The 55896-nt window shown below is 63.3% G+C and carries 56 protein-coding genes and 1 tRNA gene (2 of these 57 cut by a window edge); 21 read left to right on the forward strand and 36 right to left on the reverse strand.

Translation table 11 applies throughout. The features are described from left to right. From ACTT2I_RS10445 to ACTT2I_RS10465, 5 genes are all read right to left on the reverse strand, one after another. Positions 1–1047, reverse strand: partial view of a hypothetical protein gene (locus ACTT2I_RS10445; protein WP_443096646.1) — the beginning only. Its footprint begins 1845 nt before the window's first position; 1047 of the gene's 2892 nt are visible here — the first part of the coding sequence; the start codon lies at positions 1045–1047; the stop codon falls past the left edge of the window. Between the two features lie 2 nt (positions 1048–1049). Next, positions 1050–1655 (reverse strand): hypothetical protein, encoded by a 606-nt coding sequence (locus tag ACTT2I_RS10450; protein ID WP_443096647.1) that lies wholly within the window; start codon positions 1653–1655, stop codon positions 1050–1052. A gap of 64 nt (positions 1656–1719) precedes the next feature. Continuing rightward, complete coding sequence (locus ACTT2I_RS10455) at positions 1720–2919, reverse strand: hypothetical protein (RefSeq protein ID WP_443096648.1); 1200 nt, start codon at positions 2917–2919, stop codon at positions 1720–1722. A 67-nt stretch (positions 2920–2986) separates the two neighbouring features. Continuing rightward, positions 2987–3598: a hypothetical protein gene (locus ACTT2I_RS10460; RefSeq protein WP_443096649.1), complete on the reverse strand. Its 612-nt coding sequence runs from the start codon at positions 3596–3598 to the stop codon at positions 2987–2989. A 34-nt stretch (positions 3599–3632) separates the two neighbouring features. Further along, positions 3633–4085: a hypothetical protein gene (locus ACTT2I_RS10465; protein ID WP_443096650.1), complete on the reverse strand. Its 453-nt coding sequence runs from the start codon at positions 4083–4085 to the stop codon at positions 3633–3635. Positions 4086–5081: 996 nt separating this feature from the next. Here ACTT2I_RS10465 and ACTT2I_RS10470 point away from each other — a divergent pair. Then, positions 5082–6146, forward strand: coding sequence for a hypothetical protein (locus ACTT2I_RS10470; protein WP_443096651.1), 1065 nt, complete (start codon positions 5082–5084; stop codon positions 6144–6146). Positions 6147–6219: 73 nt separating this feature from the next. After that, positions 6220–8997: a UvrD-helicase domain-containing protein gene (locus tag ACTT2I_RS10475; protein ID WP_443096652.1), complete on the forward strand. Its 2778-nt coding sequence runs from the start codon at positions 6220–6222 to the stop codon at positions 8995–8997. Here the strand turns inward: ACTT2I_RS10475 and ACTT2I_RS10480 are convergent. Then, a complete protein-coding gene (locus ACTT2I_RS10480) occupies positions 8994–9326 on the reverse strand; it encodes a hypothetical protein (protein WP_443096653.1) in 333 nt (110 codons plus the stop codon). The genes ACTT2I_RS10475 and ACTT2I_RS10480 overlap by 4 nt on opposite strands. A 229-nt stretch (positions 9327–9555) precedes the next feature. Here ACTT2I_RS10480 and ACTT2I_RS10485 point away from each other — a divergent pair, with 229 nt between their 5' ends. Next, entirely contained in the window at positions 9556–10134 is a 579-nt protein-coding gene (locus ACTT2I_RS10485; RefSeq protein WP_443096654.1) for an RBBP9/YdeN family alpha/beta hydrolase, read from the forward strand. Between the two features lie 185 nt (positions 10135–10319). Here the strand turns inward: ACTT2I_RS10485 and ACTT2I_RS10490 are convergent, their stop codons facing one another. The 9 genes from ACTT2I_RS10490 to ACTT2I_RS10530 all read right to left on the reverse strand — a co-directional run bounded on the left by ACTT2I_RS10490 (position 10320) and on the right by ACTT2I_RS10530 (position 17987). Beyond that, a complete protein-coding gene (locus tag ACTT2I_RS10490; RefSeq protein ID WP_443096655.1) occupies positions 10320–10631 on the reverse strand; it encodes a hypothetical protein in 312 nt (103 codons plus the stop codon). Between the two features lie 166 nt (positions 10632–10797). After that, positions 10798–10983 (reverse strand): hypothetical protein, encoded by a 186-nt coding sequence (locus ACTT2I_RS10495; protein ID WP_443096656.1) that lies wholly within the window; start codon positions 10981–10983, stop codon positions 10798–10800. A gap of 289 nt (positions 10984–11272) precedes the next feature. Beyond that, positions 11273–11605, reverse strand: coding sequence for a hypothetical protein (locus ACTT2I_RS10500; protein ID WP_443096657.1), 333 nt, complete (start codon positions 11603–11605; stop codon positions 11273–11275). A gap of 206 nt (positions 11606–11811) precedes the next feature. Then, positions 11812–12060, reverse strand: a complete 249-nt coding sequence (locus tag ACTT2I_RS10505; protein ID WP_443096658.1) for a hypothetical protein — start codon at positions 12058–12060, stop codon at positions 11812–11814. A gap of 718 nt (positions 12061–12778) precedes the next feature. After that, a complete protein-coding gene (locus ACTT2I_RS10510; protein ID WP_443096659.1) occupies positions 12779–13177 on the reverse strand; it encodes a hypothetical protein in 399 nt (132 codons plus the stop codon). 223 nt (positions 13178–13400) lie between these two features. Continuing rightward, positions 13401–14096: a 3'-5' exonuclease gene (locus ACTT2I_RS10515; protein ID WP_443096660.1), complete on the reverse strand. Its 696-nt coding sequence runs from the start codon at positions 14094–14096 to the stop codon at positions 13401–13403. A gap of 12 nt (positions 14097–14108) precedes the next feature. Then, entirely contained in the window at positions 14109–14792 is a 684-nt protein-coding gene (locus tag ACTT2I_RS10520) for a UvrD-helicase domain-containing protein (protein WP_443096661.1), read from the reverse strand. Next, on the reverse strand, positions 14785–16503 hold the full coding sequence (locus ACTT2I_RS10525) for an ATP-dependent nuclease (RefSeq protein WP_443096662.1): 1719 nt from the start codon (positions 16501–16503) through the stop codon (positions 14785–14787). The genes ACTT2I_RS10520 and ACTT2I_RS10525 overlap by 8 nt, the downstream gene beginning before the upstream one ends. An 851-nt stretch (positions 16504–17354) precedes the next feature. Continuing rightward, complete coding sequence (locus ACTT2I_RS10530; RefSeq protein WP_443096663.1) at positions 17355–17987, reverse strand: hypothetical protein; 633 nt, start codon at positions 17985–17987, stop codon at positions 17355–17357. 223 nt (positions 17988–18210) lie between these two features. Between ACTT2I_RS10530 and ACTT2I_RS10535 the strand changes: the two genes are divergently transcribed. Then, positions 18211–19695, forward strand: a complete 1485-nt coding sequence (locus tag ACTT2I_RS10535) for a KAP family P-loop NTPase fold protein (RefSeq protein ID WP_443096664.1) — start codon at positions 18211–18213, stop codon at positions 19693–19695. A 441-nt stretch (positions 19696–20136) separates the two neighbouring features. Here the strand turns inward: ACTT2I_RS10535 and ACTT2I_RS10540 are convergent, their stop codons facing one another. Together ACTT2I_RS10540 and ACTT2I_RS10545 are read right to left on the reverse strand one after the other, a co-directional pair. Then, positions 20137–20382, reverse strand: coding sequence for a hypothetical protein (locus ACTT2I_RS10540; RefSeq protein ID WP_443096665.1), 246 nt, complete (start codon positions 20380–20382; stop codon positions 20137–20139). Then, positions 20379–20573 carry a hypothetical protein gene (locus ACTT2I_RS10545; RefSeq protein WP_443096666.1) on the reverse strand — a complete coding sequence of 65 codons (195 nt, stop codon included), beginning with the start codon at positions 20571–20573 and terminating at the stop codon, positions 20379–20381. Before ACTT2I_RS10545 ends, ACTT2I_RS10540 begins: the two co-directional genes overlap by 4 nt. Before the next feature lie 270 nt (positions 20574–20843). Here ACTT2I_RS10545 and ACTT2I_RS10550 point away from each other — a divergent pair, with 270 nt between their 5' ends. Together ACTT2I_RS10550 and ACTT2I_RS10555 are read left to right on the forward strand one after the other, a co-directional pair. Beyond that, positions 20844–22661, forward strand: coding sequence for a type 4 pilus major pilin (locus tag ACTT2I_RS10550; protein WP_443096858.1), 1818 nt, complete (start codon positions 20844–20846; stop codon positions 22659–22661). Positions 22662–22773: 112 nt separating this feature from the next. Beyond that, complete coding sequence (locus tag ACTT2I_RS10555; RefSeq protein WP_443096667.1) at positions 22774–23034, forward strand: hypothetical protein; 261 nt, start codon at positions 22774–22776, stop codon at positions 23032–23034. A gap of 175 nt (positions 23035–23209) precedes the next feature. Here ACTT2I_RS10555 and ACTT2I_RS10560 read toward each other — a convergent pair whose 3' ends face one another. After that, entirely contained in the window at positions 23210–23707 is a 498-nt protein-coding gene (locus tag ACTT2I_RS10560) for a hypothetical protein (protein WP_443096668.1), read from the reverse strand. A 76-nt stretch (positions 23708–23783) separates the two neighbouring features. Then, a complete protein-coding gene (locus ACTT2I_RS10565; RefSeq protein ID WP_443096669.1) occupies positions 23784–24275 on the reverse strand; it encodes a hypothetical protein in 492 nt (163 codons plus the stop codon). Positions 24276–24382: 107 nt separating this feature from the next. Here ACTT2I_RS10565 and ACTT2I_RS10570 point away from each other — a divergent pair, with 107 nt between their 5' ends. Beyond that, a complete protein-coding gene (locus ACTT2I_RS10570) occupies positions 24383–24697 on the forward strand; it encodes a hypothetical protein (protein WP_443096670.1) in 315 nt (104 codons plus the stop codon). A gap of 237 nt (positions 24698–24934) precedes the next feature. Here ACTT2I_RS10570 and ACTT2I_RS10575 read toward each other — a convergent pair whose 3' ends face one another. Both ACTT2I_RS10575 and ACTT2I_RS10580 read right to left on the reverse strand, forming a co-directional pair. After that, the gene (locus ACTT2I_RS10575) at positions 24935–25573 is read right to left on the reverse strand and encodes a hypothetical protein (protein WP_443096671.1); all 639 of its coding nucleotides are present in this window, start codon (positions 25571–25573) and stop codon (positions 24935–24937) included. Positions 25574–25583: 10 nt separating this feature from the next. Beyond that, positions 25584–25988 carry a hypothetical protein gene (locus tag ACTT2I_RS10580; protein WP_443096672.1) on the reverse strand — a complete coding sequence of 135 codons (405 nt, stop codon included), beginning with the start codon at positions 25986–25988 and terminating at the stop codon, positions 25584–25586. Positions 25989–26202: 214 nt separating this feature from the next. Between ACTT2I_RS10580 and ACTT2I_RS10585 the strand changes: the two genes are divergently transcribed. Beyond that, on the forward strand, positions 26203–26646 hold the full coding sequence (locus ACTT2I_RS10585; protein ID WP_421099465.1) for a hypothetical protein: 444 nt from the start codon (positions 26203–26205) through the stop codon (positions 26644–26646). 5 nt (positions 26647–26651) lie between these two features. Here the strand turns inward: ACTT2I_RS10585 and ACTT2I_RS10590 are convergent, their stop codons facing one another. The 7 genes from ACTT2I_RS10590 to ACTT2I_RS10620 all read right to left on the reverse strand — a co-directional run bounded on the left by ACTT2I_RS10590 (position 26652) and on the right by ACTT2I_RS10620 (position 33945). Continuing rightward, positions 26652–26924, reverse strand: coding sequence for a hypothetical protein (locus ACTT2I_RS10590; protein WP_421099464.1), 273 nt, complete (start codon positions 26922–26924; stop codon positions 26652–26654). Positions 26925–28436: 1512 nt separating this feature from the next. Next, on the reverse strand, positions 28437–28961 hold the full coding sequence (locus tag ACTT2I_RS10595) for a hypothetical protein (RefSeq protein WP_421099463.1): 525 nt from the start codon (positions 28959–28961) through the stop codon (positions 28437–28439). 197 nt (positions 28962–29158) lie between these two features. Next, the gene (locus tag ACTT2I_RS10600) at positions 29159–29815 is read right to left on the reverse strand and encodes a DNA N-6-adenine-methyltransferase (RefSeq protein ID WP_421099462.1); all 657 of its coding nucleotides are present in this window, start codon (positions 29813–29815) and stop codon (positions 29159–29161) included. Positions 29816–30022: 207 nt separating this feature from the next. After that, positions 30023–30985 (reverse strand): hypothetical protein, encoded by a 963-nt coding sequence (locus ACTT2I_RS10605; protein WP_421099461.1) that lies wholly within the window; start codon positions 30983–30985, stop codon positions 30023–30025. A 158-nt stretch (positions 30986–31143) separates the two neighbouring features. Beyond that, the gene (locus tag ACTT2I_RS10610; RefSeq protein ID WP_421099460.1) at positions 31144–32622 is read right to left on the reverse strand and encodes a DUF6538 domain-containing protein; all 1479 of its coding nucleotides are present in this window, start codon (positions 32620–32622) and stop codon (positions 31144–31146) included. 84 nt (positions 32623–32706) lie between these two features. Then, a tRNA-Ser gene (locus ACTT2I_RS10615) sits at positions 32707–32796 on the reverse strand. Positions 32797–32952: 156 nt separating this feature from the next. After that, positions 32953–33945, reverse strand: a complete 993-nt coding sequence (locus ACTT2I_RS10620; RefSeq protein ID WP_019184298.1) for a LysR substrate-binding domain-containing protein — start codon at positions 33943–33945, stop codon at positions 32953–32955. A 126-nt stretch (positions 33946–34071) separates the two neighbouring features. Between ACTT2I_RS10620 and ACTT2I_RS10625 the strand changes: the two genes are divergently transcribed. Further along, positions 34072–34653 carry an FMN-dependent NADH-azoreductase gene (locus ACTT2I_RS10625; protein ID WP_421099446.1) on the forward strand — a complete coding sequence of 194 codons (582 nt, stop codon included), beginning with the start codon at positions 34072–34074 and terminating at the stop codon, positions 34651–34653. Positions 34654–34833: 180 nt separating this feature from the next. Here ACTT2I_RS10625 and ACTT2I_RS10630 read toward each other — a convergent pair whose 3' ends face one another. Beyond that, positions 34834–35478 (reverse strand): OB-fold protein, encoded by a 645-nt coding sequence (locus ACTT2I_RS10630; protein WP_443096673.1) that lies wholly within the window; start codon positions 35476–35478, stop codon positions 34834–34836. Between the two features lie 317 nt (positions 35479–35795). Between ACTT2I_RS10630 and ACTT2I_RS10635 the strand changes: the two genes are divergently transcribed. Next, positions 35796–36155 (forward strand): SH3 domain-containing protein, encoded by a 360-nt coding sequence (locus ACTT2I_RS10635; RefSeq protein ID WP_293980055.1) that lies wholly within the window; start codon positions 35796–35798, stop codon positions 36153–36155. A 49-nt stretch (positions 36156–36204) separates the two neighbouring features. Here the strand turns inward: ACTT2I_RS10635 and serS are convergent, their stop codons facing one another. Further along, the gene (serS, locus tag ACTT2I_RS10640; RefSeq protein ID WP_421099444.1) at positions 36205–37491 is read right to left on the reverse strand and encodes a serine--tRNA ligase; all 1287 of its coding nucleotides are present in this window, start codon (positions 37489–37491) and stop codon (positions 36205–36207) included. 112 nt (positions 37492–37603) lie between these two features. Between serS and ACTT2I_RS10645 the strand changes: the two genes are divergently transcribed. Further along, complete coding sequence (locus tag ACTT2I_RS10645) at positions 37604–38239, forward strand: energy transducer TonB (RefSeq protein WP_088434135.1); 636 nt, start codon at positions 37604–37606, stop codon at positions 38237–38239. Positions 38240–38387: 148 nt separating this feature from the next. Next, positions 38388–38966 (forward strand): energy transducer TonB, encoded by a 579-nt coding sequence (locus tag ACTT2I_RS10650; protein ID WP_088434136.1) that lies wholly within the window; start codon positions 38388–38390, stop codon positions 38964–38966. 149 nt (positions 38967–39115) lie between these two features. On the opposite strand, the gene aroA is transcribed toward ACTT2I_RS10650, so the two are convergent. The 4 genes from aroA to ACTT2I_RS10670 all read right to left on the reverse strand — a co-directional run bounded on the left by aroA (position 39116) and on the right by ACTT2I_RS10670 (position 43804). After that, positions 39116–40429, reverse strand: coding sequence for a 3-phosphoshikimate 1-carboxyvinyltransferase (gene aroA, locus ACTT2I_RS10655; protein WP_088434137.1), 1314 nt, complete (start codon positions 40427–40429; stop codon positions 39116–39118). A gap of 117 nt (positions 40430–40546) precedes the next feature. Continuing rightward, positions 40547–41743, reverse strand: a complete 1197-nt coding sequence (pheA, locus tag ACTT2I_RS10660) for a prephenate dehydratase (protein WP_088434138.1) — start codon at positions 41741–41743, stop codon at positions 40547–40549. Positions 41744–41794: 51 nt separating this feature from the next. Further along, positions 41795–42880 (reverse strand): 3-phosphoserine/phosphohydroxythreonine transaminase, encoded by a 1086-nt coding sequence (gene serC / locus ACTT2I_RS10665; protein ID WP_421099443.1) that lies wholly within the window; start codon positions 42878–42880, stop codon positions 41795–41797. Positions 42881–43003: 123 nt separating this feature from the next. Next, the gene (locus tag ACTT2I_RS10670) at positions 43004–43804 is read right to left on the reverse strand and encodes an FHA domain-containing protein (protein ID WP_088434140.1); all 801 of its coding nucleotides are present in this window, start codon (positions 43802–43804) and stop codon (positions 43004–43006) included. 121 nt (positions 43805–43925) lie between these two features. Between ACTT2I_RS10670 and ACTT2I_RS10675 the strand changes: the two genes are divergently transcribed. From ACTT2I_RS10675 to ACTT2I_RS10685, 3 genes are all read left to right on the forward strand, one after another. Further along, positions 43926–44201 (forward strand): polyhydroxyalkanoic acid system family protein, encoded by a 276-nt coding sequence (locus tag ACTT2I_RS10675; RefSeq protein WP_088434141.1) that lies wholly within the window; start codon positions 43926–43928, stop codon positions 44199–44201. A 99-nt stretch (positions 44202–44300) separates the two neighbouring features. Further along, on the forward strand, positions 44301–44795 hold the full coding sequence (locus ACTT2I_RS10680; protein ID WP_421099442.1) for a phasin family protein: 495 nt from the start codon (positions 44301–44303) through the stop codon (positions 44793–44795). 276 nt (positions 44796–45071) lie between these two features. Next, the gene (locus ACTT2I_RS10685) at positions 45072–46109 is read left to right on the forward strand and encodes a restriction endonuclease (protein ID WP_421099441.1); all 1038 of its coding nucleotides are present in this window, start codon (positions 45072–45074) and stop codon (positions 46107–46109) included. Positions 46110–46112: 3 nt separating this feature from the next. Here ACTT2I_RS10685 and hutC read toward each other — a convergent pair whose 3' ends face one another. Both hutC and ACTT2I_RS10695 read right to left on the reverse strand, forming a co-directional pair. Next, entirely contained in the window at positions 46113–46841 is a 729-nt protein-coding gene (gene hutC / locus ACTT2I_RS10690) for a histidine utilization repressor (RefSeq protein ID WP_088434144.1), read from the reverse strand. A gap of 27 nt (positions 46842–46868) precedes the next feature. Beyond that, on the reverse strand, positions 46869–48245 hold the full coding sequence (locus ACTT2I_RS10695; protein ID WP_088434145.1) for a formimidoylglutamate deiminase: 1377 nt from the start codon (positions 48243–48245) through the stop codon (positions 46869–46871). 63 nt (positions 48246–48308) lie between these two features. Here ACTT2I_RS10695 and hutI point away from each other — a divergent pair, with 63 nt between their 5' ends. The 6 genes from hutI to ACTT2I_RS10725 form a co-directional block, all read left to right on the forward strand. Beyond that, positions 48309–49508 carry an imidazolonepropionase gene (gene hutI / locus ACTT2I_RS10700; protein WP_088434146.1) on the forward strand — a complete coding sequence of 400 codons (1200 nt, stop codon included), beginning with the start codon at positions 48309–48311 and terminating at the stop codon, positions 49506–49508. Positions 49509–49531: 23 nt separating this feature from the next. Continuing rightward, positions 49532–51073 (forward strand): histidine ammonia-lyase, encoded by a 1542-nt coding sequence (gene hutH / locus ACTT2I_RS10705; protein WP_088434147.1) that lies wholly within the window; start codon positions 49532–49534, stop codon positions 51071–51073. Beyond that, a complete protein-coding gene (hutG, locus tag ACTT2I_RS10710) occupies positions 51070–51903 on the forward strand; it encodes an N-formylglutamate deformylase (RefSeq protein WP_293979975.1) in 834 nt (277 codons plus the stop codon). The genes hutH and hutG overlap by 4 nt, the downstream gene beginning before the upstream one ends. After that, positions 51900–53567: a urocanate hydratase gene (hutU, locus tag ACTT2I_RS10715; RefSeq protein WP_421099439.1), complete on the forward strand. Its 1668-nt coding sequence runs from the start codon at positions 51900–51902 to the stop codon at positions 53565–53567. The genes hutG and hutU overlap by 4 nt, the downstream gene beginning before the upstream one ends. Positions 53568–53684: 117 nt before the next feature. Continuing rightward, positions 53685–55118, forward strand: a complete 1434-nt coding sequence (locus ACTT2I_RS10720; RefSeq protein ID WP_421099438.1) for a serine hydrolase domain-containing protein — start codon at positions 53685–53687, stop codon at positions 55116–55118. Positions 55119–55241: 123 nt separating this feature from the next. Beyond that, positions 55242–55896, forward strand: partial view of a TonB-dependent receptor family protein gene (locus ACTT2I_RS10725; RefSeq protein WP_421099437.1) — the 5' end (the start) only. 1478 nt of this gene lie beyond the right edge of the window; the window shows 655 of its 2133 coding nt (coding positions 1–655); it begins with the start codon at positions 55242–55244; its stop codon lies off the right edge, out of view.

Here is a 55896-nt window from a genome sequence, read left to right on the forward strand (position 1 = left end):
GCCGAACTGGATGAAAGGACTCTTGTCAGCCAGCGCCTTGCGCACCTGAGCCTCCAAGGCCTCGGCAGTGGACGATTCCAGCAAGCCGTGCTTGCCCAGTTGGAACCGTGCGCTCTGAGATTGGAGAACCAAGGTGCGTTCTTTGTAGTCGCGGGCGTAGTAGACGAAACCATAGGCCCCAGCCAGCGCGAACCAAGCAAAGCCCGCGATGACCGGTGGCAGAATCATGGTCGTCACCAGCGCTACCGCGATACCAGCGCTCCAGCCGAAGAAGCTCTTCAACCGTGACCAGCGTCCACCCCATGCCTCTTGGTCGTCCTCGACGGGGGCGGCGAGACAGTAAACGAACCCACCCATCAGGTAGAGACAATAGCCCGCCACCACGATGTCCAGTGCTAGACCACCATCCCCAGCGGCAGCTACCAAACCCTTGGCGGCCGCGAGCGGCAAAACGAAGGTCAATGCCGCTGCACGGAAGGCTTCGACTGCACCCTCGCTCCGGAAGATGGCCCAGGCATAGGGCACCGCAGCCACAACGAGCAGCCAAGCGAGCCATCCCACGTAAGGAACCAGCGTCAGGGCGGCAATGGCCGAGCCCAGTATCGGGAGCGCTGCATACATGAGGAACAGCGCAGTGCTGTCGCCGCCCTGAAGCTTGTCCGACGGCGCCACCCGGCTTTCGATCAGCCGTCCGTCTCTGGTCAGCTCGACGCGGCCTTCTTGGTTTTGCAGGTCCAGCGGTGCCGACGGCCAGAAGACGGCGAACTTCTCGTCTTTCTCGTCCATGCCCTTGGGCACCACGTAGGTGTCGGTCGTCTCGTCGTAGACCGCGCCCAGATCCTTAGCGTTCTCCTCGCGCCCAGCCGGGACCACCAGCTTACGGCTGGAGACGCGGTTGTGTGCGTTGACCAGGCCCTGCACGTTCTTATAGCTGACCGCCGCCTTCAGGCGCATGGCGCCCACCACGCCCTGCGGCGCGGAACGGAGGAGGATTCGGTGCTTGAGGTGGGTTGCCAGATCCAGCAGGCTGTAAAGATTGATGTTCATGATTATTTCCTCCCTTGTGCAGCCATCTCGTTCCACACCTTGGAGCAAGGGGCAATGTCAGCGCTCGCGTAGATCCCCGTTCTGGCTTTTTCCTCGCAGTCCCGTCGAACCGCAGCAGTTGCCGCTTGTGGAGCTGCTACTTGGATGCGGCTATTACCCGTGGCTGCCTGATCCGCGCCCTCCCCCTTCCCGCTCATCATCGAAGCCAGGTTGGCGAAGCCCTTCTTGAAATCGAGGCCCTTGGCCACACTCACTGCGCTCCCGACCGCGGAACTGCTCCAGTTTGCAAACGGCGCTGCGATGACGGCACATCCCAAGCTCACGGCCAGCACGGCCAGAAACGTCGCCTTCGGAATCTCTCGTTTGCTGATCTGCCGGATGGCTTCCGCCTGCTGCTGACCGCGAGACCAGGCCTCCAGTTCTCCCTTGTGCTGCTCAATCGGGCGATCCACGATCAGGTCGTAGTAGCTGTCCTTGATAGCCGTCGGAACATTTTTTAGTCCCAGTTCTTCGGGACGCTCTAAGAACTTCTCCCCGTGCCAGCGCATGAAGCGGGACGTGAATGAAACCCCCGTGCCTTTGTAAGGCAAGAAAAACCAACCCAACATAGAACCCTCCCTTTTCAATAGTTACTTATTCTTTGTAGCCAATGTCTTGGTTTGAGCAAGGGGATCAGTTGATCCCCGCCTTCTTTGCCCACGCGTCCATGTCGCTGTCGGCCTTTTCTTGCCACTGGGTTTCCTCCCGGGGTTTTTCCGCTACTGGTTTCTTAGCCACGGGTGGTGCCTTGGTCTTTGCGACCGGTTTCGCTTTCGAAAACGCAACGGCTGGCTTTTTGTCTGTTTGAGGAGCTGGCTTGGTTTCCATCGCCACCGGCAGAGCAGCGACTGGCTCCAACGCCTCGGGGGCATCAGCCGGAGCAGGTGCGGGGCTCTGCTCATCCGGCAACGCCGACGGCGCTTCGACTGCAACCGGGGCAGGCACGGGTTCAGGTGTCGCTGCAGGGGGAGCTTGCTCAACCGCTAGGGCCGGCTTCGCTGGAGCGGTGACCGGAGCAACCAACGCGGGAGCGGGGCCGGCAGCGGCAGTGGGAGCGGAATCGCTTTTGTTGGAGCCGTGGCTGACCCACCATGCAATGCCTCCCCCCAGCACCAGACAGGCGACACCGGCCCCGGCGGTGATCTGCCAACCCGTCTTGCGGCTGGCGGTTGCTGGGGCCGAGTCAACCGATGCGGCGTGCGGTTGCGAGTGCTCCGGTTGAACAGTGGCCGCGTCCGCGACACGGGTCTCGGTTGCGGACTGGGGCAATGCCTCCACGTCCTCCATTGCCTCGGCAACACCGGGAAGGTCAACGGTCGGCTCTGCCACTTCCTCTGCGGTGAGCACTTCCGTCCCGTCCGGCTCTGCGGCTCCCGGTTCGACAGCGACCACCGGAGCCAGCAGCTCTTGGGCGCTGCTCAGCTCTTCCAGTGCTGCCGATGCTGGGGCCAGAATCTCCGTGGGTGTCACCGCTTCCGCTGACTGGGCGCGGGCGCTCTGCTCCGCCAATGCATCCCGCCCGGCTTGTTCTTGCTGTTGCCGCGCCTGCTCAGCTGCGGCGGCTTCCCTGCATGCCTTGGACTCTTCTGCACGACGTGCCAAGGCGTCCTGGGTTTCCTTGGTCTTCTCGACGGCTTTCTCCGTGAGCTCCTTGGTTTTGCGTCCAAAGACTCGGCCCCAGTGCTTGGCAGCGTTCAATACCTCGCCACCGCCTGCTGGTGTTGAGCGTTCGGTGGGCGTGGATGCCGGTGACGGGCCGGTGTCGTCATCAAACAGCTCGGCCAGCTCCTGGAGACGGCGCAGTTCTTCGGGGCTTTGTGGGGTGTTGGTCATCGGGTCCTCCAGGAGATTGAAAAAGATTTGAGCCAGCGGGCTTTTGCCCCCCAGCTCTCGGTTGGCATCAGCGAAGGTCTGGGATTGGGCTGATGGTGATCGCGTATTCGCCGTAGCCGCACTGGTCATCGACCGTGGCGTTCGCCAGCGCGCCACGCTTTGCCAGTTCAACGACCGGCACCTGGCACACGTTGGCCTTGGCACCGCTAAAGCTAACCGTGAGCTTTTCCTTGCTCGCCTTGAGCAACGCTGCAAGCTTGTCGAGCGTAGTGCTGGTCTTCTGGCTCAATGGCTGCATGTCGGCGGCCGGGTAACGGATGACCAGCTTGTCAAGGGCTTCGGCCTGGCCGTCCTTGGCGTCGACGGTCTTGGTGTGGAGCTGGGCGTCCAGGCCAGCAGCCTTGGCTTCTGCTTCCAGTTCGCGGAACTCCTTGAGCTGGGCGCCATAAGACGCAACGCCCCCGACGACAGCCCCAGCAGCGCAGGCAGCAATAGCGGCCTTGTCCTTTTTGCCAGTCAGCAGCGCGAGGCCCGCACCGGCTGCACAACCCAACCCACCAGCTTTAAAAATGCGCAGCTTGTTGGTCTTCTGGGGTTCGGGTGGGGGGGTGTCCTGGGCGAAAGAGAGCCCGGGGGCCAGCATTGCGGCGATGATGAGAGCGAGAGTGAAGCGTTTCATTGAGAGTCCTCCTTTGAGGCAGTTGGGAAAGGGGTTACGAACGGCTGGCATGACGCCGCCAATCCGCGCTGTTGTCTGAAGGGGTCGGTTCGGTCGTGGCGCGTGCCAGCGCGTTCTTCGGCGCCGCCATGGCTGGAACCGCGGCGTCGGGCTCCTGCTGGGCCAGGAACTGACTGAAGGCCTGAAGGGTCTTCACCACCAGGTCCTCGTTCGCCTGCAATGCGGCGCTCTGCTCTGCCCGCATGTCGGCGAGTGCGCTTTCCAGGGCCAGGGCATTCCGTGTTTCGGATTCGCGGACCGAGGCCCGGATGTCGTTCAACGCATCGGACGCTTCCAGCCCTTGCATCACGCCACGGCTCTTTTCCAGAACGGCGAGGCGCAAATATTTGTTGAGCGAAACACCCTGCTCTTTCGCGCAATACCGCGCGCTCTCCAGCTCATCGGGAGCGATGTTGAAAGACTTTGTTAGAAGCGACGGACGAACCACTTAACCCCCTGCATTGAAAATCCATACCCAATGGATTAGCAGAGGATTTAAGAAGCGCAAGCGGGCTAACCGATATCACTTTGCTTCTCTGCGTTCCCCGAACTTTTTCATCCGATCTTTTGGCTAGATTGTTAGCCAAGTCTGAAAGCAAGGCACAGCAAGGCGCTTACGGGTGGAAACGCGCAGCGTTTCTAGCCAAGCCGGAACCCATCGGAGGTGCGACTTGTGTATAGCCCACTCCCTTCACCTTTCGGAGAACCTTTAAAGGTGACTAGGGAGACAAGTCGGTTCCTCGCAATCGTCCCCCAAGTTTTCGCTCCACCACTCTTGCCCTTCCGCTTTTCCCCGGTAGAAGTTTAGGAAAGCCCCAATCCTTAACGAACCCGGAGACCCCTATGCCCCTCGCCTTCGCCCCACCGCTTCCATCCAATCCGTTCCGCTTCCCCCCTGCAAACCATCCAGCCCCAGCCCCCGTCACCCTGGTCACCTACAATCAGCGACGCCCCTCCGTCCGTAACAGCACCCCCGATAGCCCCCACGTCCCCGCCCCACTGTCACCCCCTGTTTCCGCTGATCGATTCCTTGGGTTCGGGTGGTCGGGTGCTGGGGTTCTGCAGTGCTGCTCGGGTGTTCGGAAAGCCCTGCCTCAATCCGTTTTAGTCAACTCTGCTCGGGTGTTCAGCTGGGCATGTGCTTGGGTTCCTGCGCTCGGTGCGAGTGCCTGGAAAGCGCTGACCCAATCTGTTTTAGTCAAGCGGGTTGCCCAGGCTCTCGTTCATTGCGCCCCGGCATTCGATCTGCGGTTGGGGGTTGAGTGCTGGCTTGAAAAGGGATCAGCGAAGCGGGTTCTTGGTTGGGGATCGGCGGTGACTGGGTTGGTTCGACAGGCTCGGCGAATCGTTTTAGTCGAATCTTTTTCAAGCCCCTGCAACGCCCCTCTGCCTCCGCTTTGCGATCCGCTTGGTGGGTCTGCGTTGAACGGCTGGGGGACTTCCCATGCTTGAGCTCGCCCCCTTCCTTGATGCCATCGCCCGAGCCAACGCCCCGCTCGAAGGCAAGGCCAATGGGTGGCAACGCAAAGCGGGCTTGGCGGAGTTCGACAACGCCTGCGCCTTCTGCTCCGATCCTCTGGACCTGTCCTCTCCCAAGTCCTGGACTGCTACGTCGCTGGTCCCCGCGCAACTGGGCGGCCCGGCTGGCGTGGTGGAGAACTGGGTGCCTGCCTGCCGTTCGTGCGCTGCTGCAAAGGGTCTGCGCGATGTCGTGAGCTGGTCAGTGTGGAAAGCGTCGGCGGCCCCTGACCGGGTTGCCTTGCTGCTGGCCCGGCGGCATGCTGCGTTGCTGTATGCAGAGAACCACTTCACCCCGTTGAGCCGTCACTCGAAGCGTGAGCGGCTGCTGGCTCACTTGGGCTCTCGTTTCGACAAGCCCCGCTTCCGGGTCTACGCGTGGGCTGGTGGGGTGGATGGAGAGCGCTGTTGCTTGGTGGGCTGGAGCACCCGCGCCGGGGATCCCACGGCGATTGGTGAGGTCCTACTGGCATTACGAATGAGGGATGGGGCCGAGGTGCTGGCCGAGGGCCAGGTAAGCCTTCTACGGCTTCCGCCAGATGGGTTCCTAGGGGCGGTGTGGGCGTTGATTGAGGCCCATGGGATCGTCGTGCCCTTGGGGGTGCCAGGCGGTGGCCCGCTTGATGGAGAGGACTGGCGCGAGTGCTGGCGCCACCGAGTGCAGGACCCGGTGAGCAACCATAAGCGGGTGCCGATGACCGGCGGTCTGGCGCTGCCTCATGCTCCCCGTGTGCTGTCCACGAAGCCTGACTCGGTTCGCCGGCTGGCCCAACTGCGGGCTGCCAGACGGGAAGACAGGCAGGCGGAAGCCGAGCTGCTGTATCGCGAAGCGATGGCGAGGAAGGCACGTTACCTGGAGCGGGTGAGGCGTGGCCTGGAGGAGCCTATGGAGCTCAACGCCTACCGGGCTTGGGCGGATGAGGTGAGGCAGCTCGGCTGGCGTGGGCGTTGCTGGAGAACGAGTGCCGGGGGAATGAAGCAAGCTCTCTGATTTAAGATGTAGACCCAATACAGCTGCAGGCTCCTTCAAGGCGTTGCAGTTAGGCAAGTAGGAAGCTTCAAGGATGACCAGCGATTGGCGCCCCTCAACCTGGGGCAGAGTTCTGACCCGATCACCCCACTGGTGGCTTCGGCTGGATGGGGACTACGTCGAAATCAGTCTCAACGGCCAGCGTCACCGGGCCTTCATTGACGATGCTCAACGGGTGCATGTCATCCCAGGAACGTTCTGGTCCCGTGTCGAGGTAGAGCTGGAGAAAGGCCCGTGGTTGACGGCCGATGGCCTGAAGAATGTAGAGGGAGAAGCCCTCACCGCTGCCATTGAGCACCTGCTGTTTGAGCGCCGCAAGCGCGAGCGCAAGGCACTGTTTGATGCTGTCCTTGATAGCATCCGCACTTGGCTAAAGCAGGCACGATTGCTCATTGCGACCGGCAAGGCGGATCGTCGGTGGGTCACCCACGAGCAACAGCAGGCCGTGCTTGATGCTCGCCCCAATCTCCCACTCCCCGATTCCGACCTGGAACCGCTGTTCTTGGACGAGAATGTGCATGAAGATCTGCGCACGCTTGCCCATCTTGAGGCACTCAAGGATCTAAGTGAGTGGGGATCAGACTGGCCAATGCTCTGGGCAGCAGCGAACGAGTCCATGGCTTCCTGTGAGCTGGAGCTGGCGAAAGACTTCCTCGACAAGGTGGAGAGCAAACCCCTAACCGAGGAGCAGGCCCGCGCCGTGATCTGCTTCGACAACCGGGTTTTGGTGGTTGCGTCGGCAGGATCGGGAAAGACCTCGACCATGGTTGCCAAGGCGGCTTATGCTATTGATCGCGGGTTCGTTGAGCCCGAACGCATCGTGATGCTGGCCTTCAACAAGGATGCGGCCACGGAGCTGCAGGAGCGCGCCCGCCACTCCTTTGAGCGCCTGAACATGGCAGATGTCGAGGTCCAGGCAAGAACATTTCACGCCATGGGCCTTGCCATCATTGGGGAGGCCACCGGGAGGAAGCCTGACGTTCCCGATTGGGCGATTGATGCCACGCAGGGGTTCCACAAGCTGGCCGAGATAGTCGATACCCTCAAGGACCGATCCACCGACTTCCGCACCCAGTGGGACATGTTCCGCTTGGTCTTTGGACGGGATCTGCCTCCCCTCGGAGCCGACATGCTGGCCGACGGCTTTGACAGGGAAGGCAAACCCTACAAGCGAACCCTCAACGGCGAGCTCGTCAAGAGCATGGAAGAGTGCGTCATTGCGGACTGGCTCTTCTACAACGGCGTCACCTACGACTACGAACGCCCATACGAGTTCGACACCGCTGACAAGACGCATCGGCAATACCGGCCAGACTTCTACTACCCCGACGCGCAGCTCTATCACGAGCATTTCGCGCTGGATTCTCAAGGTCAGGCGCCGGCGCACTTTGGCAACTATCTGGAAGGTGTTGAGTGGAAGCGCCAAGAACATGGCCGTCGAGGGACTAGGCTGATCGAAACCACCTCGTTTGGGCTGCGCAGCGGCCGGGATCTGGACTATCTAGGCGAGCAGCTGACCGATGCTGGGATTGAACTGGACCCAAACCCCGACAGGCCACTGCCGGAGCATGGAGCCAAACCCATGCCTGATGGGGACCTGATCGGGTTGATGCGCACCTTCATTGCGCATGCAAAGAGCAACTGCCTAACAACCAACGACATCGAAGATCGGCTCAAGCGGATGCCCGACGGCTCTTTTAAGGAGCGACACCGCCGCTTCCTGGAGATTGCCAGCCCTGTTTTTGAGGCATGGGATCGAGCGCTAGCCGGAGAAAAGAGCATTGATTTCGAGGACATGCTGAACATGGCCGCGGGGTTGCTAGAACGTGGGCACTACGAGTCGCCCTACGATCTGGTCATGGCGGACGAGTTCCAGGATGCTTCTTGCGCTCGGGCCCGTCTCTGCCGTGCCTTGGTAAGGAAGCCTGGCAAGTACTTCTTCGCGGTGGGCGATGACTGGCAGTCCATCAACCGATTTGCTGGCGCCGATGTCTCGGTGATGACGGGGTTCCGGGAAACGTTCGGCCATGGCCAGGTCCTGAAGCTAGAGCAGACCTTCCGTTGTCCGCAGGAGCTCTGCGACGTTTCCAGTCGCTTCATCACCAAGAACCCAGCGCAGATACAGAAGCAGGTCCGGTCGGTCACTCCACCGCATGGCCCCGTCCTGCAGGCTTATCAGGTTCCTGGCCGCGACCAGGTTCAAGACGGTGTTCGCCATTACCTCCACACGCTCCACCAGCAGGTGTTGTCCGGCGAGGTCGCTCCTGGAAGGAATGGCAAGCTCTCTGTCTTCGTTCTTGGCCGATATAAAGCCGATAAGGCTTCAGTGCCTCCCGAATGGAAATCCTTGTTCGGGCAGACAATGGACGTGTCGTTCTTGACTGCCCATCGTTCCAAAGGCGCGGAAGCGGACTACGTGATCCTGCCTGGGATGCTGAACCGCGGATTCCCCAACCTCCGTGCTGATGATCCCGTGCTATCGCTCGCTATGCCGGACGGGGACACCTATCCTTTGAGCGACGAGAGGCGGCTGTTTTACGTGGCCATGACCCGTGCCAGGCGCTCGGTGGCGATGTTCACCCAACCCGGAAAGCAGTCCCCGTTCCTTGACGAGCTGGTCAAAGAGGGCAGCGTCAAGGTCACTCACATGACAGGGATGGCGGTTAAAGAGGAACGTTGCCCGGTGTGCAAGGTTGGCGTGTTCGTGGACCGGACTGGGCCTCATGGTCCGTTCCGCTCTTGCTCCAGTTACCCGCAATGCCACAACAAACCCAAGCGCAACTACCAGCAGCCCTATAGAGTCGCTCGCTAGCTGCCATCAGCACCGATGCTGAAGGCTTCAAACCACCCAGCATAGGGCGTGTTCTTCACCAAGTGCCGGTTCCAATCCGGCTGCCCATCGGTCCACCAAACCGGGCCCCGTTCGCCCAGCCCCTTCTTTGCGTTGTCCACTGCCTGGCGAGCGGTTGACAAGGCTTCGGTGTCCGCAAATGTCTTCGCCGCTTTGACGGCGCGCCGGGCATCCATCAGCTCGTGGACCAAGCGCTCTTTTTCCTGGTCGCTTAGGCCTGGGTTGGTGGTTCGCCATAGCCGGCCGCGGACGATGAGATAGCGGCCATCGGGGGTCGTGAGAGGATCCATGGGGTGAGGATACGGGGGGAGAGGTGACGGGGAGCAGACAAAAGAAAGGCGGAACATAGGCCGCCGTTTCCATTCCTGGTCCTCCCCGCTCACTGGCTCTGCTCCAAGCACCGGTCCACCAGCCGGTCCTACGTTAGCTAATTGCGTAACAAGCACCAGGAACTCAGCCAGTGCGTCGAGGCTCGAGATAGAGTTATGATTCTGATATTTCACTGATTTAGGAGTTCTTGTGCTCGCGACGCTGCAAGGAAAACGCGTGGTGATAGTCCACGGCTACACAGCGTCACCAGACGCCAACTGGTTCCCTTGGCTTGCCGAAAAGCTGCGCCAGGACGGGGTCAGTGTTGATGTGCCTGAGATGCCAAACCCTCATGCGCCTGAGCCTAGGTCATGGGCCAGTAAGCTGCAGGAGGTATTTCCAGTTGCGTCGGGTGAGACGTTCTTGGTCGGACACAGCTTGGGATGCATCGCCATCCTTCGTCACGTCCTCTCTTTGCCTGAGGGTTCAGTAATCGGCGGTGCTCTCTTGGTATCCGGTTTTGCCAAGACGCTGGAGACCCTACCGATGTTGGGCGCTTTTACGCACTCTTCTGTCGACGTGGACGAAATAAAGCGGAGAGTGCTGAAGCGGGCTAGCATCTTTTCGGAAGACGACGTCATCGTGCCTCCTTCTGCTTCGGAAGAACTGGCCGCGGCACTGAGTTCCAGCATTGTCAAGGTCAATGGCGGCGGACACTTCTTGGACAGGGACGGATTTTTAGAGTTTCCCCAGGCCTACGACGAACTGAAGCGTCTGATCGCTCAGTGATCGCTATCGACGCCTGGAACCCAAGCGAAGATGTTGTGGGACTCGCAACAACACTCCTGATGAGGCACTAGCTTGAACGCCGCCGGCGGCGCTTCCACGCACGCTCAAGCACACACACGGGGACGAGACCCAGAACTAAGCACCAGCCCATCCGCCAACCGCATGAGGCCATAGGGCCGCGGGGATCAGAAACGGCTCTTGCCAGCGGTGATTACGGTCGGCGGAAGGTTCTGATGCAACTCGTGGGCCCTGAGAAACCCATGGAGCCAGGCCTCCGCCTCTCCAAAGCCCGTCAACTCTCGGATCACGATCGCGGCCACGCAATCGCCTGCGGCCAAGAATGGGTCGTCATCGAGATCGCAGATGGAGAGGGGCGCATAGAAGTCGGCGCCTGTTTGGAAGGCCAGAAGAAGCTGGGCTCGTGCGAGCGTATCTCGCCGCGCCCTCAACGCCAAGCCGACGAGCTCGCCTTGCGACCAGCAGGCATTGTCGTCCATTAGAACCGGACCTTGGGACGTGGCGCCGTCAGCTGTGCGGACGGCAGGGCCACGTCCACGTCCACGTGGCGAGCCAGAGCACCCCATTCCTCCACGTGCTCGGCCGGCGCCCACATGAGGACCGCCCTGCTCCCCTGCCGGGACTGCGAACTTGCATCTGCCATGATTACCACTCGATATCATCAGGCGCGCCCGAGGGGATGCCTGCCATTGGCCCCGTGTAGCCAACTTGCTGGACCAGTCTCTGGGTCGTCTGGCCCATGCGATCCAGACGGTCGGTGACCTTGTCCAGCGCAACCAAGGCTACGATGAAGAAGACCACGTTAAGTAAATTGTTAAATATCTTCCGCACGCTTCCTCCGTACCATCAGTCGGGGTTCAATTAATGAGTTGGTAGTGTCTAGCGATGCCCAGCAAGCAACTGCCTCCAATGCAGGCGACGAACAAAGGGGCGCAGAGCAAGAGGCATCCAAAGGTGACGTCCCCCGACTTGGCCCGTTTGTCGGTGACCATTTCCCAGCCACACCGGGCGGCACCAAGGCGTGAAACGCACAACCAAAGGAAGTGGAGTAACGCCAAGTAGTCGCGCGCCCTCAGCGGCTTGAGCTCGGGAATCATGCGCAGGGGATTGGGCTGAGTGCTCATGGCTCATCCCAACGCAGAGCGTTCAACGCGGCGAGCTGTTGCTTGCATTGAGAGACGGTGAGCACGTATCGGGCAAAGGAATAGCCCTGAAAATCTCGAAACCCTTCCTCTGAGCCCTTGTCCGATGCCTGGTCGACCTTGGCTGTCAACGCCTCCCACTGAGCATCGCCAGTGCTTTGCATCTCCAAGAACAGCGCCCAAGCCTCCGGCCCTTTTTCTCGAGCGAGTGATTGAACGTCGTACATCAGCTGGTTAGTTTCGGCGTCTCGCTTGGCGTTCAACTGTTCGACTCCAGCAAGGCCTTGCTCATTGAAAGGATAAATCAACATGGAGACTCCTTAAGCGAAGTGTGGGCTGGATTCGATGCGGTCGGCAATGACCAAGCCGACAACTACACCGACAAGCAAAGAGGCGAGGTAGAAAGTGGCGATGAACATGACGGATTCCTTTTTGGCTGAAGGCGCCATCGCCTTCTCTAAGTCCAGGTTATGAGAAACCAATCATTTGACAATACAATTGTCAGATCATTTTATGACTAAAGATCAAAGTTGACGGACGGGAAGCATTCTTTGCAGAACATTTGCAGCACTTCACACAATTCGATCTTGCAAGCCGGGGGATCGGCGGGGGCCGAGCCAACCCCGTCTTTTTTCCTCAATTCGCCTTTGCTTGGGGCCGCTTTTGATGTTGTTTTTACGTTGAAAACCTCCGGCACAAAAAAGGCGGCCATCGCCGCCCAGTCGCTGCTCACCTCGACCCAGCTCAGCTGCTCGCTCGGACGCACCTCCAAACCAGCTGCCGCACCGCTTCTGTCAGGCGAATGCCCGCGCGATTGGCGTCGATCAGCAAAGCCATGCTCACGTCGGGGGCTACCTGGAACGCTGGCAGAATCGACGTGTAACGCCCGTCCCCGTTCGTCGCCTTGATGCCCCACGGCAGTGGGCCCACTCTTTGGAAGGGCTGCCGGATCCTGGCGTGCTGCTCAACCAGCTGAGTCAGTGCCGCACGCATGCTCAAGCCTTGTGCTGCTCCTAGGGCCCGAAAGGCGTGTTTGCTAGGCGGGTCAATCCGGGTTTCGTGGATGGAGTCCACCAACCGCACCGCCTTCTGCTTAGGTTCGAGGGTGTAATGGGCCGTCATGGGGTCCTCATGGCGGGCTTAGGGAGCCAAGCGTGAGAAGCCGCTTGCTCGCGGGTCATCAGGGCGGACGTGCCCAAGCAGCGGGTCAGTTGGTAGTGCCCCATGGTGTGCGGGTAGCGCTGCATGTGCTCGTGCATGTCTCGAGAGAAATAGCAGGTGCCGCCGGACCGACGCTCGTAAGCGAAATAGCGGCGTCGCCGCAGAGTTAAATCAGCAGTTCCAGCTGCATTGGCTCCCATGTCAACCATCCACAGACGTCATAGAGCCGCATTTCTGCTGGATCAGTGGAGAACAGGTAGCCCCCTCTTTGACCAATCGCTCCATACCTTTTGAAGCAGTATGGTTGGCGTGATAGTGCGGCATTAGAAGCGCTCCCGATCGCAGTTGGACGTGTTGGCTTGGGGAAGCTCCCTGTCCAACAGCGCTGCGCGGAGAAGTCCCTTTGCGTTCGCATCTTTCGCCCCTACGCCGAGCTTTTTGAGTTCGCGCTTCAGACGGAGCACAACCTGATGGTCCGCTTCTTCGTATCGTTCGCAGTGTGCCAGACTCCGACAAGCCAAGTTGTAGGAGTTTGGGTATGAACGCGACGGGGAGCGACCGAAATCGATCACGTCCTCGTCCCGTCCGCTTGGATACCAACGTTTCGCCTTGTCGAAGCTACCCGACGGGTGCTCGATGCGGGCCTGTCGTCGCTCGTAACGCAGCAGGGCCGCAAAGGCGGGATGGAACTGTTCTGAGGTCAGTAGGAGTTGCTTGGTCATGGTCGATTCTCTTGGTGGGTGAAGCCGCGTCTGGCTTCTATTCCTTCAAGCTACGACGCGGCCCAAGAACCGCAACAACCTGATCCGATCATTTTCTGACTAAAGACCAAAACTGCGCCCTCGCAGCGCAGTTCTGGTCAAACTGGGACTCGGAACACATGTAGAGGGCCGATGGACTGATAACGCAAACTCTGCATCGAGAAGATCGCGGCAGCCCCAGGCATTAGACCGGAATGGGAAACTGGACGATTTGGCTCGAAGATGAGATCACCAGAGATGAACGTGCACGTGAGAGGGCAACGTAGAATAGCTTTGCCTGTGTCTCGGGCTTTTCCTTTGAAAAATGCATTGCGTTTGGTATTGACACGCGATCAAACTCCAGTCCCTTAAGCAACAGCGGCGTTGACACCGTGCGCCTCGGAAGCTGCCGGCCCATGTGACTGACCCGCTGCCGTGTCACGTATGCGCTGGTAGCCAGCGTTGCGTGCGTTCCCTCCGCCAAAGCGGCAAGCGCCTTGACCGTGTCGCGCAGCAGTTCCGACCGAAACGTTCTCACCCGACTATGCAGCCGAGTGCCCTCCAAAGCCTTGACTGCGAACCCAGGCTCCCCAGTCATCCCCACTTTTCCATAAAGGGCGATCACGTTGTTCCGCGCTTCAACGTCTTGCGGCGTATCATGCTCCCCATCTTTCAGAGGCTTGAAAGTAACTGTGTCGGAGACTAAGTCCCGAAGCAACTTCTCACGATCGCCTGCTGAAGATCTATCCCACGCTTCAGCGAACGCCTGTAACGTCTTGCAACCGATGTCTTCGATTGCTTGGTAGGCGGCCCTGCTCGTCTTCGCCAGCTGGTCGCAGGCCCCGCGCCTACAGTGAATCCCAGCAGCGGTGCCACGCGCGCCTTCCAGCTCATGAAACAAGGGCGCGAGATCCTACTCGTCCTTGCAAGGCAGGTAACTCAGCGGCCCACTGGCCAAGTCCACAGGCTCACCCAGCTCGAGCTTTTTCCTCACCGACGAGATCCACTCGCCCAGCTCTGGATTGGTGTCTCTCCACCGCATGGGCTCCTCAAGGGTGCCGACAAGCGGAAAGGCAGGAAACACATCAATATCCCAATTAACGATTGGGCTGTTGAATCCGAATATCCCTTGCATCGGATCGCCAAAGACGATGGTTTGGAGCTGTTCCGACAGCGCCACAACCAAGCTGTGCTGGACCAAGTCGCAATCCTGATATTCATCCACAAGCAGACGATCATAAGATGCAGCGATCACATCACGAACGGGAGAGAGGCCGAGCACATTCACCGCACCCAGGTATATGTCGTCCCACTCTCCGCCCCGCGGCATGCGTCCCAGTGGTCGCCCGAGACGAGGAAATGCAGCCGTGTAGCGGGAGGCCCAACTTGCAATGGTGTCGACAACCGCAGCACGCGGATCAATGTGCAAGCGCCTCATCCGTGCCCTGAGCGCATGAACCCCAGCATGCGTATGAGTGAGGACCAACGTACGTTCGCCTAACCCGGTCAGTCTGGCAATCAACTCGGTCTTTCCGTGCCCGGCGGGCGCCACCACACTTCCCCGTGACACCGTCAGCAAGCTTTCCGGACTAAGCATAGAGCCACGCCTCGATCTCAGCTAAAGCGACGGCAAGTTCGGATTCGTCGGTCTCGAATACTGATTGGTCAACCAAGTCCGCGAGGCCCCGAGCGATATATCGGTTTTTGAACCAGGAGTTGTCTTTGGATAGCTGCGCCAGCCGCTGAATGATCACGGGTCGTTCCAAGTTCAACAGCAGCTCCCAATCAGCGAAGGGCCACTGGCTGACACCACTCGGCCCAGCCTCGGGGAAGGACTTTTTGATCTGATCCACGACCGTCGCCTCTCCTTTGTGCGACTTGGCTTCCTGCAGGAGAAGATCGATGAGCCCGTCGTCGCGTACAGCTGAGAAGAGCGCCTCCTCAATGGCAATATCTGACGTGTAGGTGATGGTTTGGACCCCTGCTTCATCCATCTCGCGCTGTTGCTTCGCAGGGACACGCACGTCTGAATCCCGGTAAAGCATCGTCGGGTAGCCCAAATCCGCTAGGGCGGTGGCGATCTGTGGTGCAGCTGCGCCACCACCGTCCAAGATCGCGGCTCCTCGCTGCTCGATTGAGGCACCGGCGTGACGTGCCGGAAACAGCTCTCGAAGGCCAAGGAGCAGGCCGAGTTCGGTCTCCCCCTCACAGACCACCAGCCGACGCGCAAACAATGCGCGGGGAGAGCGCTTGAGCACACGCTTAAGTGCGGACTGATCGGTTGGGTGAAGAATCTCCAGCGTCCCGCCTTTCAAGCGCCTGCACACGTAGAGCGCCTCGGGTGAGATCTCGCTTAGAGCTACGTCCGAGTGAGTGGTCATCACGATTTGGCCGGTGGGCTTCGAGGCAATCGACGCGGCCTGTTGGGCCTGTCGTAGGTGCACCATGGCTCCTAGGATTCGGTGGGGCTCAAGGCCCTGCTCGATCTCATCCACCAAGATGATCGCACCCTCCTCAATCGCGGCACGCTGGATCGCCAACGTGGCCAGGCGGCGGGTGCCGGTTCCGGCTAGCCGAAGGGGCACGGCACCATCGTGAAGGGCAATCGAGCCGGAAGAGAACCCTCCTTTAAGCAACTCCAGTCCTGGCATGTACGCATCTTCCACGAGCGCCCCGACTTCGACCGCTCTCGCCTGGGCCTCCTTGGCCACCTTTACCAAGCTTGGGATCTCATGGAGTCCCGTGCTGGCCTTGGCCACCCTGTAGGCTTCCGCCAGTTGCTGTGCTGCCTCGTCGCTAGACTCCGTCAGCTTGGCCAGGATAGATCCTTGGCCCCACGTAAGGTGCCTAGCATCGTCGCCGGTCAAGCGCACCACTCGAAACAAGGCGCGATCCCGGTTCGACATGGTCCTTGGGTACGGAGTCCGATCATTGATGATTTCCCAAACCGGTTCCATAGTGGCATCGACAGTCAGGCGTACTGTCAGAACAGGCTCATCTTCATCCTCCGGCTCATCCCTCAAGGTACCGTTCGGGGCCAGTCCACGGATGTAGAGGCCGAACTTCTCATCCGAGAGCAGTGGTTTGGACAGCTCGGCGATCGTTACTTCAATCTTGATTGGCCGGGACGTATCGCAATCCCGAAAGTCGGCCTCACTGAAGGTATACCAGCGCGAAGACAGCGCTGCCTCGATGGCGTCCAGAACAGTAGACTTCCCCGAATCGCCAGGACCAATCAAACAACATAGCGGCTGCTGTTGCAGCGCCCACTCCAGTTCGTTTATCCCGCGAAAGTTATGAGCCGACAACTTGACTATTCTCACGATTCCCCTCGATCCTTCGAATACCCTAGGCCGGGCGAGTCAAGTTTACCGCCTCAAGGGGCTTGCGGCCGGCGGTTGCCCCCTAAAAAGGAAGCCGCCAGTCGTAAACCCGACGTTATTGTGCCCGCATGCCTATAGGCTGCGGGTATCCGGGATACATCCACCCCTGGCTTATGACCTGAATGTGCCCTTCAGCCTTTGTTCGACCCTAAAGGGCCTAGGGTCGTCTGGCCCGCTAGAACGACATCGATCACTCAATCGTTGTCTAGAGCCAGGGAGACGATGAGTGGGAGTACCGTTGGAGGGCCTCAGAGGCCCCTAAATTGGTCTCTTCTTTGGCTCCTCACCCATGCCTTTGAGCTCTACCAAAAGCTTTTCTTTCAGCTCTGCAGCTCGCCTTCTCTCGCACTCATCGGCCTCGTACCGACGTTGTTCCTTCCACGTTTTCCCAACGGCCTGACCGCGCCGTACTTGATTAAGGGTGTTTAGCTCATCTTCGGTAGCAACAACATTCTCCTCTCTACCCTCGCATTTCCAGCACATTGCCGCACTCCATGCTTGCCTTAGTTTCCGGTAACAACTTCTACGCCAGTTGCGAACTGTTCTTCAGCCTTGGCCTTGGCAGCTGCCACGTGGCCAGGCGATGCACGAGCCGCAGCTCCATGTCCGCTGGCCGCCGCATGCTCAGAACCATGGCTCAGTAGGGTACTTCACATACCTCTGAAGTGGACTACTAGTCATTCCGCTCGTTCTGCGTTACGAGATGAAGCCGCTGCATAAGTGCCTACGGCTGAATGCTTCAAGCCCAGCATGTTCAAGTAGGCGCATACAGGCACTCAATTCACCCCTTCCACTGTGATTGCTCCAAGATCTTTCAACACCGTCTGCCCTTTCTGGGAAAAGCCTATCAACAGGTTCCCACCGGCAACGGTTCGGCCCATCTGCTCATTAAGGTAGGACGCTTGCAGCCGAGCAGCAATCATGAGATCGGCCTGCGCCATGCTCGGGGCTACTTCTCGCAGGGGTTCGCCAGGAGACGCAAGTTGTCCCGAGATCGGCTGCGAGATCGCGGGGTGTTGGCTGTCGGTCTTGGCATATGCGGTGGCCATCATCCGGCCGTTTTGGGGAGACCAGCCCCCAAGCACCAGTTCTGTCCCATTGCTCTCAATGGGCAGGCCCGCTTTAGCCACAGCGCTTTCATAGCTTGGCCAGAGCTTATCGATGACTAAGCCCAGCTCAGCACTCAGTTGCTCCATAGTGAAGTCGGGCCGAAAGCTGGCTTGCAGGGCGAGCTCATAGATTCGTAGGAAAAACTGAGCCGATCCGCGTGTGGCGAGCATCAGGTTGTGCTGCGGAATCAGAAGGAGCTTGGCACCGGCGGAGTGGGCACCCGTCACGGCATCTTCCGCGAGGGTATCGACGGCCACGACCAGATGGTCAGGGCTGATCAGAACGTTGAGTATGCTCATTGGAAAGGTTCGATGGCCTAGACCAAACTATCCCACAACTTTGCCAGCATTCCTCTCAGAATTCGGGAGAGCCCAAGTCCGGGAACTCCGCCGCCCATATGCGCCAAGGCTAGGCGGTTGTTGCCAGCCATGGAACAGCAATGGCCTTCGCTTCGCTTGGTGCTTGTAGAGCCCATGCTGTTGAGGCAACCTCGCCATTGACTGCCATAGTACGGACGCTCCCATGTCGCTTGCCAAGGCTTCGAGCCCTGAAATTGATCCAAAGGACCCGTGGACGGACGATCCCCTTGCGAGGAAGAAAGAGGGCGAGATCCTAGGCAACTTGATCTCTACTTTGGGAGATGCGCCTTTTGTCGTTTCACTGAAGGGCGGCTGGGGAACAGGCAAGTCCGTGTTCCTCCGGCGCCTCGGCCACCACCTTCAGGAGACCATCAAGATTCCCGTCGTGCACGTAGACGCGTGGCAATCGGACTATGTGGATGACCCTCTGCTCGCACTGGCCAGCGCTCTTGGCGATCGCCTAAAGCAGATCGAAGATGGCAAGGTGAAGAGGAACATCGGCAGCATAGTGACAGGACTGGCGGGCTCCGCAGGCAAGATCACCCTGCCGGTCTTGTCCATCCTTGCCAGCACGCTGCTCCCCGGCGGAGGGAAGGCCGTCGAGATCGCTGCTGCGATGCCGCAGTTGGCTCAGAACTTCTTGGACTGGGATCACGAGCGCAAGTCGGCTGAAACGGAGTTCAAAGACAGTCTCATCAAAGCGAAGGAAAAGCTGCACAAGGCCTTGGGTTCCCCAAGCAAGTCGCCGATCGTCATAGTCGTCGATGAACTCGACCGATGCCGACCAGATTTTGCAATCAAGTTCTTGGAGCGGATGAAGCACTTCTTTATCGTCGATGGGGTGTGCTTCTTGATTGCGACGGACTACGAGAACCTTCCGAACGCGGTGAACACCGTCTACGGACCTGGGGTGCAAGGTGAGCTTTACCTTCGAAAGTTCTTTGACTTTGAGTTCAACCTCCCAGCTCCGAGTGCTGATGATCACGCCTTTTATCTTTTCAAGGATTTTCCGGGCGGACTAGACCCCGCTGATGCGAAGAGTATGCGGCGCACAATTCTCTCCAGCATGCACTCTGGAAGATATCTTGACCTGTACGCGAGAAACCGCAGCAGCCTAGAGCAAGCAGAGTACAGCCTGTTGTTCGGGCGTATCGCCGGAACCATGAAGCTCCAACTGCGTGACATGTTGCAGGCGCACACGCTGCTTATGGCCTTCGTCCGAAGCTATCCTGAGAACGCGGTCCGTTTCCCGTTCATAGACTGCTTCGTCGCCTGCATGCGCTTCAAGGATCCTCAGCACTTCCGATCGCTTGTGACACGTAGCGGCTCTCTAGCGCTCGCTCCCAATCTGACTGCAGGCAAGGAGAGTGGGCATACGGTGCTCGGCGCGATCTCACGCTTCCTAACTATCAAGGATGGCGATTCCTTTATAGGGTTTGAAACAGAAATCTCAAGGCTTGCGCACGATGTGCATCAAGACCGCATTGCGGCGCTCTCCTATCATTCTCTTCAGCAGAGAGCCACGTACAAGGTTGACCGCTGGCGCAATGTTCTGAAGTTGGATGTCGAAAAATATCTCAGCGAAGTCTTAGGGCTCACGGCTGCCTTCAGCCAGCTTGCGGCTGATGAGGCGGACCCTGAGGAATAGCCAAACCACGGCATCCTTCTTGGGTTGAGCGATTGTAGTGCCCTGCCCTAGACTTCTGGAGCAGTCTCCGCCGAACCGCGGGCGGTAAGCGGCCCTCGCAAGCCTCTGCCAAAGACATGCCCGGCTCCACGACCACCAGCTCCCGCTGGCTTGGGTTGTTTGACCACGGGATGAACCGCAGGGCCTTCTTCTGGCCAATGCATACTTGGGGATCGGCGCCAGCGCACAGAAGAGTGGCCGCCATACGCGCAAATTGTTCCGCCTGATCCGGCTGGCTGCGCACGGACAGGCTATAGAGCTTACACGCGACCGCCAATGCGGTGATTCCGGTGGGCAAGGGCTCGTCCAGCGCGGGTGTTCCCTTCAGTACTTTGACCCATCCATTGAACGATGGCCTGTCCAGCAGCTGGATGGAACGGATCAGGTTCTCAGTTCGTGGGTTCACAGCGCGCCTCCCAGGACAGCGATCAGCACCGCCACTGATAGGGCATAGATAGGGACCAGCACCATGCCCCACCATTCGCGTGACACGGACTGCAGGACGTCTGAGCGGCGGCTCGCTGGCGGGATCTTGTAGAACTGGCGCAGCGCCACGGCCGCGGTGATGGGATGGAGAACTAGGGGCTTGTAAAACAGGGCCGCCGAGAGGAATGAGGCGCACAAGAGCGCAAGGGTCAGGGGGCTCATGCGAAGCGCTCCTCGTCCTTCTTCCACCGCCGCTCCGCGCGGGCCTTGCCCGCCAGCCGGCGGAGCCGCCGGACCTTGTCGGCGAGGTGGTCCATGCCGTTGGTCGCGTCGCGAGTAAGCGGAGCGGTAAACAGTTGGTATGCAGCCAAGTCGGTGATGGTCATTGGTATTACCGCAGGGGAAATCTTCATGAAGCGTTCCTTTTTGAATTGATCGGTTTGCACCTGCAAACCGCCTCAACCCCATGCAACCATGCGACAAATAATTGTCAACCCATTGTTTTAAAAGAAATTTGACTAAAATAGAGCCGATGGCTATGACTTGCGCAATTCCAGATTCGTCACATGCTGGAGTGCATGAAGAGACGTCATTTGCCCGGTTGCCCCCATCCCATCGCCTCAGGCTTCGGCTTGATGGAGGCGCTCATAGCATTGGGCGCCATATCCATCGTCAGCGCAGCGATGCTCGCCTTCTACTCACGCGTGGAGACGAGGGTCAAGGTCGCCTCTGACGTAGAGAACCTGCGCACCTTGGCCAGCGCCATCGAGCGATCGCACGGCGTTCTTGGCACATACAGAGGGCTGAGCGCGTCCAGCACCGTTGAAGACAATCTTGCACCTACGGACTTCCGGCGAGCGGCCACTGCATCGCTTACCAATGCTTGGGGAGGGAACATATCGATCTCCCCGTTCAACGTTCGCACGTTTGGAGACAGCTACATCGCAGCTTTCTACGGTCTGCCTGCCAGGGCATGCGCGCCATTCCTCTCCGCCCTCGCGGGCGACCCGAGCGTGTTGGATGTTCGAGTCGACGACGTGTCAGCGAAATGGGACAGGGGCGGAGACCTGGACGTCGCGACGTTGGCGACTGCGTGCGCCTCGGGCGGCGATCGGCTTGAGGTGGTGTTCTACAACGGGATGGCCTCTGGGAACTCGGTTGCCACCCTGATCCCACCCGCTCTCCCCATCCCCGGCTTAGCTGCTGATGCCCCTGCGGTGACACTCACGGGACCGATCTCTACTGCGCCCGCCGTAAGCGGTGCATTGCTGGTGGGCCCAGGCGCTGCGCTGCCCGGCGTGCCGTCTCCTGCCACCCCTGCAATGCCCGACCTGCCCCCTGCGGCGGCAACCCCATTGGTGCCTCAGCCCTCACCCGTCAGACTTCCACCAACGTTACCTGCGGCTCTGGTGCCTTGTCGGCAGGCAGAGTCGCAAACCCAAAGCGGGACCTGTCCAGCGGGAAACTGGGGCACAGAAACCCTCCGGAACCGCACCGTCTGCCCGGACGAAGGCGCTGATCCAAACACCGACGCTGCGTGGGAAAGTCCCGAAGCCTGGGCCCGGCCCGTCGTAGTGACAAAGAAGATTGCCAACAACTGCCAGGCGTGCCCTGTGCCGAGCAACCAACAGACCACCCAGTGGATTGCCAGCGTTCAAGCGTGCCCGTCCGGGCAAACAGGAACCCACACGTGGGAGCGCGAGCAGGTGGCCCGCCGTCCAGTCACCTACCACTGCCCTGCCGGCACCACGGCTCTTCCCAGCCCCATCTTCGGCGGCTGGTCAGCTTGGGCAGACACGGGTAACCGACGCAACGAAGCAAACACCTGCGTGTCCTCGGCTCCTCGTTGTGCGGATGGCAGCTTACAGGTCGCTGCATGGTATTCGGCAGTCGTCGACGACTTGCCGCCGCCCCCTGGATCGAGTGGCGTGGGTTACTGGTATCACGACTCAGTCGTCGGCCTGACAGCAGCAGAGAAGGCCCGCCTCACCTGGGCCATACAGAACATCCCCGTTACTCGCACGGAGACCCCTGCCCCGATGCCCGGGAACTGGCCGGCGAACGTCAACGAGTCCGCAAGCTACGCGGAGCAGTGCAACGCGTTGCGGGACGTGGGAAACATCAACTACGCTTACTCCTACGAGTTCGAGTGCGTCTCGAACATGGGCATGCACTACTGCGATTACAACTCGACCAGTGGGGGCACGTCCATGGCGGTTTGTCGTCAGGCATGCGCGGCAGATTTGGTTGGGAAAACGAACAATCCCTATCGCTGGGAGTGGCCCGAGTCCTACGTGGTGTCCGCCACGCCCTCCGTGACTTGCACAGGCAAACCAGGATGCGCGCCCAACGGCGGTTACGGGAGCCAGACTGGGTTGCCCGCGTGCACGGAGACCAATGTGGGCCAAGCCATCGCTTACCGTTGGTATCGGCAGTTCTACAGTCCGCCACGGATTGACGTCCAAGAGTTCAACGTCACATGCCGTGGACCAAAGCCCTGAAAGCCGACCCAATGAGGGAGTTCAGGCTTCGCCCGTGATGTCGCCAAGCCCTCCATGACTGTGGCAATCGATCATGGGCGGTTGTCACGACCAAGCATGAGTTCAGGGCTGCATGCACAAGGACGCCGTCGCGCTGGCGTTTGGATTCGATATGGCAGTCACGAATCACCCCGTGGCGGGCAAAGCCGCCCAAAAGTCTTCGGGGAGGCATTTGTTGCTCATGCTGGCGTGGGTCGTCCGCTTAGAGATTCCAACGCCAAAAAAGTTGGCTCCGCAGGGGTTCCTCCGCATGAAATCAGCGATGCTCGATGAGCGTGACCCAGATAGCGAAGTTCGCGGCTGGATGCGTCGGCTTGGCGAAATGCTGATTTGAAGAAGTCAGTCTCGACTTGCTAGCTGTCCGGCCGGCGGCATCACAAACCTCCTCCACAACGTCTGAGCACCAATTGAGAGAGGCGGTGAGTGCTCGGCGCTTGATGCGTCACTGGAAGTTGGCTTTTGCTTTGAGTCGGTGGCCAACCAGACCTTGGTTGAGATTGATGCAGCCACTAGTGACGGTTTGCCCAAGCCGGCAGCGCGGTTTTGTTCCATGCGTTCCAAGCCCAGCCGCCCAGGAGGGCCACTCCTGCAATCACGGGAACGCCCAACGTCATCGTTGCACCCAGCGCCATGCGGCCCCATTCGGACGTGTGGAACTCTGGGCTGGAAGCAAGGGTTACGCTGACGGGAAATGCCAATGCGACGACGCCAACCCCGACCAACGCCCCCGCCAAAAGTCCTTTCGCGAACCCCGGCTTGAACGCCGGCACTTGGCCGGTCCTGCAATGCCACGCCCAGACGCGCTCAGCGCGGATGTGAAGCAGCAAAATGAATCCCAAGAGGCCAAGCACCAGCAGGCCTGGAACCGCGCAAAGGGCCGCGATCAGGACAGACGTCTTCGATGCCTCCAACGCCGCAATGAGGAATGCCCCACCCACCGGGACAAGGACGATGGACGGGGCTAGAAGCTGGCCCGGACCGCTGGGTGCTGTGAGGTGCTGCGCCATGACGTTCTCCTCGCCGGGTGATGGTGCACGATCTACACCAATTCCTGATGCAGTCAATTCAAGCCCTATCCGTCAGTCAGCCGCCGGATCCCTGGACGCGGCCTTCGAGATTGTCCTTGCTCTGAGACGGGGTGATGCCGACGACTTGGCCTTGGAAGCCCACCTCAAGCCGGTCGATCTCCAGTACGAACGAAGGGAGCCCGTTCGCCTGCAGTCTGCCTTTCAAGACTCTGAAAAAGATTCGGTCACCGGCCAAGTCTCGCCCGGCCCGTTGTAGGTCTTGCGCATCGGCCGGCGAAAGGCGAATGGCCGCATGGTATTTGCCACCGTTTGGAAGATCGTGAATCCCCCGCCGATCACCGCGCACAGAAGCGCGTGGAATGAATCCGGGGCTGTCGGGATACCAAGATTCGGACATCAGATAGACGTACGCGTGCAGCACCCCATCGTTGCCGATGGTCATCTGGATGCGGGGGCGTAGGTAAAAGCGATCCGCCGCGGCGATCTCCCGACGCTTGGCCTCAAAGGCCCCCTCCCCGCCCCCCTCTTGCCCCGCCTTGGCACTCATGGCACTCCACGTGCCCAAGCACCGCTCGCGCGTGCTGGCAGTCATTGGCTGGCCCGCCTTCCAAGTGAAGTTGGAGAACTCAAGGATGAGACGAAATGCTAAGAAGATTGAAGCGCTGGTTCGGGCTGGACGACCATCCCACGGCCCCGTCGCCCATGCAGATTCAAGTGTTGATCGAGGTCAACTTACTCGAGCTCAACCTAGCTTTGCTCGATGCCAGCCGCCCCAGCCCGATGTGCCGAAATATCGACGCTACACGTGCTCGCGCCAAAGCTTGGCTTCAGTCATTCAAAAGGCGACCCATTTTTGATCGCCTTGATTGGGACGAAGTCAGCTGGGAAGCGCGCATACTGAACCGTGAGATGAAGGCGGCGATGGTGGGATGGACGCCACTTAGTGACGCATCTCGTCGGCGTCACTGATCTATGCCCCACGCCCAATCAGCCGAAGCGTGAGCGAACGCCTTGCAGCAACACAAGCCGCTCCTGCCATTTTCGCCAAGGAATCGCCCCATACTCTAGCCCCCCCGATCAAACGAAGCGGGCGCCTAGTCTTGTCTTGGTATTCGTTCACGTTGTAGATCGGCGAACGGTGACGAGGCACTGACTCATGGCATGAGATGAAACGCGACGTGCCTCCCCATCTACAGCCCTAGCCCTCTAGGCATGCGAAGGCGCTGACGGCGGGACAGCGGGAAGGTTGGAATACGGCCGGGCGCTGGGGCGGCGCAACCGGTGGCGCTTGCAGAAGCTGCTGACGGCTTGGCGCGTCACGTTGAACTGCTCCGCCAGATCGCGTTGGCTGAGCCCCTTGCCCAACAATGCTTGGACTTGGGCCGGGGAATTTCCGGCCAAACCGCTGGCCCGGACAGACCTGGCGCGCATATCGGCGACGGCACCACGCAATGCCGACAGCCCTCGCAGTACACGGATGTCGTTGCGGATCGTTGAAATAGACACCCCCAGCACGCGGGCCTGCCCACTCGCTGGCAGACCAGCCTCAGTGTAGGCCTTCACTGCATAGCGGCGTTGGGCGACGTAAGCCCTGTAACGCTCGCTGGGGCGCCCCCGCATCGCGTCGCACGGATCCACACGCTGGGCGCGGAGGATCTGTTCAATATCACCGTGGGCGTTGCGGTGGGCCTCCAACGCCTTGTCCACGTCGTTCCCCCAAGGGGTGTTTCGCCGGGAGGCCTCGTAGATCGCTCGGGTTTCGGGCGCCATAGACAGCAGTTCGAAGCTTCCCGGCCCTGTCATGGGGCCGGGGTCAAACAAGGCTGATGGAATGCGGACGCCCATAGATGCGCCGTTACTGGGCGTTCGTGCCAACGACGGTCCCCATGTCAGGGGTGCAGGATGGAGTCGGCCCCGGCAGGGAATAGACCCGCGCCGCTTTGCCTTCTCCAGAAATGCAGGCGAAACCAGAGCGGAAGGTCAGCGTCGGATCGTTGACCTGAGTGATCCAGCGTTGCTTGAGCATCATTGGGTCGAACACTAGGACAAGCACGAGGTCCTTCTCAGTGCGGGCTGGCGATCCGCCGGACATCACGAGCTGGCTCTCGCCAAGAGGTGACGTCACTCCGGCCGGCATTGGCGCCATCGCTTGAACCTTGACGAGGCGGCCGGGCGGCAGAGGCTCGTTGTCCGCCGCAGACGCAGAGGCAGCGATCAGCCCGATCAAGGCAAAGGATAGGTTGAGAATACGTGAGTGCATGAGGCCTTCTTTTTGGGTGTGTATCTATACCCATAGCAAAAGCTTTGGCTTTGGCAAGCCACCTCTCAAGATGAAACAACGTTCCTCATTAGACGGCGAGCGAGTGACACTGAAGGATGAGGTGGACATTTCGAACCCCATGTCCAGAGATACCTGTCCTCTACAGACGTCGTATTATTCTTGCGACACACTCCCCATGCTGGTGATGCCTCCAATGACCCCTGCCGATTCCTACCACGAGGCGCTTAGCTCGCACCGTCACTACGACACACTCGCCAACGCCGCTTTAACCCTGATGGGGACGGTCATCACCGGAGCTCCAGCGCTCTACGCATCCGTTTCAAAGCACCACGGCACGGAAGCGATCCTTGCACTCAGCGCGATCATCATCATCTTTGCTGTAAACAGCTACCGCCGATTCGACAGCTACGCTGGCATCGCTTTGAATGTCGCGGCGGCCATTGAGCGAGGGGAGGAGTCATTGCCGGGCAACACCGGCTTTGCTGAGGTGTTCAAGAAGATCAAGGCCTACCCCGAGATGGATTCCACCAGGACCTCTTGGACATTCCGCCGCGTACGGGCCATCGGCTACGGAGCTGCCGTCTTGTTCCTAGCAGTTGCTGCATTTATTGCTGGAAATGGAATCCCTTCCGGATGAGAGCGTCACTCGCAATTTGCGGGCGGGTGGGCCCGGCCCAGCTCGATGTGAAGGGTCAGGGTCTTGCCGTTGAACAATGCGCTGCGAACCAGCTCGGCAATGTCGTTCTCGCTTCGCAGCCCTTCATCGGCCTCTTTGCCCAGTCTCACATGGAGCCCGAAGTCGGACTGCACCAGCTGATATTGGGGATCAAACTCTGGACCTTCAGGATCCATATCGGCAGGACCTATGGTCGGCTCGTGGGAAGCGTCGTCAGGGTTTTGCTTGGGCGATGGCATGAGGTTCCTTGTTGTCAGGCACCCCTTTGCAATAACGCCATATGGAAAAAAGTAAAGCGTAGCGCCCTTCGGTCAGCCTCATGGAAGTTGATGATCTAAACGGGCGGCCACCTGTGCTGTTCACTGCGGGCCCATATGCTTTGCTGATCAGGAAAAGCATGGATCGTTCGCCTGGAGATGGCCCTTAAGCGCTCTGCTGATCTTCCCTGCTTTGCCCTTCATCCCCGAGGTTCGCTTCGCTCCCTCGACGATGAAGGGCAAAGTCTCCCCTGGGACCTCCGCTGAGCAGCGGCAGGGGTGACTTGAGCCCCGTTACGATCCGCGCTGCGGCGGCTCGACAGTCGGGCGCGGTGATGATCAGACGACACCGCTGCGGCAGGTTCACGCGGTCTGACCGCGCCGGCTCTGGGTCCTGCCACCCAGCCAACAGCCAGGCGTCTCTCCAGTGGGCTTGCCCGCTCCCCAGCCGTCGCCGAGAAAATATCATCCTAGCAGCCGTCCATGGACCACAAACCGTTGGCAGTCGGATCGCGACAGGGCACACGAGCGGGGCCAGATCAAGCACTCCCCGCGCCTCTGCGACGCATGAACCACCTGGTTGGCGCAGGTTTCAGGCTGTACGACACCCTGTCCCCCTGCATTAAAGCCCACGCACTTCAGTGGATGGTTAGCCCCGAGCCCCGCAATGAGGCGCCTGCTCCTTGTGCATGGCCCGGTCATTCCACCGGGCACCGCGATACGGCTACCAGCGACACCTGGGTGGGCAGTCATGGAGGGGAGAAAGGGAGGGCTTGCGTCTTTGCTCAGGCTTGATAGTTTGGACCTCGAGGGGCCATTGCCTGGGCATGCGTAGCTGCGTTCTACCTTGCTCGCCTCCGGGATTGCTGTCCCGGGGGCCACGACTCAACCCTACGACGCCCCATGCAGTTGTCAAGCATGGGGCGTTCCTTATTTCATGCCTCGGACTAAATGGCAGACAGCCGGTGCCCACATCTGCCGATGCCTTCCCGGCAAGGCCACCAATACCCAGACCGGATAGGAATCGACTCGGCCCGATGCCGCCCCGCTCCGCTAAAGACGGGGTAACGTGGCGCGGTAAAGACCTATGTTCCCAGTCGCCCCTCGTAGGACTCCCGGATGACGCCATTCCGACCTCGCCTGCACCCCTTCAAGCCTCAACCGCGGGCTCCGGGCAGTCGCCCGATGCAAGGAAGAGCTTGGCGAGGCGCTGCCCTTTTACTCCTTCTGCCCAGCATTTCGAACGCTAATCCGCTCCAACTGTCTCAGCAGGAGCCCGACTGCGGGCGACCGAGGGCCAAGGGCCCGGCTTTGGATGCCGCAAGACGTGATAGCCAACAGCCTCAGCGGCGGGGTTGAGACCCATGGAACAAAGACGCACGGCACGCGCTCGATAAGGAAGCAGCTTGGGGGCGCGAGAACCAAAGGCCGTTGGACTGGAATGAAAGTCGTCAGAGTGCGAGACGGACAGACTGCGCATCAGGAACGCGGGGCTTACAGAAATGAGACTTCGAGGTGAGAGACCACGTCAAGAAGCCAGGGCTCATCGACCTCGTACGGCTCATCCCACACAAGAACCTCGGCCTCCAGGTCAATGCCCCAGATCTCCCAGTGCGGTACGTTCAACTCTTCCGCAGTGAGCGAGGCAAACTGTGCGATGGCGTCTTCCAGGCTCTCAGCCTCAAACGGGTAGTGCCGGCTGGCCAGGGCATCCGCCCTCAGCTCCACCCCGGGTTCACCCACGGCGTCGGGGGCGTTGAACGCAAGTGCCAATCGCTGCTCGAAGCTCAGGCAGTAGTTCCGCACCAGCTGGTTGTGTTCGTCACCGTCACTGAAGGTGAGCTCTCGCTCGACGTTCTCGAGCCCGTAAGCGGCGCATTTCTTCATGGCTTCAGCCAGACTCTGCGGGTCTTTGGCGGCAAGTCGCGCGATCGCATCTTGCGGGGCCTCTGCAGGATCCAGCGGCACGCAGTAGCTGATGCCAACAGTGCCGGTAATGGTGATGGTGTAGGTTTTCACAATCTGTCCTTTTTTGAGTAACGCTCCGCCACCGCGGTCAATTAGGCGCGTGGATGCGTGGGATGTCAGGATTGGGGGCGACGCTCAGCGCCGCCCGCTTATTTCAGACGTAGAAGGCAATGTAGTGCCCATTGATCGATGAGCTATCCGCTCGACTACCACGCTTCGGCCCAACAACAACGGGCTTGCCAAGGTGCTTACTCATCGTTGGCTGCCCCTTTCACGTGAGCGACGGCAATCCTGCCTACACGGGCCATGTCGAGGAAGAAGCCAGGGATCTGACCTTCGGCTACTGCACGGCGCAGGCGGCGTGCACCTTCTTTTCCGTAGCCGATCCAGACCGCGCCACAGGGCGGCGCCTTTCCCAGCGCCCCGTCTGCCCTGCAGAACGCCAAGCGTCCCTGCTGGAAGACAACGGCGCTGACACAGGGACAGTTGAGCACATACTGCTGGAACCACCGTGTTTCAGTCCGCGAAAAAACCAAGGCGATGCCGCCGCCCGGGTGATTGGCCATCTTCTTCATCCAGTCGTCTTGACCGCGGCCGAACGGGGGATTCATGAAGACGAAATCGTCTTTCGGCCAATGGGCTTGGAGTCCGTCATCGCTCGGCTTGAGCAACCGGGACGCGGTCGGCCACGGCATGCCCTCTTCGGGAGTGCAGGGATCCAAGTCGAACGGACCCAGCCCGGTGTAAGACCGGCTCTCGTCGCCGTGGATCAGGTGGGGCGGCGTAAGCCAAGTGGTGGTGGTGCCCCCGTCCGGGACGCGGTCATAGCCGACAGCGTTGGCGCCCAAGCGCTTGGGGGAGGAAGGAAGCGAGGGGGCTGCGTCGTGGTTGCTTTGGGGATCCATGGCGAGATGTCCGTTGGGTGTATCGAAATAATCCGCTTATCTGCCCACTCAACAAATACTGAAAGGGTCGCCGCCCCCTTTCGCCTGAATCCCCATTCATCCTCGCCGTATTCTGACTGCGGTGGGAGCCGCCGCCTTTCGCCTTTGCCCCTCTCAGGCCCTCCGACGAGCAGTCGGAGAGCCCAACGATGCGGTCCTGCACTTGAATCAGAAACGGAACGAGTTCCGTCCATTGCCCTCTGCGGCTCCTGGCAGCCCCACCGCCATCAGCAGCGCCCGTGCGTGGGCCTGCGCCTGCTGAAGTTCGCTCGCTTCGGCCACCAAGCGATCCGAGAGCAATTGATCAGGAGCGGTTCCTTCCTCCCCCCCGTGGGAGTTCAGGGCCCTGAGGGTCTCCCATAACTCGCTCTCCCTCCGGCCCATGTGGAATTGGAGTTCGCGGACCACGTTCTTGAACCGCTCGCCCCAAGCCTCCTTCAGCGCCTCGTTTGTCCAAGGCATCGAGAAAGTGGCGGATAGTGTTGCGCTTATCAAGGCCATGGGCACGTTGCGGGCATCGACTTGGACTGCTTCAGCGCGCTGGAGCAAATCAAGAAACAGCGCTCTCACGGGCGATGACATGGCACCCAGGTCCACCTCGACGACTTGAATGGCCTTTGGACCATCCTCGCGCCCTGCCTTGATGGAACGCACTGCAACCAGATCATTGGTCAGCGACCTGTAATGCAGAAGGCTCTTCTCTGGTGGCAACCTCCTCCCCAACCGCTGCCCGTCTTCGCGAAAAGCCCTCCACCCTGCCAGGGCTGGAACGCGTGCGGCCCATTCGAGTAAGCGCACCAAGCCCACCACCACGTGTTCGCCTGGCTTATCCGACAAACGGCCGGCGGGGCTCTCCGCACGGGCCAGTTCAACGAATCGCTTTTGATGGACCTTGAACAGCCCTGCGGCCTGTGCAGACGTATACGGCACTGCATGAGAGCGAGGTTTCCGCCCAATTCTTCGGTCATCGGCCTCACGACGTTCTGCATTTGCTTCTGCGTCGATGTCAGACTTCAGCTTTGCCCATGTCACGCCCTCCCCGCGCTGAAAAGCCACGTTCGTCCGGCCAAATGCCTGCGCATAGCGTTCCAAAAGTGCCGTTTCGGCGCCCTGTACTGAGTTCAGTGACATTGGACTCTCAACAAAATGACGGTTAACTGATGGTAGCGGCCCACTATTGGAAGTGGAACGGCTTGGAAAAGCCCGGGGACATCAATGGCTGCACGGGTGAGCGCCCTTCGGGCCGTGATAAGCGATGCGGCAACAATCGCTCGGGGATCCGACCGAGATCACCTCGTTTGGCTTAGTCTGTAGCTCAGCTTTTTCAAACCAGGCGACAGCGCCCCAAGACCGTTCAACTTCTCACCCACGGTGAAGGCCCGGCTATAAGTTGAATGATGCTCATCGTCCAGCTCGTGCCCCACGATCTGCGCACGAAGTTCAGAAACGACGCCGGCGCCCTGAAGCTCTTGGATGAACGTTTTACGAAGGGAGTGGAATCCCCGCTTTGCAGGCTCCCAGTCTTTCCCTACCGCGGCCAGGTGCCGACTGAAGGCCTTGGTGATCCAATTGCCCTGCCCATTCACCGCCGTTGCCTTGGCCGCCGGGAACAGTCTTGCTTCCCCGGCTTCACGCTTCGCTCCGGCCCACTCCAAGAATCCCATCTTGAGCAATTCGGGATGCAGTGGCACCGTGCGCAGGCTGACCTCCGTTTTGACCTTTTGGTGCTCGCCCTCGTCCGAAATGCGGATGCAGGCGATGCCTCCCTCCTCGAACACGTCCTTGGTGAGCAGTTGCCCAACTTCCGATGCGCGGGCGCCGGTATACAGGCCGATCAGTGCTGCCCAACGAAGGGACTCTGGAAGCCGGTCCAACGCATCGGGGGCAAAGAGCGCTTGGATCTGAGACCGGTCGTAGGCCTTGAAACCTAGCTTCTTGCGGGCACGCTTTTCCCGGGCCGAATAGCTCACGTGTCCCGACGCGGGATTGTCCCCCTTTGGGTAATGGCCAGACGCCATGGCCCAATCGAAGAACCCGCCCTTCCCGCCGATGTAGCTTTGCTTGTTGGTCAAGGTTGGTGTGGAAGCCCCCTTCTCCCGCATGTCTTGGTACCAACGCGCCAAGTCCGAGCGCGTGATCGCGTGAACCTTGGCCTTTGGGCCCAAGAACGCGACCAGTGCTTCGATGGCCGTCTTCTTGATCGTGTAAGTTTTGGGCAGCGTGGAGGGCTTGAGCGTCGCCAGAAACGCGTCGCGCGCCTTCCCCAACGTCATCGTCTCGATCGCCTGGGCGACTGGCGCCGATGGTGCGCGGCTCGCCTGCGGCCATATCTCGCGAGCCGACCCCCGGTGGGCTACTTCAGGCTGCTGGAGCGTTGCCGCCATGGCCTCCAGCTCCATCAACTGCCGAAAGAGTTTCAGATCCTTGGGACTGTCGATCTGCCATTGCTCCGTGACCGTCCCGTCCGTTGCCCGAGTCCGGTTCAACGTGAGCTCGCGCAGGTTTTCAGCGCTCGTCAAACGATCAATGAGGATGTCAGCATCCGTTTTGCTGAGCTTGGCCACGCGTTGATCCTTCAACTGTCCGAAGAGCCGAGCATAGCCTGCGCCCAGCACGACCGCACGCACGTGGGCCTGAGCCAAGTCTTTCGTTCGAAGGGTGCGTTTGATCAGCCGGCAGTCGAGCACGGCTTGAAGGTCAATGGGGACGCGCTGGACAAAGGACCAGCGACCGGTCGATGTACGGCTCAGATGATGGGGGATGCGCATGCGAGTGTTTCCTCTACATGCTTCCTGCTTTCCAAAGCATCCAGCTCAATGACTTCACTTTAAAATCAATGAGTTAAGGGAATTTGGCGGAGAGAGTGGGATTCGAACCCACGGAAGGAATGACCCTTCGCCGGTTTTCAAGACCGGTGCCTTAAACCGCTCGGCCATCTCTCCGTATCGGTAACGCTTTGCGCGCCCCGCGTGCCCGGGTCATTGCAACCCGGGCAACCGGTCGGGGCAGCGTCCCCGGCCGGCATGGCTCCCCGGCATGGGCCGGGGGTCGCATTCTCGCATTTCAGGTGGGATTTGCCCACCCGCCGGCTGTCGGGCTCAGCCCGCATCCACCGCCAGCGCACCCAAGGCACTGGCCTTGATCTTCTCTTTGGCCCGCTCGCACGCACCGCCGCAATCCAGGCGCGAGGCCTCAAGCTGCGGCGGCAGGTGTTCGGCCAGGAAGTCGATGAACACGCGCACCGCCGGCAGCAGGCCGCGGCGGGAGGCGAAGACGGCATGGCAGATGCCCTGCGGCAGCGACCAGTCCGGCAGCACCACTTCCAGCTCGCCATTGCGCACGGCGTCGGCGCAGACCGTTTCCGGCAGCATGGTAATGCCGAAGCCGTCCTTGACCATGCTCTGCAGCAGCGGGAAGTCGAAGCCGGCCACGCGCGGCTGCAGGTCCACGCGGCGGACCGCGCCTTCCGGGCCGTGCAGTTCCCAGCGCTGGCGGGCTTCGTCTTCGCTGATGCTCAAGGTCACGTGATTGGTCAGCTCGTCCGGATCTTTCGGGCGGCCAGCGCGATCCAGGTACTTCGGGCTGGCGACCAACAGTTCCTGCACCTGGCCGAAGCTGCGCATCACCAGGCTGCCATCGTCATCCAGGCGCGAACGCACGCGCAGGGCGACGTCGTAGCCTTCATTGATGATGTCCACGCGGCGGTTGCTGATGTTCAGCTGCAGGCGCACTTTGGGGTACTGCGCCAGGAAGATCGGCAGCAGCTTGGGCAGCTGCATCTGCGCGAGCGAAACCGGCACGCTGGCGCGCACCAGGCCGCGTGGCTCGGCGCTGAGGCGGTCGACCACCTCACGCGCGGCCTGGGCCTCGGCGAGCATGGTCTGCGCGTGGCGATGCACGCTGGTGCCGACGTCGGTCACCGCGAAACGGCGCGTGGAGCGCTGCAGCAGGCGCACGCCCAGGTCGGTTTCCAGCTGGCTGATACGGCGGCTCAGGCGGGATTTGGGGATGCCGAGCGCGCGTTCTGCTGCGGCGAAGCCACCATGATCGACCACCATGGCGAAGTAGTAGAGGTCGTTGAGGTCTTGCATACCGAAGTTCCAGATATAGAACAATACGTGGTATTCAACCACCTTTATTCCAAACAGGCAACAACCTAACCTGATCTCCGTCGGCGGCGCCTTGCCCCGCCCCTCCCCAGATAACAGGTGATTGCCATGAAGCTTCTTCACATCGATGCCAGCGTGCTTGGCGACAACTCGGTTTCCCGCCAGCTCTCCGCCGCCGTGGTCCAGCAGTGGCGCGACCAGGTGCCGGGCCTGGAAGTGAGCTACCGCGACCTCGACGCCCAGCCGGTCCCGCACCTGCGCAGCTCGTCGCTGGCCCAGTCCGACCCGGCCGAAGTGGCCGACGCCGAGCAGGTGCTGGCGCAGTTCCTGGCCGCCGACGTGGTGGTCATCGGCTCCCCAATGTACAACTTCAGCGTCGCCTCCACCCTCAAGGCGTGGATCGACCGCCTCGCGGTGGCCGGCCGCACCTTCAAGTACACCGAGAATGGCCCGGTGGGCCTGGCCGGCGGCAAGCGCGTGATCGTGGCCAGCAGCCGCGGCGGCCTGCACACCGGCGCCCCGACCGACTTCCAGGACCCCTACCTGCGCCAGGTCTTCGCCTTCTTCGGCATCGACAACGTCGAGTTCGTGCGCGCCGAGGGCATCGCCTATTCGCCGCAGCACCGGACCGATGCGATTGCGCAGGCGCTGGCCGCGTTGCCGCGGCCGGCTGAACTCGCCGCGGCCTGAGCCGGGCGAACCACACCGTTCCCTCCCCCTCGTCGTGACGGTGTGGTGGTGGAACGCCGGTTTTATCTCCCCTGCCGGCGCTCCCCCTGATGGCCCCTTCCGGGGCCATCTTTTTGCCTGGCTGCCGGCTGCCGGCGTCCTGCCGCCGCGGCGCGCCTGGCCGCCTGCAACCTACCTCAGCTACCTCAGGTCACAATGGCGCATTGCCGGGGTCTCCCGTGCCATGCCATCGCCGGTGCAGGCCGCGGTGATGGCCTCGCCTTTACGCAGGCCGGCGGCATCCGTTGTTGTCAGCCCCATCAGCAGCACCCGCGCGTCAGGGCCGGCGGACAGGTGGACGACGGGCTGATCCAGAGAGTCGCCCTGGATGGCCTCCACATCGCCGGAGATCACCAGGGGCTTGCCCTTGTAGAGCACGTCGGCGGCGATCTCATTGGCCTGGTAGTCCAGATACAGCTGCCGCGCGGCCAGCTCGATGGTGTCGGCCAGCACGCTGATCGCCTCGCTCTCGGTCTCGGCGGCATGCGCATCTGCCCGCGGGGCGCTGACTGCGCTCAGCGTTCCGGCAAAGATGGCGATGCCAACGAAGTACACCATCGGCGAGACCATCAGCGAGAGCAGCAACGGTGCGAGACCCTTGGTCACCCCACCGCTGGACATCGCCACGATGGCCAGGATGAAGGCCACCAGATTCAGCGGCCAGCCGATGAAGAACCCCAGCCCCGGAAAGGGAATCAGGAAGCACAGCCAGGCGATCACCAGAAGCACCCACGCAGCAGCCCCTGCCGGGTGGAAAGGCGGCGTTGTTGTGCCCACTGCGTTCACGGGGAGGGTCCTGCGGGAGGTGAATGACGTTATCCATCGTCGTTGCCGCCCGGCTGCGCGAGTGGACGCAGGTCACATCCCACGGACTCCGCCGGAAACTCCAGAACCGCCCCCTTTGCCCTGCGCGCCTTGTGGGCAGCGGGTTCCGCGCTGGCGGGGAATTCATCTGGTGATCGATGAAGGTCTACACCGACAGCGCAACGAAGTTCCGCCTTACCCGATCAGGCTCTGTACCGGAATCACCCGACGTGACGCATTCGACCCAAGGCGGTCGCGCAGATCGCTATGCTGATCCGTCTTTCTCTGGATCCGCCCGCATGGACTACCGCGTCACCGCCGCCCACCGCAGCGAATTCCCGCATCCGATCACCCTGCAACCCGGCGACCCGCTGCAGGTCGGCGAGCGCTATCAGGGGCCCGAGGGCTGGGACAACTGGTATCTGTGCCAGACGCCGGGCCAGGCCGCTGGGTGGGTGCCGGCGCAGGTGATCGGCCGCAACGCGCAGGGCGATGCCGTGGCGGCGGAGGCCTACTGCGCGCGCGAACTGGATGTGGATGCGGGTCAGCACGTGCGGGGGGAGCGCGAGCTCAACAGCTGGGTGTGGTGCGAGGTGGTCGGCGGCACGTCCTCTGGCTGGGTGCCGCTGGGCGTGCTGGCGCCGATGACGCCCCGGTAGAGCAAAAAACCCGCCTTCCGGCGGGTTTTTCGTTCGTCACGGCGCCTGATCAGCCGATGACATCCAGCCCGCCCATGTAGGGCTTCAGCGCGTCCGGCACGGTGATGCTGCCGTCGGCGTTCTGGTAGTTCTCCATCACCGCGATCATCGCACGGCCCACTGCCACGCCCGAACCGTTGAGCGTGTGCAGCAGCTCGGGCTTGCTGGTTTCCGGGTTGCGCCAGCGGGCCTGCATGCGGCGCGCCTGGAAATCCCCACAGTTGGAACACGAAGAGATCTCGCGGTAGGTGTCCTGCGAGGGCAGCCACACTTCCAGGTCGTAGGTCTTGATGGCGGCAAAGCCCATGTCGCCGGTGCACAGCAGCACCTTGCGGTACGGCAGGCCCAGCTTTTCCAGCACGACTTCGGCACAGCGGGTCATGCGCTGGTGCTCTTCATCACTCTGCGCGGGGGTACAGGCGGCGACCAGTTCCACCTTCTCGAACTGGTGCTGGCGGATCATGCCGCGCACGTCGCGGCCGCCGCTGCCGGCTTCGGCGCGGAAGCACAGCGAATGGGCGGTCATGCGCAGCGGCAGCTGCTCGGCATCGACGATTTCATCGCGCACGATATTGGTCAGCGGCACTTCCGAGGTCGGGATCAGGTAGCGCGTGGACTCGCCCACGGCCGTCTTGAACAGGTCGTCCTCGAACTTCGGCAGCTGGCTGGTACCACGCAGCGACTCGGCGTTGACCAGGGTCGGGACGTTGGTCTCTTCATAGCCATGCTCACCGGTGTGCAGGTCGAGCATGAACTGGGCCAGCGCGCGATGCAGGCGCGCGATCGGGCCACGCAACACGGTGAAGCGCGAGCCGGACAGCTTGGCGGCGGTCTCACCATCCAGCCAGCGGTTGCGGGCACCCAGCTCGACATGATCAAGCACCGGGAAATCGAACGTGCGCGGGGTGCCCCAACGCTTCTGCTCGACATTCTCCGATTCATCCTGGCCGGCCGGCACATCCTCGGCCGGCAGGTTCGGAATGCCCAGCGCGATCGCTTCGATCTTCTCGCGCAGCTCGTCCAGGGCCACTTCCGAGGCCTTCAGTTCATCAGCGAAGGCGGCCACTTCGGCCATGATCGCCGAGACATCCTCGCCCTTGGCCTTGGCCTTGGCCTGGCCGATGGCCTTGGAACGGCTGTTGCGCAGGCTCTGAAGTTCCTGGGTACGCACCTGGATGCGCTTGCGATCGGCTTCCAGCGACTCCAGCCCGGAGACATCCAGCTCGAAACCACGCGAGGAGCGCAGGCGTTCGGCAAGGTCGGCGGGCTGTTGGCGGAGCAGGGCTGGATCGAGCATGGCGGCAGAGGGGTCTACGGATTCGGAGGGGGATTATCGCCTGTTATGCGTTTTTCTGCCGCCGGTTCATCCCGGGCGTGGCAGAATCGCGGTGATCCATACGGTATGCCCCATGTCTGCTTCCCGCTCGACTTCTGGCAAGAACATCACCTTCCAGCTGCCCCGCCGCAGCCTCAAGATCGCCGCGATCGCCTTCGGTGCGGGCGTGCTGCTGTTCCTGGTGGTGTGGCTGAGCAGCCGCAAGGACGGCTTCTACAAGGCCGACCCGGCCGCGCAGACCCCTGCCCAGGTGGCCGAGGTCGAGCCGCTGCCCGAGCCGCTGGCCGCTGCCGCCGGTTCCAGCGACATGCCCGACGCCAAGGCGCCGCCGGCCAATGAAGAAAAGCCGCAGCTGGTGGAGACCGCCCCACCGCCGCCGGCGGCTGCACCGGCTGCGCCCGCCGCACCGGCCGCGCCTGCGGCGATGGCGCCGAGCGACCGCCCGCAGCCGATCGCCGACCAGTCGCCGCCGCCGAGCTATCCGCCGGCCGCCTTGCGCCGCGGTGACAGCGGCACCGTGGTGGTCCGCGTGGATGTGGATGCCACCGGTTATCCCTCGGGCGTGACATTGATCCAGCGCAGCGGTTCACGCGACCTTGATCGCGCCGCCTCTGATGCGGTGCGCCGCTGGCGCTTCCAGCCGGCGCAGAGCAACGGCGTACCCGTGCCTGGCAGCCTGGAAGTGCCCTTCGATTTCACTCCGCAGTGATTCATCGCCGCATCACACGGTGGTTCTGCAACGGCTCAGCAAACTGAACCCTGATGGGAATGCAGTCGTCGCGTTGACGGTGCGCTGACACATCCGCAACTGCGTACGGGCAAGACTGCAGGTGTCACATCGACACCAGGAGTCAGCCATGAGTGTTACCCATGCCCCGGACATGCCCCGCTCGCCGCAGCATCAGCGCGACGTGATCGATGAGCCCCACAATCGCCGCACGTCGCCTTGGTTATGGGTGGCGTTGATCGTGGCGATGTTCGCCGCCGCGCTGGTGTGGCTGCGTTACGCCACCCCGGGCGATACCAATGATGCGCCGGTGGGCCAGCGCATGCTGCCGGCCACTGAGACCACCCCCGTGGCGACAGCGCCTGCCCCGGCAGCGCGAGAGGCAGCACCGGCCGCCGAGCAGCGCAAGGCGACCCCGGCCGTGCGCAATCGTGAGGCCCGCCCGCTGGCGAGCAACGCCAAGCCCGCTTATCCGCGCACTGCCCTGCGCAGCGGCGTACAGGGCAGCGTGGTGGCCAGCCTCAACGTGGATACCCGCGGGCAGGTGACCGAGGCGAACATTGTGCAGCGCAGTGGCACCCGTGACCGCGACCTGGACCGTGCGGTGCTGACCACCGTGCGCGACTGGAAGTTCGAGCCGGCGATGCATAACGGCCGCGCCGTAGCCAGCGTGGTGCGCGTCCCGGTGGATTTCCGCACCGAGCGCTAAACGCAGGCGCTGAGGCGGAAACGAAAAGGGAGGCCGATGGCCCCCCTTTTTTCGTCCCGCGTGTCCAAGCACCGACGCAAGTCGTGCCGGGCGTTGCCCGGCAACCACGCCTGTCTCGACGCAGCCGCCCGACAGAACCGGGCGCTACCTCAAGCGGCGCTCAGACCGAAGCCTGCGCCGGTCGCCAGACCCTCGAAATCCGGGAACGAGGTCGCCACGTTGGCGATGTCATTGACTCGCACCTCGCCCGTGCTGAGCTGGCCGGCAATGGCGAAGGCCATCGCGATGCGGTGGTCGCCATGGCTCTCGATGGTGCCGCTGCCCAGCGCCGCGCCACCATGGATCGTCGCACCGTCTTCGGTTTCGTCGACCTGCACGCCCAGGGTGCGCAGGCCGGTCGCCATCGCGGCCAGACGGTCCGATTCCTTGACCCGCAGTTCGGCCGCGCCGCGCACCACGGTGTTGCCCTGTGCCGCGGCGGCGGCGACGAACAAGGCCGGGAACTCATCGATCATGTCCGGCACCAGCGCTTCGGGAATCTCGGCGCCGTGCAGGGGCGCATAACGCACCACCAGATCGGCCACCGCTTCCCCACCCTGCTCGGCATGGTTCTCTTCGGTGATGTCCGCGCCCATCAGGCGCAACGCGGCCAGCAGACCGGTGCGGCGTGGATTGAGGCCGACCGCGCGCAGGCGCAGTTCGGAGCCGGGAATGATGCTCGCGGCCACGAGGAAGAACGCGGCCGAGGAGAAATCGGCCGGCACCACGATATCGGTCGGGCGCAGGCGCTGGCCGCCACGCAGGCGGGCCTGGCCGGGCGAAAACGCGATATCCACGCCGAACGCGCGCAGCATGCGCTCGCTGTAATCGCGGGTCGGGTGCGGTTCGGTGACGGAGGTTTCGCCAGTGGCGTACAGACCGGCCAGCAGCACGGCCGACTTGACCTGCGCGCTGGCGACCGGCGAAGCGAACGCGATACCGTGCAGCGTCTGCCCACCGTGCACACGCAGCGGCGGCGTGCCGTCCGCCTCGGTCTCGATCTTCGCGCCCATCTGGGCCAGCGGACCGGTCACGCGGCGCATCGGGCGGCGCGACAGCGATTCATCGCCAACCATTACCGAATCAAACGGCTGCGCGGCCAGCAGCCCGGCCAACAGGCGCATGCCGGTGCCGGCGTTGCCGCAGTCCAACGGGGCGCTCGGCGCCTTCAGGCCATCCACGCCCACGCCGTGCACGATGCGCTGCGAAGGCGACGGGGTTTCGATGCGTACGCCCATCTGCGAGAAGATCGCGGCCGTGGCGCGGGTGTCTTCGCCTTCCAGGAAGCCATCGATGCGCGAAACGCCATCGGCCAGCGCGGCGAACATCACCGAGCGATGCGAAACCGACTTGTCGCCGGGAATGGTCAGGCTGCCCTGCAGGGGCTGGCCCTTGCGGGCGATCCAGTACGGAGATGCGGTCATCGGAAATCCTATGGGGCGGGCCGCCGCGGCGGCGATGCAACGGTATGCGGGAAGGGCCGCCGCGCCCCACTGGGGCGGCGGGCCGGGCGCAGCGCGCAAGGCGCTGCGCCGTTCGGATCAGGGCACGGCGACCGGATAGGAGCCGAGGATCTTGATCTGCGCCGAGTGGGCTTTGAGTTCGGCCAGGGCCGCCTGCATCGCCTCATCGTCGACATGGCCGGCCAGGTCGATGAAGAAGCCGTACTCCCACTTGGCGTTGTGCGAGGGGCGCGACTCGATCCGGTTCATGCTGATGCCATGCCGTGCGAACGGGCTGAGCACATCGAACAAGGCACCGGGCTTGTCGTGGATGAACACCAGTACCGAGGTGCGGTCGTGGCCGGAGGTCGGGAAGATGTTGCGGCCGATGACCAGAAAGCGCGTGGTGTTGTCCGCATCGTTCTGGATCGGCTTGGTGACCACCTTCTTCAGGCCGTACACATGCCCCGCGCTCTCGCCACCGATCGCGGCGGCGTCTTCGGCATTGCGGGCGCGGCGCGCGCCTTCGGCATTGCTGGAGACCGGGATCTTCTCGGCCTTGGGCAGGTTGGCGCGCAGCCACGAGGAGGTCTGCATGAACGACTGCGGGTGGCCGTAGACACGTTCGACATCTTCCAGCCGGCCACTGCGCGACATCAGGTACTGCTGCACGCGCAGTTCCACTTCGCCGCAGATCTTCAGGTTGGAGGTCAGGAACATGTCCAGGGTGATCTGGATGGTGCCCTGCCCCGAATTTTCCACCGGCACCACGCCGAAATCGGCGTTGCCCGCTTCCACTTCCTGGAACACTTCTTCGATGCTGGCCAGCGGCAGGCCCAGCGCCGAGCGGCCGAAATGCTTGAGCACGGCCTGCTGGCTGAAGGTGCCTTCCGGGCCGAGGTAGCCGATCTTCAGCGGCTCCTGCTGGGCCAGGCAGGCGGACATGATTTCGCGGTAGACATGGACCAGCACTTCATCGCTGAGCGGGCCTTCGTTGCGGTCCACCACCATGCGCAGCACCTGGGCTTCGCGCTCGGGGCGGTAGTAATCCACGGCGGCGGCGAGCTTGCCCTTGGCCTTGCCGACCTGGTGGGCGAAGTTGGCGCGCTCGGCGATCAGCGCCTGGATGCTGCGGTCGATATGGTCGATCTTGGCGCGCACATCCGACAGCACGGGCGCGGCAACGGCGGGCGCAGCATCGCGCTTGGCGGCCTTGGCCTTCTTCGCGGGGGCAGCCGCCTTGGGCGGGGTCGGTGCCGGCTTGGCGGCCTTGGGCTTGGCGGGTTTGGTGGCCATCTGGGTTCCAATTGCAGTGGGGCGGCGAACGCCCCGGGAAATACGAATGCGTCAGCCGTTGCGCTGCTGGAAATCGCGCATGAAGGCGGCCAGCGCCTGCGCGCCTTCCACCGGCATGGCGTTGTACAGCGAAGCACGGATGCCGCCGACCGCCTTGTGCCCCTTCAGCGCCAGCAGGCCGGCCGCCTTGGATTCACTGACGAAACGCGCATTGAGCGTGTCATCCGGCAGGAAGAACGGGATGTTCATGCGCGAACGCGCGGCCGGGACGACCTCATTGCGGTAGAAACCGCCCGACTGGTCGATCGCCTCGTACACCAGGCCCGACTTGACCGCGTTGCGGCGCGCGAATTCTTCCACGCCGCCTTCGGCCAGCATCCACTGGAACACCAGGCCGGCCAGGTACCAGTTCCAGGTCGGTGGGGTGTTGAGCATGGAATCGCGGGCGACATGCGAGCGGTAATCGAAAATGTCCGCGCGCGGTTGGCCGCTGCGCTCGAGCAGATCGCGGCGCACGATCACCACCGATACGCCGACCGGGCCGAGGTTCTTCTGCGCGCCGGCGTAGATCAGGCCGTACCGGCTGACCTCCAGCGGCTCGCTGGCGATCGACGAGCTGAAATCGGCGAACAGCGGTACGTCGCCCACGTCCGGGGTCTCACGGAACTCGACCCCGTGGATGGTTTCGTTGGCGGTGATGTGCACGTACGCGGCATCCTCGGAGAGCTGCCAGCTGGCGCGCGCCGGGATGTCGTGGAAGCCATTGGCCTCGCTGCTGGCAGCGACGTTGACCGAGACGTACGGGCTGACCTGCTTGATCGCGGTCTTGCCCCAATGCCCGGTGAGCACGTAATCCACGGCCTGGCCGGGCCGGGCGAAGTTGAGCGCAAGCAGGGCCTGCTGGGTGGTCGCGCCACCGGCCAGGAACAGCACTGCGTAGTCGTCCGGGATGCCGATCAGGCGGCGCAGATCAGCCTCGGCCTGGGCGGCGACGGCCATGAACTCCGGGCCGCGGTGGCTCATTTCGACAATGGAGGCGCCCGCGCCGTTCCACTCCAACATCTCTTCCTGCGCCTGGCGCAGGACCGATTCCGGCAGGGTTGCAGGGCCGGCACTGAAATTGAACGCGCGCGTCATGTCACACCTATGGGGCAAGACCCCTAGTATGCCGCAGCGCACCAGCCTTTAGGCCTTGCAGGACAAGGCGAATTTGGTTGCAAACGAATCTATCGCAGCCTCGACAGCGCACCCACCGGCCGTTTACCGCGCGCCAAACCAGAGCAGCCCACTGATCGCCGCCGCCAGCAACAGTGCACTGACCAGCAGCCACGGCCAGCGGCTCACCCGCTTGGGCGCGGCGACCGGTTCCGGGCGTTGCCGCGCTTCGAAGCCGTCGTCTTCTTCCTCGACGACGACGCGCTTGCGGCCGTCATGCGGCACTTCGAGCACGAAGCGGTGCTGCGCGTCGAAGACCAGCTGATCGCCCGGCTGCAGCCAGCAATGGCGAACGGTGACGCCATTGACCCGCGTGGACTCGCCGGCGCCCAGGTCGCGCAGCAGCAGGCGCTCACCATGCTGCTCCAGGCGGGCGTGCTGCTCGGCAAAGGCCGGGTCGTCGATGACGATGTCCGCCTCCGGCCCACGCCCGATCACGCGCGGCCGATCCAGGGTAAAGCTGCGCCCGTGGTGCTGGCCGCCGACGCCGCGCAACAGGCGCTGGTCATCGCCCCCGTCATCGCTGCGCGGTGGTGCGTGCGCGACCGCTTCGCACTCGCCCTGCACCACCATCTCAACGCCATCGGCGTAAACGGCGTCGCCGGCGCGCAGCAGCGCCATCCGGCGCACCGGGCGGCCATTGACGTGGATGCCGCGGATGCCGCTGGCGACCTGCAGCCACAGGCCGCGGTCATCCAGGCAGAACTGGGCCAGCAACAAGGTGCCGGGAGTGTCATCGCCAAGCCGGACGGTGCCCGATGCATGACGCACGATGCGCTGCACCCCGGGCCGCAGGGGCTGGTCGGGATGTTGGCGTTGAGTAAAGTGAACTAGCAGGTTCTGCACGCGGCGCAGCCTAGCAGGTTGAATGTCAGGGAAGAAGAAGTGTGACGCAGACCTTGGAGTTGTGCCTGAGGATGCGCACAATGCACGCCCGAATCCGCGCCGTTGTCCGCCAGGAGGCTGTATGTCCACCATCGATATCCGTCACGCCCACACCCTGCCCGCCGAAAATGCGCGCAAAGCCATCGAAGATGTCGCCGCCAAACTGTCAGAGCGCTTCGGCCTGCAGTCCAACTGGGTGGGCGACGTGCTGAACTTCAGCGGCTCCGGCGTGGATGGCGCGATCGCGCTGCAGCCCGGCCAAGTGCAGGTCACCGCCAAGCTCGGCTTCCTGCTCTCGGCCATGAAGGGCATGGTGGAAAGCGAGATCCAGCGCGTGCTGCAGGAAAAGCTCGGCTGAACCGACGCCCGGCCCGGCGCTGCACAGGCGCCGGCCATCACATCGCTTGAAGCCGGCGATGCATACGATCCAAGGGTGTCCACCCACAGGGATCGCCCCATGAATTCACCCAACGACTTCGACGATCGCATCCCCGGCGAGAAGCCCTCGCTGCAGGATCAGGCCGAGCGCTTCTCGCGCAAGCTGACCGATTCGGCCCAGCAGATCTGGCTGGCCGGCCTGGGCGCCTTCGGGCGTGCGCAGGCCGAAGGCAGCCGGGTCTTCGACAACCTGGTCAAGGAAGGCGAGAACATCGAGGCCCGCAACCGCGAGCAGACCGGCGATGCGCCGCGCTGGCGCGACAATGTCGAGGAACACCTCGGTGAGGCCCGCGAAAAGGCCAGCGGCACCTGGGACAAGGTCGAGAAAGCCTTCGATGACCGCGTCCAGGGCGTGCTCAAGCGCCTGCACATCCCCACCGCCGAGGAGGTCGCCGCGCTCAATGCCCGGATCGATGCGCTCAACACTCGGGTCAACCGTGCCGAGGCCCGCAATGCCTCGCCGTCGGCCGATCCATCCCCGGGTACGCACCAGTCGCCGACCTCCGACGCCTGAGCTGAACTGACCCGACCGGCGATTGTTGCAAAGCAGCACGACTTTGTTGACAATCGAAATCGACCCGCCAATCGCTTCCACCGCCGTTTGTTCCCTCCCCTCACGGCTCTGGATTGGCGGGTTTTTTGTGGGCGCTCGATGGGCTGGATCGCCACAAAGTGAGACGGCCGTCACCGACGTGATCGCCGGATGCGCACCGGTGCGAGAACGACGCGCCGCTGACGTGCAAAGGCGCATATAAACTGTCTATCGCACTTCCCTGTTCATATCCCCTGCATGCTCTCCTGGATTCTGGCCCTGCTGTTGGCCCTCATCGTCTGGTTCCTGGCCACGGCCTACTTCTGGCTGATCAAACGGAAGCGCAAGGAGACCCAGCTCGGCCTGAATGCCTTGGCCGGCATGCACTGGCGTGAGTTTTCCCTGATCGTCCGGCGCGCGATGCATGAGCAGCGCGGGCTGCAGGACGTGGCGGACGAGGCGGTCGACAGCCGCGAACCGCGCAGCGATTTCCTGATGCACGACGGGCCACAGCGGTGGCTGCTGTCGTGCAAGCACGGGCGCGCCTACCGGATCGGCACCGCCGCGGTGAACGAACTCGGCGCCGCCGCGCGCCTGGCCGGTGCCCGTGGCGGGATCCTGATCACCGAGGGCAAGGTCGAGCGCGATGGCCGCATCGCCGCTGAAAAGCAGAGCGTGGAAGTCCTGGACGGCCCGCTGCTGTGGCCGCTGCTGCAACCGTATCTGCCCGGCGACATGGAAGCCCGTGTGCAGGCCGGTGCCCGCCGCGAGGCGATCCGGCGCATTTCGATCGCGGCACTGGGCGCTGCGACGCTGGGCCTGATGGTCGGGCTGGGCTCGCTGACCGCTGGCTTGGAGAAGGAGTGGACCGACGACGACTCGGCGGCCACCGCGGCCACCGCCCCGCCTGCCGCCGCGACGGCTCCGGAAGCGGCGCAGGCCGGCACCGTGCCCACCGCCGCAGTGGCGCCAGCCCCGGCCGCGCAAGAAGGCCCTCAAGGCCGCGCCACCGATGCTGCCCCGGCCGCGATGGAGGCCAACCCGGACGACGCCACCCTGGATCGCTATCAACAGGAGCTGTCACGCAAGGTGGCCACCCACGCTGGCGTGGCCAGCGGCATCTGGCTGACCCGGCAGACGCTGGCAATCAACCGCACCGGCGAGATCGATGCGATCTGGCCGCTGATCTGCGAGGAAGTGACCCGTTACCCGGCGCTGCGCACCGTGCGCATCCAGCTCAACCCGCGCCCCGGCGTGGATGAGCCGGTCCGCTGGCGGCAATGCACCACGCTGTAACGGTCAGCGCGCGCCCGGCGAGAATCGGGCGACCAGATCGTAGGCATCGCCCAGGAACATCTGCCGCACGCAGGTGATCGGCTGCTCGCCGCGCCAGGTGAGGCGGTCGATGACCAGGCAGGCCGTGCCTTGCTTGACCTGCAACAGCGTAGCGGCCGCGTCGTCGGCGCCCCAGGCGCTGATCCGGTGCTGGGCGCGCGTCCACGATACGTTCTGCAGCAGCCAGCTGCCTGGCGCGGTCGTCTCGAAATCCACCTCCAGCACCTCCGGCACGCCGACCGGGCTGATCAGCCGGTGCTCAAGCGCCAGCGGCCGGCCATCGGCCAGGTGCAGGCAGCGGATCGCCAGCAGCTTCTCGCCCCCGGCCAGGGTGGTTTCTTCGGCCACCTGCTCGCGCGGGCGCCGGTAGGCACGCTCCAGCAGCTGGTAGCCATAGACATGCCCGCGCGCTTCCACCGCCATCGCGATGTCGGGGATTTCCAGCGCCACCTGTTCCAGGTGTGGCGGCTGCCGGGCGACGAACGAGCCGGCCCGGCGGCGGCGCTCGATCATGCCGCTCTCGGCCAACGCGGTCAGCACCTTGTTCACGGTCATCCGCGAGCAGCCGTACTGCTCCATCAGCTCGTGTTCGTAGGGGATGCGGAAGCCAGGCTCCCACTGTCCACTGAGGATGCGGCTTTCCAGATCAGCACGTATGCGCTGATTGAGGGTTGCTGCTTTCTTGCCCGTCACTCTGGATTCCTGCATGGGAGGGTCGGATCAGACCCTCAACAACGGTCGAAGTGCCGCGGCGAACCGTGCGGCCACCGCCTCGCGTTGCGGGTGGCGACCGTCACGGACCAACTGGCGCCCTTGGCGCCACACCGATCGCACGGCGCCATTACGTGCGGCGAACACCCAGCTGTCAAGCAAGGCATCGCCGTCGCGGGCGATCAGCGCCGGGTGGTCGGGATCGAGTTCGACCAGGTCGGCCGGTGCGCCGGCCTGCAGGCCGGTGGCCACGCCCAGAGCCTGCGCGGCGCCGCGCAACGACTGCTCGTACAACCAGCGGCCGGTGGATTGACCATCGCCCGGGGCCAGCACGTTGCGCCCGCGCAGCTGCAGCCGCTGGCCGTATTCGAGCAGGCGCAGTTCTTCGGCCGCGTCGATCAGCACGTTGGAGTCCGAACCCACGCCGAACCGGCCGCCCGCGCGCGCGAACGCCTGCATCGGGAACAGGCCGTCGCCCAGGTTCGCTTCGGTGATCGGGCACAGCCCGGCCACCGCGCGGCTGGCCACGATCTGCTGCAGCTCCGCCTCGGTGATGTGGGTGGCGTGGACGAGGCACCAGCGCGCATCCACCGGCACGTGTTCGTACAGCCACTGCACCGGGCGCAACCCGCTCCACGCCACGCAGGCATCGACCTCGCGGGTCTGTTCGGCAATATGGATGTGGACCGGGCCGGCGTTGAGCGGCAGCAGCGCTGCCAGTTCCTCACCGGTCACCGCCCGCAGGCTGTGCGGCGCGAACCCTAGCACGGCGTCGCCCTGGTCCTTCAGCGCGCGGGTGCAGCCCTGCAGCAGCTCAGCGAAACCGTCGACATCGTGGATCAGCCGGCGCTGGGCCGGATTTGGCGGGGCGCCGCCGAAATCGGCATGCGCGTAGAACACCGGCAGCAGGGTCAGGCCGATCCCGCTGGAGTGGGCTGCCGCGGCGATGCGCTCGGCCATTTCGGCCCGGTTCGCATAGGGTGCACCGTCCGGGCCGTGATGCAGATAGTGGAACTCGCCGACCCGGGTGAACCCGGACTCCAGCATTTCCACATAGGCCTGCTCGGCGATGGCTTGCATGGCGTCGGGCTGAAGGTGCGCCAGGAAGCGGTACATCAGCTCGCGCCAGCTCCAGAAGCTGTCGCCGCTGTTGCCGCCGATCTCGGTCAGCCCGGCCATCCCGCGCTGGAAGGCGTGGCTGTGCAGGTTGCCCAGGCCCGGCAGCGCGATCGCCAACGCGGTATCGCCCGGCTCGGCCGACGCGCCTTCGGTCACCTCGATGAGCGTGCCGCCCTGGCTGACGATGCGCACATCGCGCGCCCAGCCCTGCGGCAGCAGCGCATGGGCGGCGTGGAAACGAAGGATCGGTGCGGGGTTGGCTGGCATCACTGGACATCCCGGAAGAGGCGCCTATATTGTATAGACATATACACCGATGTGGTTGCTGCCATGCACTGTGACACCCTCTGGTACCACGCCAACCTGATCACCGTCGATGGCCCCGGCCTGGGCGTGATCGAGGACGGCGTCATCGCCGCGACCGATGGGCGCATCGTGCATGTCGGTGCAGCGGGTTCGGCAGACCATCTGCAGCCCGCCCAGCGCATCGACGGCGGCGGGCGCTGGATCAGCCCCGGCCTGATCGACTGCCACACCCACCTGGTCTATGCCGGCAACCGCGCCGGTGAGTTCGAGCAGCGCCTGCAGGGCGTGAGCTACGCCGACATCGCCCGCGCGGGCGGCGGCATTGTCTCCACCGTGCGCGCCACCCGCGCCGCCAGCGAGGCCGAACTGCTGGCCGCCAGCCTGCCCCGGCTGGACGCCATGCTGGCCGAAGGCATCACCACGCTCGAAATCAAATCCGGTTATGGGCTGACCCTGGCCGATGAGACCAAGCAACTGCACGTCGCCCGTGAGCTGGGCCGTCAGCGCGCGGTCGAGATCGTGCCGACCTTCCTCGGTGCGCATGCGATCCCGCCGGGCCGGCAGGCGCAGGAGTACATCGACGAGGTCTGCAACGTCATGATTCCCGCCGTTGCCGCCGCCGGGCTGGCCGAAGCCGTGGACGTGTTCTGCGAGAACATCGCCTTCAGCGCCGCGCAGGCCGAGCAGGTCTTCGTTGCCGCGCAGCAGCACGGGCTGGCGATCAAGATCCATGCCGAGCAGCTGAGCAACCAGCACGGTGCCGCCCTGGCCGCGCGCCATGGTGCGCTGTCGGCCGACCATATCGAACACCTCGACGCCGACGGGATCGCCGCGATGCACCGCGCCGGCACCGTGGCGGTACTGCTGCCGGGCGCGTTCTACTTCACCCGCGATACCACCTTGCCCCCGATCGCTGAGCTGCGCGCGGCTGGCGTGCCGCTGGCACTGGCCACCGATTCCAACCCCGGCACCTCGCCGCTGACCAGCCCGCTGCTGGCGATGAACATGGCCGCCACCCTGTTCCGCATGACCGTGGCGGAGTGCATCGCCGGCTTCACCCGTGAAGCGGCGCGCGCCCTTGGCCGGCAGGACCGGATCGGCCGGCTCGCCGTCGGCCTGGACTGCAACCTCGCCCTGTGGGACATCGAGGCGCCCGCCGACCTCGTCTACCGCATGGGTTTCAACCCCCTGCACGCCCGCGTGATGCGCGGCCAACCCGTCTGAATCTAGTGATGTCTGGAGATTTCATGAGCACTACCCTGACCCTGCACCCCGGCGCTGTCACGCTGGCGCAATGGCGCGCGATCCATGACGGCGCGCGGGTGCGGCTGGACCCGGCCTCGGCCGCGGCCGTGCTGCGCAGTGCGCAAACCGTGGCCGACATCGTCGCCAAGGGCGCGCCGGTATACGGCATCAACACCGGCTTCGGGAAGCTGGCCAGCGTGCGCATCGAGCGCGACGACCTGGAAACCCTGCAGCGCAATATCGTGCTCTCGCACGCCGCCGGCGTCGGCGAACCGATGCCCGCGCCGGTGGTGCGGCTGATGATGGCCTTGAAGCTGGCCAGCCTGGCCCAGGGCGCCTCGGGCATCCGCCCGCAGACGCTGGCCCTGCTGGAAGCCTTCCTGCAGCACGACGTCATTCCGGTGATTCCGTGCCAGGGCTCGGTCGGCGCCTCGGGCGATCTGGCCCCGCTTTCGCACTTGGCCAGCGTGATGATCGGTGTCGGCGAAGCGTTCGTCGAGGGTCAGCGCCTGCCCGCCGCCGAGGCACTGGCCAAGGTCGGCCTGGCTCCGCTGGTGCTGGGCGCGAAGGAAGGCCTGGCCCTGCTCAACGGCACGCAATACTCCACCGCCTATGCACTGGCCGGGCTGTTCGCGATCGATACCGTGTTCCGCGCGGCGCTGGTCACCGGCGCGCTGTCGGTGGAAGCGGCCAAGGGCTCGGACACGCCCTTCGATCCCCGCATCCACAGCATCCGTGGCCAGCGCGGGCAGATCGCCACCGCCGCCGCGCTGCGTACCCTGATGCAGGGCTCGGCGATCCGCGAATCGCACCGCGACAACGACGTGCGCGTGCAGGACCCGTACTGCCTGCGCTGCCAGCCACAGGTGATGGGTGCCGCATTCGACGTGATGCGCCAAGCCGCCACCACGCTGGCGATCGAAGCCAACGGCGTGTCCGACAACCCGCTGGTGTTCACCGATACCAACGAAGCGCTGAGCGGCGGCAACTTCCACGCCGAGCCGGTCGCCTTCGCGGCGGACATGCTGGCGATGGCGGTGTGCGAGATCGGCTCGATCAGTGAGCGCCGCACCGCGATGCTGGTCGACCCGGCGCTGTCCGGCCTGCCCGCGTTCCTTACCCCGAAGCCCGGCTTGAACTCCGGCTTCATGATTCCGCAGGTCACCGCCGCCGCGCTGGTCTCGGAAAACAAGCAGCGCGCCTACCCGGCCAGCGTCGATTCGATCCCGACCTCGGCCAACCAGGAAGACCATGTCTCGATGGCCGCACACGGTGCACGCCGCCTGATGGCGATGGCCGAGAACGCGGCCAACGTGATCGGTATCGAACTGCTGGCGGCCGCGCAGGGCTGCGATTTCCACGCCCCGCTGCGCTCCAGCGATGCGCTGGAAGCGGTGCGCCAGCGCCTGCGCGCGCAGGTGCCGACGCTGGAAGACGACCGCTATTTCCATCCGGACATGGTCGCCGCCACCAACCTGGTCCGCAGCGGCGTGCTGGCCGAGGGACTGGCCGACATCCTGCCGCCGCTGGAGCCACTGGCATGAGCACGCATCCGGACTGGCTGCAGATCCATCGTGGCGATGTGCCGCTGATCGTCAGCTTCCCGCACACCGGCACCGAGCTGCCCGATGCGCTTGCCACGCAGTTCGTCTCGCCGTGGCTGGCCCGCCGCGACGCCGACTGGTGGGTGCATGAGCTGTACGCGTTCGCGCAGCAGATGGGCGCCACCACGGTCCGCACCGCGGTGTCGCGCTCGGTCATCGACGTCAACCGTGACCCCAGCGGCACCTCGTTGTACCCGGGCCAGAACACCACCGGCCTGTGCCCGCTGACCACCTTCGACAACCAGCCGCTGTACCGCGATGGCCACGGCCCGGACGAGGCCGAGATCGCGCGCCGCCGCGATACTTGGTTCGTGCCCTACCACGACGCCCTCGCCGCGGAGATCACGCGCCTGCGTGCGCAGCACGGCACCGTGGTGGTGTACGACGCGCACTCGATCCGCTCGCACATTCCGCACCTGTTCGATGGCCAGCTGCCGCAGTTCAACCTCGGTACCAATGGCGATACCACCTGCGACAACGCGCTCACCGATGTCGTCGACAACCTGTGTGCCATGAGCGGCATGAGCCATGTGCGCAACGGCCGCTTCAAGGGCGGCTACATCACCCGCCATTACAGCGACATCCCCGGCGGCGTGCACACGCTGCAGATGGAGCTGGCCTGCCGCGGCTACATGCACGAGCCCGAGGCCGTGGATGAGCACAGCTGGCCCACGCCGCTGGATCCCGATCACGCCGCCCCGCTGCGCGCCACGCTGCAGCAGGTGCTCGATGCCTGTCTCGACTTCGCTACGTCCCGGAGTGCTGCATGACCCGTCTCGATTCCACCCGCACCATCCTCGCCCCCACCGGCGCCACACTCACCTGCAAGAGCTGGCTGACCGAAGCCCCGCTGCGCATGCTGATGAACAACCTGCACCCGGACGTGGCCGAGCGCCCACAGGAGCTGGTGGTCTATGGCGGCATCGGCCGCGCCGCGCGCGACTGGGAAAGCTACGACAAGATCGTCGAGACCCTGCAGCGGCTGGAGGATGACCAGACCCTGCTGGTGCAGTCCGGCAAGCCGGTCGGTGTGTTCCGTACCCACGTGGACGCCCCGCGGGTGCTGATCGCCAACTCCAACCTGGTGCCGCGCTGGGCCAATTGGGACCACTTCAACGAGCTCGACAAGAAGGGCCTGGCCATGTACGGCCAGATGACGGCCGGCAGCTGGATCTACATCGGCGCGCAGGGCATCGTGCAGGGCACCTACGAAACCTTCGTGGAAATGGGCCGCCAGCACTACAACGGCAGCCTGGCCGGCAAGTGGCTGTTCACCGGTGGGCTGGGCGGCATGGGCGGCGCGCAGCCGCTGGCTGCGGTGATGGCCGGCGCCTCGTGCCTGGCGGTGGAGTGCCGCAAGAGCAGCATCGAGATGCGCCTGCGTACCGGCTATCTGGACACCTGGACCGACGACCTCGACGAAGCGCTGCGCCTGATCGAGGAATCCTGCACCGCGAAGAAGCCGCTCTCGGTCGGCCTGCTCGGCAACGTTGCCGACGTGCTGGACGAGCTGCTGATCCGCGGCGTGAAGCCGGACCTGCTGACCGACCAGACCTCCGCGCACGACCCGGTCAACGGCTACCTGCCGCAGGGCTGGACGGTGGAAGATTGGGACGACAAGCGCGTCTCCGCCCCGAAGGAAGTGGAAGCCGCCGCGCGCGAATCGATGGCCAACCACATCCGCGCCATGCTCGGCTTCCACTCGCTCGGCGTCCCGACCGTGGACTACGGCAACAACCTGCGCCAGATGGCGCTGGAAGAAGGCGTGGAAGATGCGTTCGACTTCCCCGGCTTCGTGCCCGCCTACATCCGCCCACTGTTCTGCCGCGGCATCGGCCCTTTCCGCTGGGCCGCACTGAGTGGCGATCCGGAAGACATCGCCAAGACCGATGCCAAGGTCAAGGAGCTGATCCCGGACAACCCGCACCTGCACCGCTGGCTCGACATGGCGGCCGAAAAGATCAAGTTCCAGGGCCTGCCCGCACGCATCTGCTGGGTCGGCCTGGGCGACCGTGACCGACTCGGTCTGGCCTTCAACGAGATGGTCGCCAATGGCGAGCTGAAGGCGCCGGTGGTGATCGGTCGCGATCACCTGGATTCGGGCAGCGTCGCCTCGCCGAACCGTGAAACCGAAGCCATGCAGGACGGCTCCGATGCGGTCTCCGACTGGCCGCTGCTCAATGCCCTGCTCAACACGGCCAGTGGTGCCACCTGGGTCTCGCTGCACCACGGCGGCGGCGTCGGCATGGGCTTCTCGCAGCATTCGGGCATGGTCATCGTCTGCGATGGCACCGACGCGGCGGCCAAGCGCATCGCGCGCGTGCTGTGGAACGACCCGGCCACGGGCGTGATGCGGCATGCCGACGCGGGGTATGAGATCGCGGTGGAGTGTGCGAAGGAGAAGGGGCTGGATCTGCCCGGGATTCTGGGCTGATGCGGGGCGGCCCCGGCCCCACGGTCGGGGCCTTTCGTGACCGGGGGTGACTTCCGCCGCATTGACCGGGGTGCCAGCGCTTCCTACTGTGCGGGCTCACTCACGCGGATGCCCGCAATGCGTCGTTTCGCCTTTGTCGCGGTCCTGCTGTTCGCGGTATCGACGCCGTCGGGCACCGCGCGCGCCGCGGAGTTCGACGCCCGGATCACCCGGCAACTCCACACAAACGCCGATCGCTACGGCATCGCCGGCCAGGCAGTGCTGATACGGCATAACGGCACGCTGCTTGCGCAGGCCGTCGCCGGAGAGGCCGACCTCACCACGCACCAACCAGTGACACCCGAGACGGTTTTCAACGCTTACTCGCTGGCCAAACTGCTGGTCAGTACCTTGGTCATGCAACGGGTGGAAGCCGGCAGGGTCGAGCTGGACGTACCGGCCAGCCGCTATCTGCCCGATCTGCCCGAGGCCTGGCAAGCGATCACCGTGAGGCAGTTCCTCGACCATGCGTCCGGCGTTCCCGAGTACTTCCAGTTCCGGGATGGTGAGGTGATCACCTCGCAGGGCAACCGCCGCTTCCCGGCCACGCCAGCAGAGGTGTTCAAGGCACTCGCCGGCGCGCCACTGCAGTTCACGCCGGGCACTGCCAGCCGGTACACGCAGACCAACTATCTGGTCCTCACCGCGCTGTTGGAAGCGCAGTACCAGCAGCCCTATGCGCAGATCGTTCGGGACCGCGTGCTGCGACCGCTGTCGATGACGCATACCTCGCTCGGCCCGGCGACGAATGCGCGCCACGAGATCGCCATCGCCTACACCGGCAAACAGGGCGCGCTGCAGCGCGAAGACGACATCGCATGGCCTGCCTATGCCTACGGGCATGCCGCACTGCATACCACCCTCGGTGATCTGGATCGCTTCCTGCTGGCACTGGCCCGCGGTGAGCTGGTGGGTCGTACCACGCTGCGACAGCTGTGGCAGCCACAGGTGCTGAGCAACGGGCGACGCAGCGGCTTTTCCACGGGTTGGGAACTCGAAGAAAGCGGAGAGTACCGCCTCGTCGGGCATGACGGTGGCACGCGGGTGCGTGCGCGGATCGCCTTCGCCGAAGGCCTGGCCGGGGATACCTACAGCTTCATCTACCTCACCAACGGCAGTGCGAAGAATGTGTGGTCGCGCACGCTGGTGGACAGTGCCATGGCGGTGGTCGCGCCCGCGCAGTTCCCGCGCGAGACCCTGTCCGAAGCGCTGATCACCTATGCACTGGGCCCCCGGACGGCCGCACGCACAACCGCGTTGAAACAGTGGCTCACCAGCACCGGGCGCGGTGATCAGCCGACGCTGGAGCAGGACATCAACCGCGTGGGCTACGCCGTGGCCGAGAACCTGGGCCACGCCACCGCCCTGCACATCTTCTCCCTCAACGCGACGCTGTTCCCACGCTCGGCCAACGCCTGGGACAGTCTGGCGGAGACGTATGCTGCGCTGGGCGACACGACGCAGGCCCAAAGGCTCTACGCCAAGTCGAAAGCGCTGGCAGCGCCGCGGTAGCTGGTCGCCATACGCCCCACAAGGGTGACGAACACGCCACATCCTGTTAACTTGCGCGCCCCACATGAAGTTGACAGGGTGCCGCGATGTCGCGCGCCGTGTCAGCACTGATACCGCGCACGAATGACTGCCCTCACGAACCGCTCCACCGCCCCTGCCCTGTCCCTGCTCGCCGCCGCCCTGCTGGCCAGCCTTGCCGCCACCGGCACCGCTCACGCCGCGCCTGCTGGCCAGGCCGTCACCCTCGACGCGGTGAACGTGACCGCCGCCGATGCCACCGAGGCCGCGCGCCGCGCGCTCGACCGGATCCCCGGTTCAGGCAACGTCGTCGATATGACCCAGGTCGGTCAGGGCCGCGTCGCCGGCACCGCCGATGTGCTGGCCTACCAGCCCGGCATCAGCGCGCAGAGCGCTGGCAATGAAGGCGTCAAGGTCTCCATTCGGGGTTCGGGCCTCAACCGTGCACCGGGGGCGCATGCCTCCGGCCTGTCGGTCTCGCTGGATGGCCTGCCGCTGACCGGTCCGGGCGGCACACCGTACGAGTTGCTGGAGCCGCTGTGGCTGAGCCGGGTGGAGGTGCTGCGCGGCGCCAACGGGTTCGAGCGCGGTGCGCTGGCCCTGGGCGGCGCGATCAACTACATCACCCGCAGCGGCCGCGACACGCCCGGGCTGGAGCTGCACTACGAAGCCGGTGCGCGCGGTTACCAGAAGCGCGGGATCAGCCTGGGCGGCGTGCACGATGCCGTCGACTACTTCCTCGCCTACACCGATACCGAGT

The organism is Stenotrophomonas sp. PUT21, assembly GCF_052232875.1.
Classification (GTDB): domain Bacteria; phylum Pseudomonadota; class Gammaproteobacteria; order Xanthomonadales; family Xanthomonadaceae; genus Stenotrophomonas; species Stenotrophomonas maltophilia_N.

Coding starts and splice junctions, on each gene's coding strand:
- hutI (WP_088434146.1), top strand. CDS start 48,309: ATGCACTGTGACACCCTCTGGTACCACGCCAACCTGATCACCGTCGAT.
- ACTT2I_RS10510 (WP_443096659.1), bottom strand. CDS start 13,177: ATGACCAAGCAACTCCTACTGACCTCAGAACAGTTCCATCCCGCCTTT.
- serS (WP_421099444.1), bottom strand. CDS start 37,491: ATGCTCGATCCAGCCCTGCTCCGCCAACAGCCCGCCGACCTTGCCGAA.
- ACTT2I_RS10560 (WP_443096668.1), bottom strand. CDS start 23,707: ATGGCGCAGCACCTCACAGCACCCAGCGGTCCGGGCCAGCTTCTAGCC.
- ACTT2I_RS10720 (WP_421099438.1), top strand. CDS start 53,685: ATGCGTCGTTTCGCCTTTGTCGCGGTCCTGCTGTTCGCGGTATCGACG.
- ACTT2I_RS10620 (WP_019184298.1), bottom strand. CDS start 33,945: ATGCAAGACCTCAACGACCTCTACTACTTCGCCATGGTGGTCGATCAT.
- ACTT2I_RS10540 (WP_443096665.1), bottom strand. CDS start 20,382: ATGAGCCCCCTGACCCTTGCGCTCTTGTGCGCCTCATTCCTCTCGGCG.
- ACTT2I_RS10565 (WP_443096669.1), bottom strand. CDS start 24,275: ATGAGTGCCAAGGCGGGGCAAGAGGGGGGCGGGGAGGGGGCCTTTGAG.
- ACTT2I_RS10695 (WP_088434145.1), bottom strand. CDS start 48,245: ATGCCAGCCAACCCCGCACCGATCCTTCGTTTCCACGCCGCCCATGCG.
- ACTT2I_RS10500 (WP_443096657.1), bottom strand. CDS start 11,605: ATGTTGATTTATCCTTTCAATGAGCAAGGCCTTGCTGGAGTCGAACAG.
- ACTT2I_RS10645 (WP_088434135.1), top strand. CDS start 37,604: ATGTCTGCTTCCCGCTCGACTTCTGGCAAGAACATCACCTTCCAGCTG.
- serC (WP_421099443.1), bottom strand. CDS start 42,880: ATGACGCGCGCGTTCAATTTCAGTGCCGGCCCTGCAACCCTGCCGGAA.
- ACTT2I_RS10535 (WP_443096664.1), top strand. CDS start 18,211: ATGTCGCTTGCCAAGGCTTCGAGCCCTGAAATTGATCCAAAGGACCCG.
- ACTT2I_RS10475 (WP_443096652.1), top strand. CDS start 6,220: ATGACCAGCGATTGGCGCCCCTCAACCTGGGGCAGAGTTCTGACCCGA.
- ACTT2I_RS10635 (WP_293980055.1), top strand. CDS start 35,796: ATGGACTACCGCGTCACCGCCGCCCACCGCAGCGAATTCCCGCATCCG.
- ACTT2I_RS10530 (WP_443096663.1), bottom strand. CDS start 17,987: ATGAGCATACTCAACGTTCTGATCAGCCCTGACCATCTGGTCGTGGCC.
- ACTT2I_RS10585 (WP_421099465.1), top strand. CDS start 26,203: ATGACCCCTGCCGATTCCTACCACGAGGCGCTTAGCTCGCACCGTCAC.
- ACTT2I_RS10490 (WP_443096655.1), bottom strand. CDS start 10,631: ATGGACGACAATGCCTGCTGGTCGCAAGGCGAGCTCGTCGGCTTGGCG.
- ACTT2I_RS10675 (WP_088434141.1), top strand. CDS start 43,926: ATGTCCACCATCGATATCCGTCACGCCCACACCCTGCCCGCCGAAAAT.
- ACTT2I_RS10610 (WP_421099460.1), bottom strand. CDS start 32,622: ATGCGCATCCCCCATCATCTGAGCCGTACATCGACCGGTCGCTGGTCC.
- hutH (WP_088434147.1), top strand. CDS start 49,532: ATGAGCACTACCCTGACCCTGCACCCCGGCGCTGTCACGCTGGCGCAA.
- ACTT2I_RS10450 (WP_443096647.1), bottom strand. CDS start 1,655: ATGTTGGGTTGGTTTTTCTTGCCTTACAAAGGCACGGGGGTTTCATTC.
- ACTT2I_RS10625 (WP_421099446.1), top strand. CDS start 34,072: ATGAAGCTTCTTCACATCGATGCCAGCGTGCTTGGCGACAACTCGGTT.
- ACTT2I_RS10685 (WP_421099441.1), top strand. CDS start 45,072: ATGCTCTCCTGGATTCTGGCCCTGCTGTTGGCCCTCATCGTCTGGTTC.
- ACTT2I_RS10470 (WP_443096651.1), top strand. CDS start 5,082: ATGCTTGAGCTCGCCCCCTTCCTTGATGCCATCGCCCGAGCCAACGCC.
- ACTT2I_RS10575 (WP_443096671.1), bottom strand. CDS start 25,573: ATGGGCGTCCGCATTCCATCAGCCTTGTTTGACCCCGGCCCCATGACA.
- ACTT2I_RS10580 (WP_443096672.1), bottom strand. CDS start 25,988: ATGCACTCACGTATTCTCAACCTATCCTTTGCCTTGATCGGGCTGATC.
- ACTT2I_RS10555 (WP_443096667.1), top strand. CDS start 22,774: ATGCACAAGGACGCCGTCGCGCTGGCGTTTGGATTCGATATGGCAGTC.
- ACTT2I_RS10590 (WP_421099464.1), bottom strand. CDS start 26,924: ATGCCATCGCCCAAGCAAAACCCTGACGACGCTTCCCACGAGCCGACC.
- ACTT2I_RS10460 (WP_443096649.1), bottom strand. CDS start 3,598: ATGAAACGCTTCACTCTCGCTCTCATCATCGCCGCAATGCTGGCCCCC.
- ACTT2I_RS10455 (WP_443096648.1), bottom strand. CDS start 2,919: ATGACCAACACCCCACAAAGCCCCGAAGAACTGCGCCGTCTCCAGGAG.
- hutG (WP_293979975.1), top strand. CDS start 51,070: ATGAGCACGCATCCGGACTGGCTGCAGATCCATCGTGGCGATGTGCCG.
- ACTT2I_RS10680 (WP_421099442.1), top strand. CDS start 44,301: ATGAATTCACCCAACGACTTCGACGATCGCATCCCCGGCGAGAAGCCC.
- ACTT2I_RS10480 (WP_443096653.1), bottom strand. CDS start 9,326: ATGGATCCTCTCACGACCCCCGATGGCCGCTATCTCATCGTCCGCGGC.
- ACTT2I_RS10600 (WP_421099462.1), bottom strand. CDS start 29,815: ATGGATCCCCAAAGCAACCACGACGCAGCCCCCTCGCTTCCTTCCTCC.
- ACTT2I_RS10650 (WP_088434136.1), top strand. CDS start 38,388: ATGAGTGTTACCCATGCCCCGGACATGCCCCGCTCGCCGCAGCATCAG.
- ACTT2I_RS10520 (WP_443096661.1), bottom strand. CDS start 14,792: ATGCTTAGTCCGGAAAGCTTGCTGACGGTGTCACGGGGAAGTGTGGTG.
- pheA (WP_088434138.1), bottom strand. CDS start 41,743: ATGGCCACCAAACCCGCCAAGCCCAAGGCCGCCAAGCCGGCACCGACC.
- ACTT2I_RS10605 (WP_421099461.1), bottom strand. CDS start 30,985: ATGTCACTGAACTCAGTACAGGGCGCCGAAACGGCACTTTTGGAACGC.
- hutU (WP_421099439.1), top strand. CDS start 51,900: ATGACCCGTCTCGATTCCACCCGCACCATCCTCGCCCCCACCGGCGCC.
- aroA (WP_088434137.1), bottom strand. CDS start 40,429: ATGACCGCATCTCCGTACTGGATCGCCCGCAAGGGCCAGCCCCTGCAG.
- ACTT2I_RS10545 (WP_443096666.1), bottom strand. CDS start 20,573: ATGAAGATTTCCCCTGCGGTAATACCAATGACCATCACCGACTTGGCT.
- ACTT2I_RS10550 (WP_443096858.1), top strand. CDS start 20,844: ATGCTCGCCTTCTACTCACGCGTGGAGACGAGGGTCAAGGTCGCCTCT.